The sequence below is a fragment of the Natrialba sp. PRR66 genome (assembly GCF_034808065.1).
GTDB lineage: Archaea > Halobacteriota > Halobacteria > Halobacteriales > Natrialbaceae > Natrialba > Natrialba aegyptia.
Genome location: NZ_JAXHGN010000006.1, coordinates 230462 through 288132 on the forward strand (window position 1 = coordinate 230462; position 57671 = coordinate 288132).

The 57671-nt window shown below is 59.7% G+C and carries 50 protein-coding genes and 1 pseudogene (2 of these 51 running past the window's edge); 24 read left to right on the plus strand and 27 right to left on the minus strand.

Annotated elements, in window-relative coordinates; genetic code table 11:
* Positions 1–615: the end of an MMPL family transporter gene (locus tag SM755_RS20185; RefSeq protein ID WP_323174241.1), read on the plus strand. 2424 nt of this gene lie to the left of the window's left edge; the window shows 615 of its 3039 coding nt (coding positions 2425–3039); the start codon falls outside the window, past its left edge; it ends in the stop codon at positions 613–615.
* 134 nt (positions 616–749) lie between these two features.
* Here SM755_RS20185 and SM755_RS20190 read toward each other — a convergent pair whose 3' ends face one another.
* The gene (locus SM755_RS20190) at positions 750–1175 is read right to left on the minus strand and encodes a zinc ribbon domain-containing protein (RefSeq protein WP_323174242.1); all 426 of its coding nucleotides are present in this window, start codon (positions 1173–1175) and stop codon (positions 750–752) included.
* A gap of 682 nt (positions 1176–1857) precedes the next feature.
* Between SM755_RS20190 and SM755_RS20195 the strand changes: the two genes are divergently transcribed.
* Both SM755_RS20195 and SM755_RS20200 read left to right on the plus strand, forming a co-directional pair.
* A complete protein-coding gene (locus SM755_RS20195) occupies positions 1858–2514 on the plus strand; it encodes a TRIC cation channel family protein (RefSeq protein WP_323174243.1) in 657 nt (218 codons plus the stop codon).
* Positions 2515–2824: 310 nt separating this feature from the next.
* Complete coding sequence (locus SM755_RS20200; protein WP_323174244.1) at positions 2825–3250, plus strand: hypothetical protein; 426 nt, start codon at positions 2825–2827, stop codon at positions 3248–3250.
* 852 nt (positions 3251–4102) lie between these two features.
* On the opposite strand, the gene SM755_RS20205 is transcribed toward SM755_RS20200, so the two are convergent.
* The 5 genes from SM755_RS20205 to SM755_RS20225 form a co-directional block, all read right to left on the minus strand.
* Positions 4103–5113, minus strand: a complete 1011-nt coding sequence (locus SM755_RS20205) for an alpha/beta hydrolase (RefSeq protein WP_323174245.1) — start codon at positions 5111–5113, stop codon at positions 4103–4105.
* Between the two features lie 785 nt (positions 5114–5898).
* Positions 5899–7419 (minus strand): formate/nitrite transporter family protein, encoded by a 1521-nt coding sequence (locus tag SM755_RS20210; RefSeq protein WP_323174246.1) that lies wholly within the window; start codon positions 7417–7419, stop codon positions 5899–5901.
* Between the two features lie 67 nt (positions 7420–7486).
* The gene (locus tag SM755_RS20215; protein ID WP_323174247.1) at positions 7487–8053 is read right to left on the minus strand and encodes a DsbA family protein; all 567 of its coding nucleotides are present in this window, start codon (positions 8051–8053) and stop codon (positions 7487–7489) included.
* The gene (locus SM755_RS20220) at positions 8050–8580 is read right to left on the minus strand and encodes a redoxin domain-containing protein (protein WP_323174248.1); all 531 of its coding nucleotides are present in this window, start codon (positions 8578–8580) and stop codon (positions 8050–8052) included. The genes SM755_RS20215 and SM755_RS20220 overlap by 4 nt, the downstream gene beginning before the upstream one ends.
* 351 nt (positions 8581–8931) lie before the next feature.
* Positions 8932–9186, minus strand: coding sequence for a hypothetical protein (locus SM755_RS20225; RefSeq protein ID WP_369335266.1), 255 nt, complete (start codon positions 9184–9186; stop codon positions 8932–8934).
* A 129-nt stretch (positions 9187–9315) separates the two neighbouring features.
* On the opposite strand from SM755_RS20225, the gene SM755_RS20230 reads away from it, so the two are divergent.
* Positions 9316–9918 (plus strand): sulfite oxidase-like oxidoreductase, encoded by a 603-nt coding sequence (locus SM755_RS20230; RefSeq protein ID WP_323174250.1) that lies wholly within the window; start codon positions 9316–9318, stop codon positions 9916–9918.
* A gap of 186 nt (positions 9919–10104) precedes the next feature.
* On the opposite strand, the pseudogene SM755_RS20235 reads toward SM755_RS20230, so the two are convergent.
* Positions 10105–10807, minus strand: a pseudogene (locus SM755_RS20235) (IS6 family transposase).
* Positions 10808–11004: 197 nt separating this feature from the next.
* Positions 11005–12096, minus strand: a complete 1092-nt coding sequence (locus SM755_RS20240; RefSeq protein ID WP_369335270.1) for a glycerol dehydrogenase — start codon at positions 12094–12096, stop codon at positions 11005–11007.
* 469 nt (positions 12097–12565) lie between these two features.
* Between SM755_RS20240 and SM755_RS20245 the strand changes: the two genes are divergently transcribed.
* The 3 genes from SM755_RS20245 (at position 12566) to SM755_RS20255 (ending at position 16285) form a co-directional block, all read left to right on the plus strand.
* Entirely contained in the window at positions 12566–13321 is a 756-nt protein-coding gene (locus tag SM755_RS20245; RefSeq protein ID WP_323174252.1) for a hypothetical protein, read from the plus strand.
* Between the two features lie 203 nt (positions 13322–13524).
* Positions 13525–14640 (plus strand): MFS transporter, encoded by a 1116-nt coding sequence (locus tag SM755_RS20250; RefSeq protein ID WP_323174351.1) that lies wholly within the window; start codon positions 13525–13527, stop codon positions 14638–14640.
* A gap of 217 nt (positions 14641–14857) precedes the next feature.
* Positions 14858–16285, plus strand: a complete 1428-nt coding sequence (locus SM755_RS20255) for a sodium-dependent transporter (RefSeq protein ID WP_323174253.1) — start codon at positions 14858–14860, stop codon at positions 16283–16285.
* A gap of 147 nt (positions 16286–16432) precedes the next feature.
* Here the strand turns inward: SM755_RS20255 and SM755_RS20260 are convergent, their stop codons facing one another.
* Both SM755_RS20260 and SM755_RS20265 read right to left on the minus strand, forming a co-directional pair.
* Positions 16433–16609: a hypothetical protein gene (locus tag SM755_RS20260; RefSeq protein ID WP_323174254.1), complete on the minus strand. Its 177-nt coding sequence runs from the start codon at positions 16607–16609 to the stop codon at positions 16433–16435.
* 334 nt (positions 16610–16943) lie between these two features.
* Complete coding sequence (locus SM755_RS20265; RefSeq protein WP_323174255.1) at positions 16944–17555, minus strand: class I SAM-dependent methyltransferase; 612 nt, start codon at positions 17553–17555, stop codon at positions 16944–16946.
* A 1242-nt stretch (positions 17556–18797) separates the two neighbouring features.
* Between SM755_RS20265 and pdhA (SM755_RS20270) the strand changes: the two genes are divergently transcribed.
* From pdhA (SM755_RS20270) to SM755_RS20285, 4 genes are all read left to right on the plus strand, one after another.
* Positions 18798–19946, plus strand: a complete 1149-nt coding sequence (pdhA, locus tag SM755_RS20270) for a pyruvate dehydrogenase (acetyl-transferring) E1 component subunit alpha (protein ID WP_323174256.1) — start codon at positions 18798–18800, stop codon at positions 19944–19946.
* Entirely contained in the window at positions 19943–20995 is a 1053-nt protein-coding gene (locus tag SM755_RS20275; RefSeq protein WP_323174257.1) for an alpha-ketoacid dehydrogenase subunit beta, read from the plus strand. Before pdhA (SM755_RS20270) ends, SM755_RS20275 begins: the two co-directional genes overlap by 4 nt.
* 264 nt (positions 20996–21259) lie before the next feature.
* Positions 21260–21691, plus strand: a complete 432-nt coding sequence (locus SM755_RS20280) for an MOSC domain-containing protein (RefSeq protein WP_323174258.1) — start codon at positions 21260–21262, stop codon at positions 21689–21691.
* A gap of 2 nt (positions 21692–21693) precedes the next feature.
* Entirely contained in the window at positions 21694–21963 is a 270-nt protein-coding gene (locus tag SM755_RS20285) for a hypothetical protein (protein WP_323174259.1), read from the plus strand.
* Positions 21964–22265: 302 nt separating this feature from the next.
* Here SM755_RS20285 and SM755_RS20290 read toward each other — a convergent pair whose 3' ends face one another.
* The 6 genes from SM755_RS20290 to SM755_RS20315 form a co-directional block, all read right to left on the minus strand.
* Positions 22266–23066, minus strand: coding sequence for a hypothetical protein (locus tag SM755_RS20290; protein WP_323174260.1), 801 nt, complete (start codon positions 23064–23066; stop codon positions 22266–22268).
* Between the two features lie 1112 nt (positions 23067–24178).
* On the minus strand, positions 24179–24964 hold the full coding sequence (locus SM755_RS20295; RefSeq protein WP_323174261.1) for an inositol monophosphatase: 786 nt from the start codon (positions 24962–24964) through the stop codon (positions 24179–24181).
* A 61-nt stretch (positions 24965–25025) separates the two neighbouring features.
* Positions 25026–26207, minus strand: a complete 1182-nt coding sequence (locus SM755_RS20300) for an ABC transporter ATP-binding protein (protein WP_323174262.1) — start codon at positions 26205–26207, stop codon at positions 25026–25028.
* Positions 26208–26218: 11 nt separating this feature from the next.
* Complete coding sequence (locus SM755_RS20305; protein WP_006825725.1) at positions 26219–27052, minus strand: carbohydrate ABC transporter permease; 834 nt, start codon at positions 27050–27052, stop codon at positions 26219–26221.
* A complete protein-coding gene (locus SM755_RS20310) occupies positions 27049–27978 on the minus strand; it encodes a sugar ABC transporter permease (protein ID WP_323174263.1) in 930 nt (309 codons plus the stop codon). Before SM755_RS20310 ends, SM755_RS20305 begins: the two co-directional genes overlap by 4 nt.
* Before the next feature lies 1 nt (position 27979).
* Complete coding sequence (locus tag SM755_RS20315; RefSeq protein WP_323174264.1) at positions 27980–29365, minus strand: extracellular solute-binding protein; 1386 nt, start codon at positions 29363–29365, stop codon at positions 27980–27982.
* Positions 29366–29535: 170 nt separating this feature from the next.
* On the opposite strand from SM755_RS20315, the gene SM755_RS20320 reads away from it, so the two are divergent.
* Positions 29536–30501 carry a D-2-hydroxyacid dehydrogenase gene (locus SM755_RS20320; protein WP_323174265.1) on the plus strand — a complete coding sequence of 322 codons (966 nt, stop codon included), beginning with the start codon at positions 29536–29538 and terminating at the stop codon, positions 30499–30501.
* Between the two features lie 119 nt (positions 30502–30620).
* Positions 30621–31403, plus strand: a complete 783-nt coding sequence (locus tag SM755_RS20325; RefSeq protein ID WP_006825721.1) for an IclR family transcriptional regulator — start codon at positions 30621–30623, stop codon at positions 31401–31403.
* 927 nt (positions 31404–32330) lie between these two features.
* Here the strand turns inward: SM755_RS20325 and SM755_RS20330 are convergent.
* From SM755_RS20330 to SM755_RS20360, 7 genes are all read right to left on the minus strand, one after another.
* Positions 32331–33836, minus strand: coding sequence for a glycosyl hydrolase family 28-related protein (locus SM755_RS20330; RefSeq protein WP_323174266.1), 1506 nt, complete (start codon positions 33834–33836; stop codon positions 32331–32333).
* Positions 33837–34179: 343 nt separating this feature from the next.
* Positions 34180–35454: a M24 family metallopeptidase gene (locus SM755_RS20335; RefSeq protein WP_323174267.1), complete on the minus strand. Its 1275-nt coding sequence runs from the start codon at positions 35452–35454 to the stop codon at positions 34180–34182.
* Positions 35455–36098: 644 nt separating this feature from the next.
* Complete coding sequence (locus SM755_RS20340; protein ID WP_323174268.1) at positions 36099–36797, minus strand: ABC transporter ATP-binding protein; 699 nt, start codon at positions 36795–36797, stop codon at positions 36099–36101.
* Complete coding sequence (locus SM755_RS20345; protein ID WP_323174269.1) at positions 36797–37576, minus strand: ABC transporter ATP-binding protein; 780 nt, start codon at positions 37574–37576, stop codon at positions 36797–36799. The genes SM755_RS20340 and SM755_RS20345 overlap by 1 nt, the downstream gene beginning before the upstream one ends.
* Positions 37576–38670, minus strand: a complete 1095-nt coding sequence (locus SM755_RS20350) for an urea ABC transporter permease (protein ID WP_323174270.1) — start codon at positions 38668–38670, stop codon at positions 37576–37578. The genes SM755_RS20345 and SM755_RS20350 overlap by 1 nt, the downstream gene beginning before the upstream one ends.
* The gene (gene urtB / locus SM755_RS20355; RefSeq protein ID WP_323174271.1) at positions 38667–39557 is read right to left on the minus strand and encodes an urea ABC transporter, permease protein UrtB; all 891 of its coding nucleotides are present in this window, start codon (positions 39555–39557) and stop codon (positions 38667–38669) included. The genes SM755_RS20350 and urtB overlap by 4 nt, the downstream gene beginning before the upstream one ends.
* Before the next feature lies 1 nt (position 39558).
* The gene (locus SM755_RS20360) at positions 39559–40824 is read right to left on the minus strand and encodes an urea ABC transporter substrate-binding protein (protein WP_323174272.1); all 1266 of its coding nucleotides are present in this window, start codon (positions 40822–40824) and stop codon (positions 39559–39561) included.
* 541 nt (positions 40825–41365) lie between these two features.
* Between SM755_RS20360 and SM755_RS20365 the strand changes: the two genes are divergently transcribed.
* The 7 genes from SM755_RS20365 to SM755_RS20395 all read left to right on the plus strand — a co-directional run bounded on the left by SM755_RS20365 (position 41366) and on the right by SM755_RS20395 (position 47144).
* A complete protein-coding gene (locus SM755_RS20365; RefSeq protein ID WP_323174273.1) occupies positions 41366–41755 on the plus strand; it encodes an urease subunit beta in 390 nt (129 codons plus the stop codon).
* Positions 41752–43458 carry an urease subunit alpha gene (gene ureC / locus SM755_RS20370; protein WP_323174274.1) on the plus strand — a complete coding sequence of 569 codons (1707 nt, stop codon included), beginning with the start codon at positions 41752–41754 and terminating at the stop codon, positions 43456–43458. The genes SM755_RS20365 and ureC overlap by 4 nt, the downstream gene beginning before the upstream one ends.
* A gap of 174 nt (positions 43459–43632) precedes the next feature.
* The gene (locus SM755_RS20375) at positions 43633–44073 is read left to right on the plus strand and encodes an urease subunit gamma (protein ID WP_323174275.1); all 441 of its coding nucleotides are present in this window, start codon (positions 43633–43635) and stop codon (positions 44071–44073) included.
* The gene (ureG, locus tag SM755_RS20380) at positions 44073–44693 is read left to right on the plus strand and encodes an urease accessory protein UreG (RefSeq protein ID WP_323174276.1); all 621 of its coding nucleotides are present in this window, start codon (positions 44073–44075) and stop codon (positions 44691–44693) included. Before SM755_RS20375 ends, ureG begins: the two co-directional genes overlap by 1 nt.
* Entirely contained in the window at positions 44690–45679 is a 990-nt protein-coding gene (locus SM755_RS20385; RefSeq protein ID WP_323174277.1) for an urease accessory protein UreD, read from the plus strand. The genes ureG and SM755_RS20385 overlap by 4 nt, the downstream gene beginning before the upstream one ends.
* Positions 45679–46377 carry an urease accessory protein UreE gene (gene ureE, locus SM755_RS20390; RefSeq protein WP_323174278.1) on the plus strand — a complete coding sequence of 233 codons (699 nt, stop codon included), beginning with the start codon at positions 45679–45681 and terminating at the stop codon, positions 46375–46377. Before SM755_RS20385 ends, ureE begins: the two co-directional genes overlap by 1 nt.
* Before the next feature lie 5 nt (positions 46378–46382).
* Complete coding sequence (locus SM755_RS20395; RefSeq protein ID WP_323174279.1) at positions 46383–47144, plus strand: urease accessory UreF family protein; 762 nt, start codon at positions 46383–46385, stop codon at positions 47142–47144.
* Here the strand turns inward: SM755_RS20395 and SM755_RS20400 are convergent.
* Entirely contained in the window at positions 47134–47583 is a 450-nt protein-coding gene (locus SM755_RS20400) for a DoxX family protein (protein WP_323174280.1), read from the minus strand. The genes SM755_RS20395 and SM755_RS20400 overlap by 11 nt on opposite strands.
* A 138-nt stretch (positions 47584–47721) precedes the next feature.
* Here SM755_RS20400 and pdhA (SM755_RS20405) point away from each other — a divergent pair, with 138 nt between their 5' ends.
* Complete coding sequence (pdhA, locus tag SM755_RS20405) at positions 47722–48801, plus strand: pyruvate dehydrogenase (acetyl-transferring) E1 component subunit alpha (protein ID WP_323174281.1); 1080 nt, start codon at positions 47722–47724, stop codon at positions 48799–48801.
* Positions 48794–49762 carry an alpha-ketoacid dehydrogenase subunit beta gene (locus SM755_RS20410; protein ID WP_323174282.1) on the plus strand — a complete coding sequence of 323 codons (969 nt, stop codon included), beginning with the start codon at positions 48794–48796 and terminating at the stop codon, positions 49760–49762. The genes pdhA (SM755_RS20405) and SM755_RS20410 overlap by 8 nt, the downstream gene beginning before the upstream one ends.
* 10 nt (positions 49763–49772) lie before the next feature.
* On the opposite strand, the gene SM755_RS20415 is transcribed toward SM755_RS20410, so the two are convergent.
* On the minus strand, positions 49773–50411 hold the full coding sequence (locus SM755_RS20415) for a helix-turn-helix domain-containing protein (RefSeq protein ID WP_323174283.1): 639 nt from the start codon (positions 50409–50411) through the stop codon (positions 49773–49775).
* Between the two features lie 97 nt (positions 50412–50508).
* Between SM755_RS20415 and SM755_RS20420 the strand changes: the two genes are divergently transcribed.
* On the plus strand, positions 50509–51423 hold the full coding sequence (locus SM755_RS20420) for an ABC transporter ATP-binding protein (RefSeq protein WP_323174284.1): 915 nt from the start codon (positions 50509–50511) through the stop codon (positions 51421–51423).
* Positions 51416–52201, plus strand: a complete 786-nt coding sequence (locus SM755_RS20425) for an ABC transporter permease subunit (protein ID WP_323174285.1) — start codon at positions 51416–51418, stop codon at positions 52199–52201. The genes SM755_RS20420 and SM755_RS20425 overlap by 8 nt, the downstream gene beginning before the upstream one ends.
* Positions 52202–53192: 991 nt before the next feature.
* Here the strand turns inward: SM755_RS20425 and SM755_RS20430 are convergent.
* A complete protein-coding gene (locus SM755_RS20430; RefSeq protein WP_323174286.1) occupies positions 53193–53807 on the minus strand; it encodes a methyltransferase domain-containing protein in 615 nt (204 codons plus the stop codon).
* A gap of 193 nt (positions 53808–54000) precedes the next feature.
* A protein-coding gene (locus SM755_RS20435) for a S8 family serine peptidase (protein ID WP_323174287.1) crosses the window boundary here: on the minus strand, positions 54001–57671 show its 3' portion. It continues 1396 nt past the right edge of the window; the window shows 3671 of its 5067 coding nt (coding positions 1397–5067); its start codon lies beyond the right edge, outside the window; the stop codon is at positions 54001–54003.

Genomic DNA, 57671 nt, shown 5'->3' on the forward strand with positions numbered 1-57671 from the left:
ATCCTGTTCGACATCGTTCAGGGGCAGTTGATGGACACGGTCATCGAGAGCCTGCTGATTACGCTCGTCGCCGTCTTCGCGTTCCTGATGATCGCCTACCGGATCACGGAAGGAAGCGCGACGCTCGGCGCAGTAACGCTGTTGCCGGTCGTCTTCAGCGTCTCGTGGATTCTCGGGACGATGTACCTGCTCGGCATCCCATTCAACGTCATGACGGGGATGATCACGAGCCTCACCGTCGGGCTCGGTGTCGCCTACAGTATCCACATGAGCGAGCGGTACAGCCTCGAACTGAAACGAACCGGCTCCGTCTGGGAAGCGATGTCCCGGACGGTCACCGGAACGGGCGGCGCACTGCTTGGCAGCGCGGCGACGACCGTCGGCGGCTTCGGCGTCCTCGCGTTCGCCATCCTGCCACCGCTACAGCAGTTCGGGATCATCACCGGACTGACGATCATCTACGCGTTCCTCGCGAGCGTGCTCGTGCTCCCGAGCCTGCTCGTCGTCTGGACGCGGTATCTCGGCCCCGACGTTTCATTCGACGCTCCGAGTCGATCAGGCGGTCCCGCCGCCAGCGACGGCGGGCAAGCGATCCAGGACCGTACTGAGGAGTAACCGAACTCGGGTCGTTACGGCGCTTTTTACTCTCAATCCGAGGACGAGTTCACCCAGACAGTTTCGCGCCGTGGCTCTCAGAGATTGTCCGATGGAAGAGTCACAAAACGACAGCGAGTAAAACTACCCCGAGTTCAGAAGCGATCGTCCGACGGATTGTCGGCGTCGGTCCACGTCGAGTCGTCGTCCGCTGCTGTCGACTGCACCTCGCTCCCACACCACGGGCAGAACGCGACATCAGCGTCGAGTTCACGGTAGCAGGACGAACAGCGGGATTCCTGTGCGACGGCGAGTCGGACGTTGTGCCGTTGAGCGATGAGATACGCGTCGATGACGCTTAGAAGGGCGACGACGAGAAGCGGAGCGCCGTCAACGAGGTCGGCTGATGCGGGGTTCGCGAGCGTCGACTCCGGGACGAGGAATGCGCCGACGAGCACCGCGAAAATCGCCCATCCGAGTGCTCGTTTCCAGCGGCGAAGATACAGTTGTCCGAGTCCGGTGATAAGAAGCCCGAGTCCTGCTGCAAGCCACGGTCGCTTGCGGGATGTCGACTGGTCCATATCCTAGCTGAATGGCCAGTCAGTGGTAAATCTTCTCCCCTCTCGGTGCGTGAGACGGATAGCAACGACCGTGATCACGAACAATGCGTCGATCGAGGCATCGTTCTGGAACTGAACTCGTGGTAGAAGCGGATCCGCCAAGTAAGTGTCGTACGGGAACCCACCGACTAACATCCGTCCGCGCCTAAAGGCGCGAGTCCTCGCCTTGCGATTGATAGCTTCGCCATAGATCACTGACCGACGACATCGGCAGTGATCAAGTCACCAATCCAAACGGCCGCCGAATGGGAGGACGATTTCGAGTGACTGGGAATCGGGTAGAAGTTGATAACGGCGGGGTGGGATGTACTATCCGTCGCGCACCGTTGCGCGACAGCGATCCAATCAGCACCCACCGACGCCTCCCGTTGTCGCCTGCGATGGGTTGCCCCCACCCATCGCCTGACCTCCCGCTTTTCACGTCCGATACCGTTTCGCTACGGCTAGTTGCAAAGCGATCGAGACGGAGCGAGTACCGTTCAGACGGACAGCGCTGCTGAACTCGCAACTGGGAGTCGGTTTGGCTCCCCCAACGATACGTACAGATTGTACAGTTATCGCACATACCCGTCGCAGATGGCCTGAGTGGAAGAGAGTGTTTGATACGTAGCACTCAAGAGACTCGCTCTCATAGGCGAGCGCAGTGAGTCAGGACTTTATTGCCCTACTATTTGGCGATCCATTTGCCGTGATGAATACGATCGGCTTGGTTGCGTTCGCACTCGTTGGATCATCAAAGGCGATCCGTGAAGAGTTCGACCTGTTCGGGGTTACCATCGCTGGGCTGGCAATGGCGTTTGCTGGGGGAGCAACACGCGATCTCCTCGTGACACGAGTTCCACTAGCACTCCAGTCACCGATCGAAATCAGTCTGGGGTTACTCGGAGTTGGCTTCGCAATCGCGCTGAGCGTCATTCTGTCGTCGCCAGAAACGCATCCAGTCACCCTTGTTTCGGACGCTATCGGACTCGCTGCATTTACGACGACTGGCGCTATCGTTGCAACTGAAGCGGGTGTTTCAGCGTTCGGTATCGTCGCTATTGCAACGATCAACGCCGTCGGCGGTGGTGCGTTTACAGATATTCTCCTCGATCGATCCCCGTTTATTCTCTTCGAGGATTTCTATGCGAGTTGTGCAGTCCTCGGTGGAAGTGCATACTGGGTAGTGGGAACGGTAGGGGCGGTCGAGAGCACGGCTGCTGTGGTGTGTGCGGTAGTGACCGTTGTGACTCGGTTAGCAGCGGTCGCTTACGACTGGAATCTCCCGACGGTGCAGAATTCAGGACGACTGAGCAATTAGCTCGGGTACAACGAACGGACCAATCCCCGCTCGGACCACCCATTCCTGTGTAACAGCTGTTTCAGACGAAATCGTACCTGAAGATCAGGATCGGGCGTGTCTGCTGTGGGATTTGGAGAGTGGGTGGTGGCCGTGATTAGTACTGCTCTCCTCGAGCGACATTCGAGTTCGGCGGTAAAAAGCTACTTCAGATCGCTCGTCGTTCCGAACGACGGACGATGAAACGGATTCTGGGAAATGAAAACCGGCCCTCCGCGCACGTCGTCACGAACTCGGTGAGTTCGACGAGTACCACAACCGGTGAGAAAACATGAGCGGCGTTGATCCCGATCGAGCACAGTTACGGCGCGCCAGAGAGCAGTTAGAAGGGTGGAAATACGATGCACGGGACGCAGCGTTCTCCGAGTTCTTCGAAAGATCAGACCCGGCACTGACCACCGAGGACCTCCAACTCCTCGACGAGATCGATTCTGATCTCACACGGCGGGACGGATCCGGTCTGTGGGGGGCTGACGAGTACGGAATCATTGCGGAAGGACCGCTCGACGCCGACACACCACTGGTCGTGTGTACATACCATCCAGAGATACCCGATCAGGAGTATCGAGGAGCAGCGGGTCTCGACGAGGCGACCCGAGAGAACTTCAACGAGGTGCTCTGGGAGTACTGTGAACGCGTTGCCGGTCACATCCAATCGGAACTCGAGGCATTTCTCGAGTCCACTCGATCGGACTGATCACTGCGCGGCTTTACTGCACACCCACGCCGTCGCAAGCCCCTACGGATAATATTTCTGCTCATACAAACGGAACTCGATATTGAATATGATATACAATAGTAGCCAGCCAGAGATGGTCCTCAACATCACAGTCTTCGGATAAGAAGTCACTAATCCAGCCGCCGGGTTTCTGCATCACTTAACCGAGAAACACGAGTTCTCCCGAAAGACTAGTTCTCGTCGATCTCTGTTGAGCCCAATTTCGTCTCCCGATTATGTTGAGCGAGCAGTTCGACTATCTCGACCGGAATCCGATCGAAAAGTGATTTTCTACCTCGACGGATCGAGGTAACCGTTTCCAGAACTCGTGAGTTGGCAGTCGAGAAAGCAGTGAAGATATCTTGGATAGGTTGAGCACTACTATAACACACAGGCTCTATACTTATCACTGAAAACGTAGATTCTAGCGACGGTGCTAAACTAGACAGTGCTGGGAACGATAACCAACGATTTATCGACTATCTGCTGCCGGTAATTGAAGTAACACCGTATTTTTATCCGTTTTAGCTTCCGTTCTAGATAGTAGCGGTGTTACTCGAGTGCTGCTACCGTCTGTGTCCGATAATTTACATTCGTACTATTGTAACTCCCTTCGCCGATCCTGAATGAGGGTTTGACCGTACAAACGGTCTTTTGTTGTCATTATTCTCCTGTTCCGGTGACCAAGATACCGTTGTATCGTTTTTCTAGCGAGCGGCGCAAGTACATCGTTCGCATGGCCGTAAAGCAAACCCCAGGTACCGGCAAAGCGCTGTCAGGCTCCAGTCAAAAATACGGATAGTGATCCACCTGGACACCTGCTGAGTACGATTACTCGAAGGCCTCACGGAGTGCTTTACCGGCCCGTTCTTGCACATCAGCACCTGCTTCGATTGCGGGAAACGGATCCGCAAGCTGGCTCATATTGGCAAAGTCGTGGATCATATCTTCATAGTGGGTATGCTCGACAGAGACGCCTGCATCGGCGAGCGCCCTCCCATACGCGAACTGTTCTGTTCGGAGCGGATCGTAGCCGCTGGAGTACATAGTTACCGGAGGGAGTTCAGCGAGAACTCGCTCGGGAGCGCGTAATGGGGAGGCTCGAAGGTTTGCACCGTCGATATCGTTGCGGAGATAATGGTTCCAGAACCAGACCATTCCTCGGGTCGTCAAGAAGTAATTCTCTGCATTTATCTCGTACGATTCGGTGTCAAAGGAATGGTCGGTGACGGGGTAGAACAGCACCTGGTGGTCGATCTCCGGGACACCGAGTTCCTTCTCGACGGCCATCTGTGCGACTACCGTTGCGAGGGTGGCGCCCGCACTCTCACCGGCGACAGCCAACCCTGCACCCGCACCGAGCTCTGCGGCGTTGTCGGCAGTCCATTTGGTCGCCACGTAGGCGTCTTCCACGGCCCCTGGGAAGGGGTGTTCCGGCCCTTTTCGGTAGTCAACGGAGACGACGACGCACTGACCGTGATTTGCCACTGAACGAGCGACTTTGTCGTGGGTATCGATAGTACCGACGACCCACCCGCCGCCGTGGAAGTAGACGACTGCCGGGAGTGTTTGATCAGGGTCTGGATCGTAGATTCGTACGCGGATGTCACGCGCGTACGCCGGGATTTTGCGGTCATCTACCGAAGCCACCGGTTCAGGTTCGACATCCGGAGTAAACAGGTCGCCAAGGAGCGTTCGGGCTTGTTCGGGCGACAATTGCGTAAGATCGGGGGCACCCTCATCCTCCAGCGTATTTAACAGTGCTTGTGCATCCGAGTCGAGTTCTTCAGCGCGGAGTTCGCTGGACTCGATTTCCGACTGTGTGTGATCGATCTGCATCATAGTTCTCTCACTATCTTGTGACTTACTGTCGTCCAACCGTCTAGTCCGCCATCTAGCGTCGGCTGGCGACCTCGTCAGGTCACCCGTCTTCACCGGTATAAATGATAGTTGTTATTGTTTCAGGGAAACGGGCAAACGTACCCCAACAATTCCAGGTAAACACGAGATATACTCCACAGGCGGACGATAATTTGCAATGTCAAAGGTTTTTCCGGTATTCCAAATATCGATTTAGGCTCTCGTTCAAAACCGGGTAGAGAGAAGGGAGACAACTGTATCGCGTTAATACGGAGTGATGAACGATCACGAAATGGATCAGCAACTGAAGAGACCATGAAGCTACGTCGGGATTGTGCACCCCGAAATCGCCGGTCAAAGGAATTGAATACCCCCGTCGGATGCGGTCTCCGTAGCTGTATGGTGGCAGTCAGCGGCTGAATGCGGGTGAAACAATTCCCAACCCCAGAAATACACACCGGTCTCCGCTGAAGAGGAGTTTGACGCCGTTCCCGTACTTGTGGCTGAGTTCAGAACTCGTGGCGTGAGTGCTGCTTTGAGCCGGCGTCCTGAGTCGCGTAGAACGGTAAACGGGTTCTACCGACGGCACTGAGAGGACAGTACCGATATCCGGAGTGTTCCGACGTGAGATCACCACACGCTCCGTAGGCGAGTTCAGCAATAGCGTCGATGGGATCAGGAATTCGTCTCTCGGTCGCGCAGATCAGTCTCGTCTTCGACGTGTGCTCTTCGTCGTTAGAACGATCAAATCAAGATACCATCGGCACTCATTCGGAGGGGGTTTCACTTGTATCGGCATCATCGCGACGCTGTGTTGCGGTGAGGCGTTCTATCAGACGGGTTCCAAACACCCATTCTAGCCAGGAGAGTTCACGGCGTTGCTGACCTCGGTCGGGGAAGTGCCGGATTTCGGTCATACTGTAGTTCACAAGGGCGACAAACACGACACCACCGACGGTATTGCCGAGAGTAACTGGGACAAAAAATTGAGTGAAAACGGTGAGAAGCCCCGCTTCGCCGGCAAACACCAGGAACAGTACTTCGCAGGCTCCGACGACACAGTGAAATAGTTCCGTGGCAGGGACCGTAAACATGATCAAGTACACGATGAAGAATCGCGAGAGTGAATCTCGCGCAGCGTGGACGAGCCAGACCATCGTTGCGACAAGTCCACCGGCGAATGCGCCTTTATAGAAGAGCCCCGACCACGAGACGCTCAACGCATGCTCGCCGAATTGCTGTGCCGTCTCGGCGGTTTCCGGAGTAAAGACATTTGTCGTAGCGAGGAGGTAGGCGACGATTCCCGCGCCGATGACGTTCGCAGCAAGAACGATCCCCCAGAGACGAAGGAGTTGCGGAAGGCTTGCAAATCGCGTCAGGACGAGTGTTACTGGCGTTAGTGTATTTTCGGTGAATAGCTGGTAGTTTCCGAGGACGATAATTATGAACCCGATCGGATAAAGAAGATTCCCGACCCCGGTTGGGTCGTCCGGATAGGCTGTCGTCATGGCTGCTCGTGCGAGGAACGTCCCCCCGACGCTGATGCCAGCGGCGAGGCCACTGAAAAACAGGAGTTGTTTGCTTCGGTCGATATCCTCGTATGCAGTTGCCGTGACCCGCTGAAAAATTTCGTCCGCAGAAAAACGATCACGCACTGCCTCGCCCGCTGCAGGCGCGCCCTGGCGGGATCTGTCGATCGTCTCTCGAAGCTCGCGGTTCTCCCGTTGCATCGATTGTTCGATATCGATGAGATTGCCTGCGCTGGCGATAGTGGCGAGTAACGAGTCGAGAGTGAGCGGCCCGTCGTAGCGCTCACCGTTAATGAAAAAGGTTGGAACACCGTTCACGCCGCTTCTCACGCCGCTCTGAATGTCGTTCTGGATCCGCCGTTCGTGCGTCCCGGTATCTAATTCGTCCGTGAATCGGTCGATATCGAGGGCGAGTTGTTCAGCATACCCGAGAAGATCCTCTCGAGTAAGCGCGTCTTGGTGTTGGTAGAGGAGATCGTGCATCTCCCAAAAGTGGCCCTGTGCGCCCGCGGCCTCGGCGGCTTCCGCTGCCTGTTGTGCGCGCGGATGCTGTTGCGTTAATGGAAAGTTCCGAAACACGAGTTGCAGCCGGGTGCCGATCCGGTTTTGGATCCGTCGGATGGCCGGGTAAATATCTCCGCAATACGGGCATTCAAAATCGCTGTATTGGACGAGCGTCACGGCGGCCCCATCGGAGCCTCGAATGTGATCGCGTCCGCTAACCGGCATCTCTAGGGTTTGTCTCTCAGTGTCACTCATAGTATTTTACAGTAGTACTGTGTTTGGGACGACTGTACACGCGTTGGTAGAGATATCGGCAGTCTCATCACCGACTCGATAAAAGCACTCGCTGAATTGCAGTCGATAATGGGGACGGGGACCACGAGCCGTCGTAGCGTTCGCCGTTGATATAGAACGTTGGCGTTCCGTTGACCCCCGAACGAGCCCCGCCGACGAACTGTTCGTGGATTCGATCTTCGAAGGCGTGACTTGCGAAGTCGCTCCGAAACCGCTCGGAATCGAGACCGAGTTGTTCGGCGTACGTAATCAGCGACTCGTCGTCGAGAGCGTCCTGGTTTTCGTAAAGCAGATCGTGCATCGACCAGAATTCCTCTTCGCCCTGCCCACCGGCGGCTTCGGCTGCCTCGGCGGCGTGTTGGGCGTATTCGTGTATGGACGTGAGCGGGAAATTCCGGAAGACGAACCGCAGATCGTCTCCGAACTGTTCTTGCACGTCCTTGATAAGAGGATACGCCTTCCCGCAATACGAACACTGGTAGTCGCCGTACTCGACGAGCGTGACGGGGGCATCGTCGGGGCCCTGCCGGTGGTCGTCCTCAGTCACGGGAACAACCAGTTGGGAAACGGCGGATCGGGTCGGGTCGCCACTCATCGCTCCTCCTCCAGCTCGACGGTCGTGGAAAGGGCCTCGAGTTCACGAAGAATACCGTCGGCACCGGGATTGATCCCGACTGGAGAGACGTAACTCCACTGAATGATACCGCCGGCATCGATGACGAATAGCGCCCGTTCGCTCGTTCCGACATCGTCCCGATACACGCCGTAGGCTTTTGCGATGGCACCTTTCGGCTCGAAATCGGCGAGTAGTGGGAAGTGGATATTCCGGTCTTCCTCGAAGGCGCGGTGACACCAGACGCCGTCCACCGAGACGCCGAGTAGTTGGGCACCGTGGGCCTGGAACTCCGGGAGGAGTTGGTTGTACAGCGATAGTTGGTCGCCACAGGTAGGGCTCCAATCGGCCGGATAGAACGCGAGTACGACCGGCTGACCGTGAAAATCGCTCAGCGAAACGGTTTGGTCAGGTGTCGTTGGGAGCGTAAACTCCGGTGCGCGCGTCCCCGCCGATAGCGGCTCGCGGTGGATTTCTCCCGACGAGAGAGTGTAATGATCGGTGCTCATGCTGATGCCTCGAAAGCGTTACGTTCGCTGCGTATATAAACTAGTCACTGGTGGCTGTACTGGCCAGAAACGCCGATACGGAATCGGAGACTGTTCTCGCTCTAAGCGCACCGGTGGCCCACCGAAACGAAGTATCGCAGCCAGGGGATGTTGTGCGACTGCCCGACACTGGAGACGAGGTTTCGGTCGAACTGGGTATCCGAAGAATCGGCGTTCCCGTAATCGACGTCTCCAGCGCCATCGTTCCGGAAGAACGAATCCAGTATTGATTCTCGTTTGGAACGAGGTCTCATGTACTATGGATGGAAGACGAGTCCGTTCTTCCGACGGAATGATCTCAACGGAGCAAAATTATGTATCAGATCTGTTTCGGTCATTTCCGTGTTCTTCGCAGAGAATATCTCCCGTGTTCGTGTCGAAAAAGAATCCGTCACCCGGTTTGATCCGTTTCCCATCGGCATCACAACCGTCCGCGTGGTGTAAGAAGTATTTCCCGTCGTCCCGTCCGGTTTCCAGGCGTCCCGCTTGGACGGCAAACCGAACGAGCCCCTCGCCGATCTGCGTTCGTTCGGGTGAATCGGCCATTTCGAAGTGAATGAGCGGCATGGTGATCAGGGCAACCCACGAACGCCAGCAAAAAAATACCATCCCCTGCGACGCCGCACATCAAATACGTATGAGAGGGTGACGATTGTCGGGCGGGGATTCTTATAGCGTCCGCTGCTGAAACGGGATATGGTGGACAGGAACGCAACGTCTATTTACGAGGAGTTCGGCGAGAGTCGATTACCGCCCGGACAGAACCGAACGAACCGCTTTCCGGTGCTCTCGAAGAGCGGTACACCCTCGCAGGATATGGAGACGTGGGAGTTCACCGTTACTGGTGCCGTCGAAAACGAACTGTCGTATTCGTGGGACGAGTTCAACGAACTCCCCCAAGAAATCCAGCGACAGGATTTCCACTGTGTAACCGGCTGGAGTCGGTTCGATAACGAGTTCACCGGCGTCCCGTTCCCGACGCTCGCCGAACGAGCTGCCGTTCGAGACGACGCCGAGCACGTTCTGTTTCACGCACGAGATGGATACACAACGAATCTCCCGCTCGATGAGTGTCTGCGCGACGAGGTGCTGTTTGCGCTCGAACTCGACGGACAGCCCCTTCCATCGGAACACGGTGGGCCCCTTCGCGTCGTGACGCCGCAGCTATACGCCTATAAAGGTGCCAAGTGGGTGACGGGCGTCGAGTTTCGTTCCGAACCGAAGCAAGGCTACTGGGAGAAACGGGGCTACTCGAATACCGCAAATCCATGGGAGGAAGAACGATACAGTACGTTATAGGGTTGAGTAGTGAAACGGGAGAAGAGTGGATCCGTGCAAATCGGCGCGCCATCAGAGCTTGCATTCCGGACGGGGAGAGACCGAGCAGGAACGGTTACTCTGTGCCGCCATCGGCGAGAGCATATTTGCTTTCGTTATTTCCCAACAAGAAGCAGTGAATAAATAGAGGACGACAGCTGGCGCTGTCTAGTTCAGAATCCTTTGACTGGCGCTTTCTATCGAGAGGTTAGTGCGGTCTATGTGGACATAGTAATGCACGTACTGTTCAAGTCTCTCAGACGCTTGCCCGAGTAACCACCCACGAGTTCTGGAAGCGGTCGACACGCATTTTGAGCGTGTGAAACCACGTTTCAATGAGGATTCGGACGGTATAGGTAACCCAACCGCTCAGCCCTAAGCGAGCAAGGGCAGTCCGATAACCGAATAGGTCGACGAGAAATTCAGCATCTAAAAGATCGTGTTTCTCACGAAGTCCATGCAGGAATACAGCCGCGGGATCAGTGCCATGTCGTCCAAACAACGCGACATCAAGAATCAACTTTGACCCAGTGTCTATTGCAGTATACAACCAAGACCACTCACCAGTAATCTTGACAGTGGTCTCGTCGACAGCGACCTATGACGGCGTCGCCGTCGGCGGGTCGCACTAACTATCAGCCACCCAATATACTTAGTTCTATACCGCTCCATAAAAGCGTTCAGAGCCTAATTAAGCGAGAATCGCTGTTGTCTCTCGAATCGAACAACCAGTCCGGTGGAGGCGGACGACGACGCTCGTCAGGGCGTTCGTCATCCGCTTATTCTCCCAAAATTCTTCTAAATACCCCTCATAGCTCTCGCTGAGCAGGTTTGGGACCGCTCTAGCTAATTCACTCAACGACCTGTTCATGTCTCAAAACAGGCTCAACGAGACAGTGCCAGACAGTGCCGACTAACGAATAATACAAACGGATTATTCAGTGGCGAGACGAGACGAACATATCAGACGATTTGCTCATGGACTTCGTCGGGTGCGGGACATGTCCGAGACGGTGAACTCGACGAACACGTCTTCGCCTTAAATACTTCTGAAAGAGAATAGTCGATCTACGCCAGCCGTTTGGAACCGAGTTCATCGGCAGCGATCATCGCGTCGCGGACCTCGTCGCTGCTGACGTCGAAGGCGTTGTGAATGGTTTCCTCGTCGGCGACGGACGCCTGCGCAACTCGGTCGAGATCGTCCTGCGAGGGATTGTCGACGCCGAGTTCAGCGAGCGTCACGGGGAGATCCGTGGCTACCGAGAAGTCGATGATGTCCTCGATGAAGGCGTTGCTTCGTCCTTCGAGGACGAGTTGCGTGAGCGTCCCGAAGTTCACCTTCTCGCCGTGGGTTGCGTGGTGAGTCGCTTCGAGTTGCGTGAGTCCGTTGTGGATCGAGTGGGCGGCCGCGAGACCGCCGTTCTCGAATCCGAGTCCGCTCAGCAGGGTGTTCGCTTCGACGACCGCTTCAACGCTCTCGGTGACGATGCCGTTTTCGACGGCCCGTATCGACGACACGCCGTGATCCCGCAACAGGTCGTAGCAGAGATTCGAGAGCGAGTGTGCGGCGTAGGTGGGATCCTCGTCGAAGAAGTTCGCGCCGCCGGTCCTGTGAACCGCATCGGCCTCGAACCACGTTGCCATCGCGTCGGCGATCCCCGACGTGAGGAATCGAACGGGCGCGCCGGCGATAACCGACGTGTCGACGAGCACTACGTCTGGATGCGACTCGTAGAAGCGGTACCGTTCGAACTCGCCGTCTTCGGAGTAGATCACGGACAGACTCGAGGTCGGCGCATCAGTCGAGGCGATCGTCGGCATCGAAACCATCGCCCCGCCTGCGTTCTCCCGAACTGCTTTGGCCGTATCGAGCCCTTTTCCGCCGCCGGCACCGACGATCACGTCCGCGTCGATTTCCCGGGCGACCTCCGTTATCCGGTCGATCTCCGTCTCGGAGGCCTCCCCGCCGAACTCCTCGAGCGTCACGTCGACGTCACTTTCCTCGAGACTCGCTTCGGCTCGGTCGCCGATAATCCCGAGAACGTCCGAATCGCCGATCACCAGCGCGGTCTCCGCGATCGGCGCGACTTGGTCGCCGAGCTGACTGAGCGCGTCGCGTCCTTGAACGTACTCCATCGGAGATTTAAACGATCGAATCACGAGTTCACCTCCCACGACGAGGACGAAGAAGCACCTGCTTGCAAAATATACCATATCAACCACCCGGTCAAAACGAACTAATCGAAATCGGGAGCCAAAATGAGGGGATTGCGACGCTGTCTGCGGCAAATCAACCGGGTCGCTGGTCTATACAGCAGTTTTAATGAAAGACTACAGAGGCACGTTTATTAGTTAGACTTACAAATTAGGCCGACTAGTTAGCCTAATCCATACGTCTACTGAGTTAAATCGGATACAGACACGCACTATCGATACTGGCCAGTCTGCGTTCGCTGCAAGCACTTCTCGTTTGCGAGTTCACCAGTTCGCTAGTCGCCCGGCACGAAAGGACGGCGGCAGAGGGACCAGTTTACAGAGGCGCGACGACGGAGACAAGGCGGTAGTCCGGTACTACCCCCGCATTCGCACCGAAAGAGAGAGCATCACGCACCGCGAAGGGTGTCATTCGATGGATGTACCCGCGGTCGCGGCCACTACCAGTGGCTCACTCCTCACCGTCCTGCTCGTCATCGGCGTGGCGCTCGCTCATTTCCTGCCCGATATCCGCTCGGAAACGACGCGCATCTCTCGGCACAGCATCCTCTCGATAGCCGGTGGCATCTCGCTCGTCTACGCCTTCCTCCACCTCTTTCCTGAACTCGATGCGCACAGGGGGTCGCTCGCCGGCGTCGAACTCGGTATTGCAACGCTCACCGAACACCACATCTACATCCTCGTTTTCGTCGGTGTTGCGCTCTTTTACGGCCTCGAACGAATCGCAACCGTCGTGGATACCCCCGCAGTCGCGTCGAAGGTCGGTATCTCAAAACCCGTCTTCTGGGTGCACATCGGCGGGTTCGTCGTCTACAACGCCTTTATCGGCTACGTGCTGGTACAGGGACAGACGGGAACGGAGAATACGGTGCTGTTCGCGTTCGCGATGGCGTTTCACCTCTTCGGAAACGACGAGGCACTTGAACAGCACTACCAGACGCTCTACAGGCAGCGAGGTCGCTGGATCCTCGCGACCGCGGTCGTCGTCGGAGCCGTCATCGGAGCCGTCTATACGATGGATGACGCGCTGTTTACGATCCTCCTCGGACTCCTGACGGGCGGCGTCGTGTTCAACGCGATCAAAGACGAATTGCCACGAACTCGGGAGAGCCGATTCTGGGCGTTCGTCTCCGGGGCGCTCGTCTACGCGGCGATTCTAGTGACGTTTTAAGAACGGAAGGGTCTGCGCCTGAGACGGCGAGACCGGAGTTACGAAAGCGAGTACGAGTGCAATTTCGAGACGACAGGCGGTGAAGTGCAGGAAACGGAAGCTTTTCGCTACCGGTTGACTTACGCACTAACGTGCCGAATTCGGTCGCAGAAACGCCCGACAGCCCTCGGAGTTGGGGCGTCGCACTCGCCGGTGCGATCGGGATGGTGTTTACGTTCGGAACGCCGCTTTCGTACGGCATCTTCCGACAGCCCTTTAGCGAGGCCTTCGCGGTGTCTCCGGTCGTCCTCTCGGGCGTTTTCTCCGTGATGTTGTGTACGTTCTTCATCGGGTCCGGAATCATCGGCGTCTTCTCCGCGCGGTTGCCGATCCGGGGCGTGCTATTCGTCTGTACGGTTACAACTGGGTTGCTCGCGCCGTCGCTGTACGCGGTCGAGTCGTATCTCGGGTTGGCGGTCGTCTTCGCAGTACTCGGGCTCGCGCTGGGAACGGTATTCGTATTGATCGCGTCGGTGATTCCGCGCTGGTTCGAGGAGCGCCGCGGGGCTGCAACGGGATTGATCTTCGTCGGGAATGGCCTCGGCCTGTTCTTGCTCCCGCCGATCTGGGAGACTGCGATCACGACACTCGGGGTACGTCGTGGCTTTCTCGTGATCATGTCAGTGACGGCGCTTGCGTTCTTACTCGCGAGTTCACTGTGCCGGCGGCCGCGGTGGGCAACGCAGTCGACGCTGACGACGGCAGCGCTGCTCTCGTGGGTCCAACAGCTGTCGAGAACGAGGTCGTTTCAGTTGCTCTTCGTCGGGTTTGCGCTCGCGTTTGCGTGGTACCAACTGCTGGCGGCGTACGCGATCGATCTGTTCGTCGACCGGGGATTGACGAGTACGGAAGCGTCGACGATGTTCGGGTTGATCGGCGGAGTGAGCATCGTCTCTCGGATCGGCGGTGGGTATCTCGCCGATGCGATGGGATCACGGCGGGCGTTTCTCTCGTCGCTCGGCTGTGCGGCGTCCGGGATCAGTCTGTTGCTCGCGCCACAGTATTCGGTGCTCGCAGTCGCGATTGTTCTGGTCGGACTCGGGCTGGGCGGGTGTGCGACGCTTTACATTCCGCTGTTGTTACAGATATACGGCTCCGAGAAGGATACGGCGATCATCGGTATCTTCAACGTCGGTGGTGGGCTCGGAGCGCTGGCGATGCCACCGCTCGGGACGGCGAGCGTCGACTACACCGATGGTTACACCGTCGCAATTCTGCTGACGCTTGCCGTCACGCTCGTCTCGTTCTGGGCGGTCGTTTCCGGAACGTCGTCCCGTTGAGTCGAGCGGGAAGTGGCGACCCGTCCCGGAGGCGGGATATTCGGTGATGGTAGTACTGGATTGTGATAGGATCGAAGAGCGTTCGCTCAGGCGGTGGCAGTATCATCGGACAACGCGATACTCCGCCGAAATATGGCACGGTCGATAATTATCATATATCGATCACACCTACTCGATGGAAGGGCTTATAGCGGTCCGGATGGTCCCATGAGACAGGATGGCACGAGAGACGTGGGCCAGTCGGATCGGGTTTATACTGGCCGCGGTCGGGAGTGCGGTGGGCCTCGGGAACATCTGGCGATTCCCGTGGATGACCGCAGAAAACGGGGGAAGCGCATTTCTGGTGATGTATCTGCTGATCGTTCTCGGGGTTGGGGTCCCCGGGCTGATGGCCGCATTCGTCATCGGTCGCCGATCGAAACGAAACCCGATCGGCGCGTTTACGGTTCTTCGCGGGTCTCGCGGCTGGATGTTGCTCGGCGGTCTGTGCGTCGTCACCGCGGTGGCGTTGCTCTCGTTCTACAGCGTCGTCGGCGGGTGGATCCTGCGATACTTCGTCGAGAGTTTCACCGGAGCGTACTTCGCCGATCCGGGAACTCACTTCGCAGCGATCGACTACGGGTTGGCCGCGTTCGGCTATCAGCTACTGGTACTCGGCATAACTGCGCTGATCGTGATGGCCGGCGTCCGACGCGGGATCGAGACTGCAACGAAGGTCATGATGCCCGGCATCGCACTCTTGCTCGTCGGACTCGCCCTCTGGGCGACACAGCAACCGAACGCGAGCGCCGGCTACGAGTTCTTCCTCAGCTTCGACGGCGCGTACCTGACGAACAACTTCCTGTCAGTGCTCGGGGCGGCCGCCGGGCAGGCGCTGTTTACGCTTTCGATCGGCAGCGGAACGATGATCACCTACGCCTCCTACATCGACGACGATCGGTCGCTGCCGTTCGACGCGTCGGCTATCGCCGGACTCAACCTGAGTATCGGAATTCTCGGCGGCCTGGTTCTGTTCCCGCTGCTCTTTTCCTTTGCCGGCGGCCCGACAAGCGGCGGTCCCGGGGCGCTCTTCGTCGGCATCGCCGGCGCGTTCGCGAACCTTCCCGCCGGTGAACTCATCGGTGCGGTCTTCTTCCTCGTCGTCTTGCTCGCCGCGATTACGAGCCTGATCAGCATGTTAGAGATTCCCGTCGCGTTCCTCGTCGACGAGTTCGACATCGAGCGGCGGACCGCAACGGTCGCGCTCTTCGGCGTAATCACCGTCACCGGCGCGTTCAACGCCTTTAACGCTGATGTGTTCACGCTCTTTGCAGACCAACTCGTCGACCTGTTGTTGACGCTCGGGCTCACCGGGTTCATGTTCTACGTCGCGTGGGTGCTCGGCCCCGACGGCGTCGAGGAGTTCACGAACGGTGCGGGCGTACTCGCGCGGACGCTGGCACTGCCGTGGCGGTACGCGATCGGCACGGTGTTCCCGACGTTTCTCCTCTTTACGTTCTACGCGGATAGCCTGCTATTGCTCGGATACGAACCGAGCACGATGGTGCTGATCGCACTCGCGCTCGTGACGGCCGGCACGTTCGTAGCGCTCATTCACTGGTCCGAGCGGGGCGTCCGGCCGACGAACGCCGAAACCGCGGATTGACGGAAACAGACGGGTTGCTGTTTGTGTGAGAGGGTGTCATAGAACGACCTGCATGGCGTTCTGTTCACCCAATCTGGAGCGAACTATCCGTTCACTACACTTGCGAATCGAACGTAGCAGCAAGGTTCGAATTTGCGTGGTGTCTTCCTACGCTTGACCCCAACCGACACCGAAAGCGACACCGATTCCCATGCCAATAGCGATTCCTAGCGCGATATTATCCATTGCAACTCCAATAGAGGCCCCTATTGCGAGACCAATCGCGATCCCTGCAGCCATTTTGTTTGAATCCATCTGATTATCTTCTTCTTCTTCTTTGGACATGCGTTTTCATTCGATTTTAGATGAATATGTATATAGATGGATGATATGTGGTTCTTCTGTACTTACCGTTTGTCGGGTAGTCACAGAGAGGGGGTATGGGAACTGTTCTATGACACCCTGGCTTGTGTGGGGCTGTTGAAGTCTTCACCGAGCGAGGTGGTTCTGTTGAAGTCCTCTTCGTTCGATACTCTCGTCGCTGGAACAGCCGGTCGGTAGGTGTGCGAATCTAACGGAGACTCGGAAACGCGCTTCAGGCAAGTATAACACCGGACAAAGAAGAGAACGAAGTGAGCAATCAGAAACGTCTCTTTTGGTTTACCCCCGCACTCAGAAACTAGTCAGTTTTTGACGCTCTGACACAGAGGAACGTCGGGTATTTCAACCGTTTTTCGAAGGATTCCGGCTTCTTCTCTTTGAAAGTCTCTTTCGGCTTCGGTTCGACCAGTTCGTCCAGTTGAAACCCAGTTTCGATGAGTGGGTTGATGACCTCGGAGAATGGCCGGCGATAGAACGGGACAGCAATTTCCTCGCCGGAGGCCGACCACGTCATCCGTTCCTGTTCGATTTCGAAGTAGTTCTCGGCCTCGAACGCGATGTACTCATCAACTGGATGTTGCGCCGAAAACACGAGGAATCCACCAGGTTGGAGGATACGAGCGAACTCCCTGAAGGGCCGTCTCCAGTCTTCGACGTAATGGAGCGAAAGACCGCAAATGACACCGTCGAACTCACTGTCGTCGACAAACGTGAGAGGTTCTGTGATATCGGCTCGGCGAATTGTCGCCCGATCGCCGATTCGTCGTTTCGCCTGGTCGAGCATCTCGGCGTTCTTGTCAACAGCGAGGACGTCCGCTTCCCTCTCGATCAACCACTCTGCGTACCGACCGTGTCCACAACCGGCATCAAGAACTCGTTTGCCCTCTATGGTTGGAACGAGTTCCGTCATCGCAGGAAATTATAGGTCTGCACAGTACGGATCCTCTTCTTGCGTCTTGTACGTCTGCGCCAATTTATCATATGCATCCGCTACGGTGGGGCTCTCATCGGATAGCATGAACACGGTTGTGTGTCACTCCTCGAGTTAATCGTTGTGATTCCGATTTCGAGCCGCTATCCATCGTTCAGGGTGTCATAGAACAGTCCCCATACCCCCTCTCTGTGACTACCCGACAAACGGTAAGTACAGAGCGTAAGTCTATCACGACTGTCTGTGCAGACGAACCGCGCGTACGAGCAGGCCAACAGCCACCGCGAACCAGATGATTGCCCAGACATCATTTGGAATCGGGTCCTTGATAGTGTCGGTCAGTATCGCCACAGCGTACACCAAACCTAGCAGTGCAAAGCCGAGTTTCACACTCCACGGTAGTCGGGCATACAGACCCCTGCTAGAATCAGTTCTATTAGATGACATAAATTATCGTAGGCCGTTTCGATATATAACACTTCGGACTAACCGACTGTTCTGGTAAGCCCGCAAGTGTAGTGAACGGATAGTTCGCTCCAGATTAGGTGAAAAGAACGCCATGCGGATCGTTCTATGACACCCTCATCGTTACTACCATCGGAAACAGGTCCGTTGAACCAGACGAGCCAAAAGAGACAACGCTGAATTGTGCACAGTCCGGAAGCATTTCGTCAATTCGAAACAGCGGACTCGTACTGCGCGTGAACGACTCTAGCCACCGACGAATACACCTTGAAATGTCCAGTATTCTTCGGAGAAAAATCTCGTGAATGTTCCAAAATTCACCCCCGCACTGTGAGTGAGTCACACAGTACTATTAAGTATATGACTGGAATCTATATTTCGTATGGCACCCGCCAGTACACTGGAGGGACGCAGCGTCAGTGACCGATCCCAACCGCTCACTGTCGACTTGAACACACGGTTCTTCCAGACACTGTTTCCATCTTTTACATTTACAGCGACGCGGACACCGACACTGGCGGGCACCTCGTCGGCGCTGGACGGCAAACTGCGGTCCTCGCAGCGGACGCGAGCGGGGACGGCAACGGTTCCGAATTCGAACGGACGACGGCGTTCACGATCGGGACCGAAACCGACTCGGAGACGGGCACACCGTCCCGCCGACCATCGATAGGACGGTCATGAACTCGTGCCCATGACGGCGGACTCGACGCAGCGACAGCATCTCAATCAGCGACAGGTCTCTGGACCACGACAATGAGTACCCAAAACGACGCGGAGCAGCACGGGCATAGCGCGACGACCTACGGCGATGACAAACCGATTCGAATCCTCGATACGGACGGCACCGTCCTCCCGGACGCCGAGGTGCCGGACCTCTCGGCCGACGAACTGGTCTCAATGTACGAGGACATCAAACTCGCCCGGGAATTCGACCAGCGGGCGATCAGTCTCCAGCGACAGGGGCGTATCGCGACGTACGCGCCGATGACGGGCCAGGAAGGCGCACAGGTCGCGACGAGTTACGCCCTCGACGACCAGGACTGGCTGTTTCCGACCTACCGGGAACACGCCGCCAAGTACGTCCACGGAATGGAACTCGAATCGCTGTTGAAACCGCTCTGTGGCCATCGAGACGGGTATGCGATCCCTGACGATGTCCCCATCATGCCGGAGTATATCCCCATCGCGACACAGATCCCGCAGGCAACGGGAATGGCCTGGGGGAACCGACTCCAGGGAACCCCCGACAGGGCCGCCCTCTGTCACTTCGGCGACGGGGCGACCTCCGAAGGCGACTTCCACGAGGGACTAAACTTCGCCGGCGTCTTCGACGTCCCGGTTGTCTTCGTCTGTAACAACAACCAGTGGGCGATTTCCGTCCCACGGGACCACCAGACCGCCAGCGAAACCATCGCCCAGAAAGCCGCTGCCTACGGCATCGAGGGCGTCCGCGTCGACGGACTCGATCCGCTGGCGATGTACTCGGTGACCAGCGCAGCACTACAGAAGGCAAAAAATCCCGCCGCGGACGACCGCCGACCAACCCTCATCGAGTCCGTCCAATATCGGTACGGTGCGCACACGACCGCTGACGACCCCTCCGCCTACCGCGACGAAGGCGAGGCAGACGCCTGGCGCGAAAAGGACCCACTCGACCGGCTGCAGAACTACCTGACCGCCACCGATATCCTCGACGACGAACTCGAGGCCGAAATCGACGACCGCATCGAATCGCGGCTCACCGACGCCGTCGAAACCGTCGAAAACGCGACGACCGACCCCGACTCCATGTTCGATCACGTCTACGCCGAGCTCCCGGATCGACTTCGCAACCAGCGCGACCGCCTGCGCTCGCTTCGCGAGAAATACGGCGACGACGCCTTCTCCGAGGTGTTAGAGTGAGTTCCACGACGGCGGACGACGGGACGGCCGAAGCCGAGACGGACACGGACGGGGAAACAGACACGGAAACGGACACGCTAACCCTCGTCGAAGCCGTCCGAGACGCCCTCTACACCGAACTCTCGCTCGACGAACGCGTGATGATCCTCGGCGAGGACGTCGGCGAAAACGGCGGCGTCTTCCGGGCGACTGCCGAACTCGTCGACGAGTTCAGCGCCGAGCGCGTCGTCGATACGCCGCTCGCGGAATCGGGGATCGTCGGCACGGGAATCGGCCTCGCGCTGAGCGGACTGCGGCCGGTCGCAGAGTTGCAGTTCATGGGATTTTCCTATCCCGCGTTCGACCAACTCGTCAGTCACGCGGCTCGGTTGCGAAGCCGCAGCCACGGCCAGTACTCGGTCCCGATGGTGATCCGCATGCCCTACGGTGGCGGCATCCGTGCGCCCGAGCACCACTCCGAGTCCAAGGAGGCCTTCTTCGTTCACGAACCGGGGTTGAAAGTCGCCGTTCCGAGTTCACCTGCCGATGCGAAGGGGCTGTTGATCGCGGCGATCCGCGACCCGGACCCGGTGGTCTTCCTCGAACCGAAACTGATCTACCGTGCGTTCCGGGAAGACGTGCCAACGGCCGCCTACGAAGTGCCCCTCGGCGAAGCTTCCGTCCGCCGTGAGGGGACCGACGTGACGGTGTACACGTGGGGTGCGATGATCCAACCGACGCTCATCGCCGCGGACAACGTCGCCGGCGAAGCGGGCATCGACGTGGAAGTCGTCGACTTGCGAACGCTGTCGCCGCTCGATATCGAGACGATCGTCGAGTCGTTCGAGCGGACCGGTCGGGCCGTCATCGCCCACGAAGCGCCGAAGACCGCCGGCGTCGGAGCCGAACTCGCCGCGACGATCCAGGAGGAAGCGCTGCTCTACCAGGAAGCTCCGGTCAGGCGCGTCACCGGCTACGACGTGCCGATGCCGCTGCACGAACTCGAGGAGTACTACCTGCCGCAGGCGGTTCGGATCGAGGAGGCGATCCGCGAGACGGTGTCGTTCTAGCGCGGGATCGGGGGGTCATCATCCACTGACAGTCCGACTGTGTCTGACTCACCGGTACAATAGTTGAGATTGCGGTTCTCAACGCAGACGATTGTGATAGATAAATCCTTCTTCACTAGAACCAACAGTGGTCTCGAATAGGCTTCGCGAATCAAGGATGTCCCCCTCTTCTTTCAAAATGTATAACATCTACGTTCACGAAACAAATTTATGGGAACTGGTAGAGTTACACAGCTCCACATTGCTCCCGATAGTGGTGACCCGATGCAAGCACGACAAAACGTCGACGCAGTCGCCAAACGCGGGCTCCGCGGCGACCGGTATTTCGAAGAGCGTGGCCTGTGGAACTTTCTCGACGAAGACCCGGACCGAGAGGTACAGGAAGCAAGCGATATCACCTTCATCGAAGCCGAGGCGCTGGCAGCAGTCGAACGGGATGCCGGAATTGAGATCCCGACGGGTGCACACCGTCGAAACGTGACGACTCAAAATGTTCCGCTCAACCACCTCGTAGGCCAAACATTCACGGTCGGTGATGCCATCTGCGAAGGAATCCAGCTGTGTGAACCGTGTGGGTATATGCAGTCGCTTGTCGGAGAGGAGGAACTCTCGAAAGCGCTCGTCCACCGTGGCGGGCTTGATGCGAATGTCGTCAAGTCTGGTCCGATCGCCATTGATGACGAGGTTCGGTGGTAACCATGGTTGTCGTCGAGTTGGAAGGATCCATTTCCGTTGAAATGACGACGGGAGATTCAAAGCCGTGCAAGTACACCATTATGTACGAGGGAGAACAGGTCGCTCAGTACGAAACCAGCGCGGATCCGCGAACGACGGGCGGTCGTATTGGGCTTCGAAACATCGTCTGCAGGCATGTATCCGGTGTCGATAAGAACGCGATTGATGAGCGGCTCTCGACTGAGATATCGCAAAACGCAGAGGCACTGTCGAACGAATTCGGGACGAGATAATACCTGTCCTCTCCATAGTAACGTCTGCAAGACGTATTTTTGTCATCTTCTGTATTCATCCGCTTTTTGAACTATCTATAGTTTCGAACAGTACCCGAGAGAGTAGCGCGAGTTCAGTCCGCGGTGGGATCATGAGACAGCCCTCGTCGGGTCCTCTTCCAGCCGCCGTCATTACGCCACTAACTCAATATTGAGTCGGTCCCCGACCAGTCTACGCTATGGCGGAGTAGGCATCGACGGTTCACTACAGATCCCAGAAGCACGATCAAGGCGGCTGCAGTAGTGGCTTACATCGGCGAGCGCTATAGCTCGCGGCCATCATACGCCTCGAGAATCGCCTGCATGTGCGCTCGGACCGCCGTCGCTCGATCCGCCGTCCCACACGGCATCGCCACCGGCGGCGTATACAGCTTGTCCATCGTCCACGAGAGCACCCGTCCGATAGCGTCGTCCGGCAGGTCGTCGGGTTCCCAGGCGAGAACGAGGCCCGTTCCGTCATCGCTTTTCCTCGCCCGTCGAAGGTTCGTCAGCCCGTAGCAACTCGTTTTTCGGCCGTCAAGCGTCTCGACACAGAGCGAGCCGCCCGCTATTCGCCAGCGACGCTGTTCGGCCGTCCACTCGAACTTCGTTTCGGTCGGGACCAGACACGCCGTTTCTCCGGAGAGGCCGACGATTTCGCCGGAACGGATCCCCTCGCCGAGCAGTGTCGCGTCGAGTTCGACAGCCGAATGGTGGGGAATCGACTCGAGAACCGGCGCGTCGGTCTGATAGAGTTCGACTCGAAAAACGAAGTGCGCTCCGGCGACTCCATCGGTGAGTGCGATAAGATCAAAGAGATGGTCTCGCCCCCGTTCGGTCGTCGTCGGGCACGTCCACGCAACCGTCCCGTTCCGGTCTGCCCTGGGAACGCGATCTAGGTGCGGGCGGATCGCATCCCACGTTCGACGACACGCGTCGCCGTCCGGGTCCGTCCCGAGTTCAGCTTCATCGATGTACAGCCGAGCCGTCGTTGTCTCGGGGAGCACCAACTCGACGACCGAACTGAACTCGTCGGCGAACCGCTCGCAGTCGAGCGTATGCGTTCGCGCCAGTTCCGAACTCATGTGCGAAAGGGTAGGGACGTTGAACAGATACGTATTGCTGTCGGTCCGGTGGGAACGCCGTCCGTTCAAACGGAACTCAACAGCTGTTCTGGGGCACTGTGATGGCTCTTCTCGGGGAACGACTCCGGAAAGAAGTGCAGTACGGTCGGCTAGTTCGGCTACTCAGGGCCAACGAGCACTACACCGACGAACGACTCCGAAGAGACAGATTCGCCGTGAAACGTCGACCGGTGTTCCCACTTGAGGATGAAAATCGATGGGGAATCGAAGGCTGACACGGTGGTAGAACTTTTCGGCCGGACCGGCTCCGAACAGTCTGATCACTCACTGCCAGAGATGATGAGACTTCGACTCGACGGCCCGCTAGTTCTCACAACGGAGAGTCGGTATCGGATCATTTTTATTATAGTAATGTTCTATGCGGTCAATATCGTATCAGATGGTCGTCCAACTTCCTGTCCACGAGTTCTGGAAGCGATCAACGAAAACGGGATAGCTGCAAGGATTTATTTTGATTTTATTTAGTCAGTATATTTCCGCTTCTTACCCGTTATAAACTGAGAATGGCTAGTATTCGTCGCTATCGTCGAAGGAGATGATCTCACGGAGAACGTGGTCGTGGTCAGTTATATAGAAATACGGCGGCTCGATCGGTATCTGGATGCTTACAGACGACGGGATCTAGAAACAGTTTTGGATCGTAATATATTGCAATTTTTGTACAATACTAATGCATAGATATAGTGTGTGAATACCATCATTTATGCCTGTAACGGCTTTGCCGTCTTCATGGAAATCCAATTGTTGATATGTTCCGAAAGAACTTTGCCCTCGTGAACGCCCCGGATCTGGGGAGATATCAAATAGTTGACTATCCGATGCGATATGGCTTTCTGAGAGGTTCTCCGGCGAGAAAGCGAAGACTCGTTCGCATCTCGCGAAGGAGACGACCGACTTCGCGGAGGCGATTCGACCCGGTCTCACTAGAACTGTCGCGGCAGCGGTCCGTGCGTGGTGGTGTCGGTACTGGAATATCCGACAACGGTCCGGTGAGGCGATAAATGCGCGACACCGGCTCGACGAGCGCTGAACTCTCAAGAACCTTCGTTCGCTTACGCTACCGCAGCCCGCACGCGTTCGACGATTTCGTCGTGGGCGTTCCCGTTCGATGCCACGAGACCCTCGCAACCCGGCTTCCACGGGTTTCCCTCGATATCGGTTACCACTCCACCGGCCCGTTCAACTAGCGCGATACCGGCGATCGTGTCCCACGGGTTCGGCTCCGGTTGAGGCGACACGGCTGCATCGAGCGTGCCGCGGGCGACCATCGCAAGCGTCACTTGAGCGCAGCCGAATCGGCGCAGATCGCCGAACTCGAGTATCGACTCCCGGAGGAGGTTGCCGAACTGCCGGTCGCGTTCGGACCCGTATCGAAGGATCGGCGCGACGACGAACCGCTCGAGATCCGCTTGCTCGCTGACGGAGATGGGCTCGTCGTTCAGCGTTGCATCGGCGGAATCCGCCACGAACGTCTCGCCGAGCGCCGGGGCGACGGTCACCGCCGCGACGGTTTCGTGGTCGCGGACGGCGGCGACCGTCGTCGTCCACAGCGGAACGCCGCGGACGAAGTTCGTCGTCCCGTCGATCGGATCGATCACCCAGGCGTTGCCGTCCTCGGGAACGGACTTCAGTTCGTCCTCTTCCTCGCCGACGATCGTCGCATCCGGGTACGCGTCTCGAACGACCTCGATAACGCGGTGTTGGGTCTCAGTGTCGGCTTCGGTAACGAAGTCCATCTTCGAGTTCTTGGTCGCGACATCCAAGTCGGTGCGAAAGCGCTCGTGTGCGATCTCGGACCCCGCAATCGCCGCTTCGTACGCTGTATCAGATCGTGACATTGTTGGTAGGTCGATAGTCGTGAGGCAGTGCCCTAAACGTTGGTGACTCTACGGGAAGAGATCAGACGATTCGCGTCCCGTCCTCCTCGAACAACCACGCCTCCTCGGTCTGGATATCGACGTGAACTCGATCGGTATCCCTCGCGATTTGGCCCTGTGGCGTGACCGCCGACAGATCGGTACTGCCGGCCGACAGGTGGACGGCGTCCCGATCGCCGAGCGGTTCGACGACGTCGAGGTCGGCGACGAACGCGCCGCGGTCGGTCTCGAGATCCAGGTACTCCGGACGAATTCCGTAGATAACCGTTTCACCGACGAGCGACTCGAGGTGTTCGGCTTGCGTCTCCGTGGCCGGAATCGTGTCGAAGTCGGACGCGAGCGCGATTCCATCGGCCGTCCGTTCGACGGTGCATTCGACGAGATTGGGGGACGGAGAGCCGATGAATCCGGCAACGAAGCGGTTCGCCGGTTCGTTGTAGATCTCGTAGGGTGTACCGATCTGCTGGACGTATCCGTTGTTCATCACGACGATCTTGTCTCCCAGCGTCATCGCCTCCTCCTGATCGTGGGTCACGAAGATCATCGCCGTGTGCAACTCCCGCTGGATCTTTTTGACCTCGACGCGCATGTGATCGCGGAGGTTCGCATCCAGCGCCGAGAACGGCTCGTCGAGCAGGAACGCCGCGGGCTCCATCACCATCGCACGCCCGAGCGAGACGCGTTGCTGTTGGCCGCCCGACAGCGCCGAGGGCTTCCGGTCGAGGGCGTCGGAAAGCCCGAGCGTCTCCGCGACGTCCTCGACGCGGCCTCGCTTCTCCTCGCCCGAGAGGTCGGTGTTCATGTCCAGTCCGAAGCGGATGTTCTTTCGGACGCTCATGTGCGGGAACAGCGCGATACTCTGGAAGACGAACGCGAGGTTCCGATCCTTGGATTTCAACCCGGTGATATCCTCGCCGTCGACGGTGATCGACCCCCGGTCCGGCTCCTCGAGCCCGGCGATACACCGGAGCGTCGTCGTCTTGCCGCAGCCGGAGGGACCGACGAGCACGACGAACTCGCCCTCGTCGATTTCGATGTTCACGTCGTCACAGGCGACGACCGACCCCTCGTTGAACGTCTTTCGAACGCCGTCGAGACGAATCCGGTTGCCCGAGACGCTCGCGTCGACGGCGTTCTGGTTCCCGCTCGATGCTCCCGATCGTTCCGTTCGGGTATCCGAACTGGTGTCTTCTGTCTGTTTCATGGGTTCTCGACTCATACGCTGAACGCACTTTCCAGGTAGTTGCGCGCGACGAGGTAGATGATCGTCGGTGGGGTACCGATGATGAGCGTTTCGGCCATCAGCTTCCCCCAGTAGACGCGTTCACCCGACCCGCCGCCGATGGTACCGTACAGTACCGGCACGGCCGGAACCGGCCCCGTGCCGGTGGTCAAGAGATTGGCGAAGAGAAAATCGTTCCATCCCGTGAGAAACGCGAGGAACCCGACGGCGACGATCCCGGGTGCCGCCAGCGGCAGAATAACGCGAACGAATGCGGTGAACTGCGTACACCCGTACACCTGTGCGGCCTCCTCGATGTCCGTCGGGAGGTTTTCGAAGAAATCCCGGAGGATCCAGATGGAAAACGGGGTGACGAACACCTGGTACGCCAGGATCATTCCGAAGATTGTGTTGTACACACCCAGTGCAGTCCACAGATCCATGATCGGGATGACCAGGAGAATGTAGGGGAACATCATCGCCGAGATGATCGCGTAGAACCCGGCCGTTTTCCCGTAGAACTCCTTCCGGGCAAACGCGTAGGCACCGGGGATCGTGATTGCCAGCGCCAACAACGCGGTGCCTGCGCCGATCAGGAAGCTATTGACGAGATTGCCCCGTAGTTCCTCGAACCCGCTCGTCCACGCTTCCAGCGTCGGCTCGTACGGGACGAGGTGAGGATCGGTGAAGAACTCGCTCGGCGGCATGAACGACACCGAGAGGATGAACAGAAACGGAACGAGATTCGCGAGCACGAGAAACGCGACGACGCCGTACGCGGTCGCTTTCAGCGTCACGCCGGTCGCGTCGTAGCCGGTCGTGCTCATGCTCCCGCCCCCTCACTCGCGCGTTCGAACTCGCGAATGAACACGAAGACGAAGCCGAGGGTCATCACGAGCAAGACGATCCCGATGGCGTACGAAACGCCCATCTGCCCTCGCTCGTAAGCGAACTGGTACAGTAACACCGCCAGGATGGACGTATCGTATCCCGGCCCGCCGTTCGTAAGCTGGAGCACCTGCGAAATCTTCGTCATGTTCCAGATGATTCGGATACTCAGTGCGACCAGGATGGCGCTTTTGAGCTGGGGGAGCGTCACGCGAAGGAACGTCTGGATCGGGCCTGCACCGTACATACGGGCGCTCTCGTACAGTTCTTCCGGGATGCTCTCGAGGCTGGCCGAGATGATGAGAAACATGAACGGCCAGAAGGTCCAGGTCGTCACGAACATCACGACCGCGAGCGACATGGGACCGCTGCTCCCCCAGTAGATCGTCTCCCCGAGAACGTTCAACTCGGTGAGATAGCTGAAGACGGGCCCGAAGTCCGGTTCGAGCAGATACGCCCAGATGGTCCCGATGACCAGCGGCGGCATCGTGTAGGAGAGCAGAAACGCCGCACTGACGAAGCTCTTCCCGCGGCGAAGTTCCCGCACGGCGAGCGCCGCTGCGAGTGCGACACCCAACTGGAACACCGTCGTCAGCGAGAAGATCGCGGTCGCCTTCAGGGACGTGTAGAACGGCTCCCAGTTCAACAGGAACTCGTAATTCGCTGCCCCGATCCACGTCGGGTCGCCGCCGAAGGGCCACTCGTTGAAGCTCATGTAGATACCCTGCAGGAAAGGAAGCCACATGAGCACGATCAGGAACAGCAATACCGGCATGATCAACAGATAGGTGAACCAGTTCTCTCTGAGAACCGATCGGTAGCGTTCGGTTCTCCCGTCGATATCGAAGAGGCGTCGTGTCGACATTTCAGAGATCCACCTGGTTGCGTATTTCTTCGGCAGTCCGAGTGCAAGCCTCTTCGGCGCTGATCTTCCCACGGATAGCCTCCTGGAACCGCGGACCGGCGATATTGTACTGGATCGCGTTCATCTTGGGGTGGCTCGACCAGCCGTGTTCCATTCCCTCGACGGTCGTTTCGAGCGTCGAGATGTAATTACTCCGGGAGAGCGCCTCGTCGTCTTCGAGGTCCGGCCACACGTCCCTTCGAACCGGAAGCGTCGCCAGTGACTTCGGCACCTCCGCCTGGAAGTCCGCCGAGAGCAGTTTGTTGATCCACTGGATCGCCATCTCCTCGCGCTCTTGCCAGGCGTCTTCCGAGACGCCGTCGGGCTTTCGCATGAGCGCGACACACTGCGTGAAGAAGTCGCCGCGATTGCCCGCATCGCCCTCCCAGGACGGACCGAATACGATGGTTCCGTCCCTGATCATCTCCTCCGCGCGGCTCATGAACTGCCCGAAACCCTTCGTGCTCCCCTGGTACATACTCACCTCTCCCTGAATCAGCATCTGGGCGGCACCCTCGTTCGATGCCGTCGCTGCCTTCTCGGAGGAGAGTCCGTGTTCCCGGTAGAGGTCGACGTACTGTTCGGTCGCCTCCTTCCAGATGTCGTTATCGTAGTTGACGTCCGACCACTCTTCGTCGAGGTACATCCCGTCGTATCCGCCCTTGGAGGCGGTCCACGTCACGAGCGCCTCGTCGGTAACGTCTCCGTGCTCGCCGTAGATCTGGAACCCGTACTCGCCTGGGCCCTCCTCCTGAAGCTGCGTCGCCACCTGGACGAGGTGCTCGTAATTCTCGGGGGGAAAATCGTCCTCGATCGAGAGACCGGCCGCGTCGAAGTGATCCGCCCGGGCGATGAACGGTGCCCCGACCTCGAGACCGATCGGAATTTCGTACAACTCCTCGTCGAATCCGCGATAGCAACTCCGGGCCATCTCCAGCGCCCACTCGACGTTCTCGAGTGCCTCGTCGTCGAGCCTGTCCCTGTACTCGCTGACGGGCTTGACCCAGCCGGGTTCGATGAACTGCCCGGTGAGCGAGTTCGTCGAGTCGTAGAGAAGCGGCCGATTGCCGTTCTGGATGTTGTTCTTCCACTTGCCGCCGTTGATGTCGTCCCAGGTCGACCAGTTCATCTCGAGTTGCGCGTCCTGCTCGCGCTGGAACTCCTCGACGGACGTTTCCATCAACTCCGCGGCGACTTCCGATTGCGAGTGAAAGTACTCCCAGTACTCGTTGGTATTTCCCGCGCCGGTCGATCTGTCGACGATATCGCTGAGGCAGCCGGCTGAGCCTGCAGCCCCGACGCTACCAGCAGTTACGACAAACTGGCGTCTCGGCATCTGGCTTGCCATACAGGCACATGCAGTATCGACTCCAATAAACATTTGGATTAGATCATAATCAATTATAGCGGACCGATCGCTCACAGCGCGTGCCGATTGGCCAGAATTAATAACCCCACCGCAAGTTTGGTAGGACGCTGTCGCGGGGTACACTCGATCTCCCGGCGGCGGAGTCTACTATGAGCAACGATACACCGGACGTTCTCGTCCTACGCTCCGACACGCACGGACTGCCAGCGCGCGAGTACGCCGACCTGCTCGACGAACAACTCCCAGATCACGACGTACGGCTCGCCCGGACGCCTGCCGAAGAGCGCGAATACATCGAACACGCCACCGTCGTCTCCGGCGTCGACATCGACGAGTCGCTGCTAGAGCGGGCGGAAAATCTCGAACTGTTCGCGGGTATCGCCGCGGGCTACAACCATCTGCCGCTCGATACCCTGCGCGAGATGGACGTCGCCGTCACCAACGCCTCCGGGATCCACGCGCCGAATATCGCGGAGCAGGTCGTCGGATACGTACTGACCTTCTCGCGGCGGCTACAGGAGGGGCGACGGCGGCAGAATCGCCACGAATGGCGCCACTATCAGGGCCACGAACTGATGGGAAGTACGGTCACCGTCGTCGGGCTCGGCGCGATCGGGACGGCCGTCGTCGAACGGCTCTCCGGATTCGACGTTGAAACGATCGGCATTCGATACACGCCCGAGAAGGGCGGCCCGACGGACGAAGTCGTCGGATTCGACCGAGAGGCCGTACACGACGCGCTGGCGCGAACCGAATACCTGATCGTCGCCGCGCCGCTGACGGAGACGACGCGCGGATTGCTCGCAAGCGCCGAGTTCGAGACGCTACCGCCGGACGCGAAGCTGATCAATGTCGGTCGCGGGAAGATCGTCGACACCGACGCGCTCGTGTCCGCGATTCGGACGAATCAGATCGACGGGGCCGCACTCGACGTGACCGACCCCGAGCCGCTGCCCGCGGATCACCCGCTGTGGGACTTCGAGAACGTCATCATCACCCCGCACAACGCCGGTCACAGTCCGAAACACTGGGATCGACTGGCCGATATCGTCGCCGGAAACGTAACGGAACTATCCGAAACCGGCGACACGGAGACCCTCACGAATCTCGTCTGAGCGACGCCGCGAGCCGACGATTGACGGCAAAGGCGAGGTCCCGGTTCGAATGCCCAAGGACACCGTCGCGCTTCTCGTCGAGAGGCATCGTTAAAGGCGTGCGAGTCGATGACGGAGATATGTTCGACAACGCATCCGAATCGACGGCGAACAACACGCTCGGATCGGTCGAGAAAGCCTTCACCATCCTCGAACAACTCAGACGATCGGGGACGATCGGAGTCTCCGAGCTGGCGACGGCACTCGAGATCCCCAAAAGCACGATTCACATCTACCTACAGACGCTACGGAAGCAGGGCTTCGTCGTCCAGGACGACGGCGAGTACGCGTTGAGCTACCGGTTTCTGGAGTACGGCGGTGAGCACAGGAATCGATCGCGGCTGTACGAAGTCGCGCGACCGGAAGTAGACAAACTCGCGTCCGAAACCGGCGAGGTGGCAAACCTCGGTATCGAAGAGAACGGCCTTCGAGTGCTCCTCTACAAGTCGGAGGGGCCCGAGGCGATCCACGACAACGCCCCGATCGGAGAGTACGCGCACATGCACTGGACGGCCCTTGGAAAGGCGATGTTGGCCCACTACCCGACGAGCCGCGTCGAGTCGATCATCGACACCCACGGGTTGCCGCGTGCGAACGAGCACACCATCACGGACGCCGACGAACTCGTTACAGAACTCGAGGACATCCGCGAACGCGGCTACTCCGTGGAGGATCAGGATCGAAGACACGGCGTGCTCACAATCGCCGCCCCGATCGTGGATCGGCAATCGGACGAGGTCATCAGTTCGGTATCGGTATCCGGACCGAAGAATCACCTGGACGACCACGATCGGTTCGACGAACTCGTGGCGGCAGTCAAGAAGGCGGCGAACGTGATCGAACTTCGCTACTCGCACTACTGAACTCGGGTTCCGTCATCGCTATCTGAGATGCGTGATCGGATTGGCCGTTCAATGATGCTGAACGCGTTCCCAGCCACTGCTTCGCCCATCAATACCAACCCGCGTTCTTTACACACATACAGTTGTAATCTAACGGTCTGTACTATCAGTATCTTCGGGACGATCGCGCGGTTACACGCGATTCACAGCCGGGAATAATTGTTCTCGGCCACCGATGTCCTGGATTATTACCATCATGAATTCCCTGTTCAAGATTGTTGTGTTCCGCCTGCTGGTCAGTACTCCCTCTCAAGATGCAGTCCTCCTCAACACCCTGAGAACGTCTCTGACCGTTCGAGACACACCCGGTTCAGAACCACACAGTCGGTGATCGGGCTACGGTTTCCTTGTGAACTCGTTCTGGATCGAACAGCCTCAAATTGGAACTGGTTTCTGTCAGAAAATACAGATGTCAACAGCAAGGTGGTGACTGGAGAATCCAGTAGTACTAATTTCGCTAAGAAAGATGGCCATCTATATTGTATAGTTTATACAACACTATAGACGAGTAGTTTCCAACGGGAAACGGTCCAAGCGGACCGCTTCAAACCCAACAACTGTGATTCCGCATCAATGAACCGAACGTGGATTATGGAGCCCCTGTATCCGATGCATACAGCAAATTAATTGGATTTTCAGATTAATATCGGCTGTTTTGTCTCATTCATCGGAACGGGATCGAAAATTGGGTTTTTATATTCAAGAAGGTCACTGTCGCTACCAGAACTCGTGGGTGGGTAGTTGGGTGAGTGTTAGAGAGAGTATTGTTCTATTCATGGATTCTCATAACAGACAACAACAGCACAAATCACTCGATAGACAATTTCCAGTGGAAGTTCTAAAGCAGACAGATTACTGAAAAGTGGACTGGTTACAGGGTATAGATACTCACGAGGTAGCCCATTCCCGAAGTTCCCCAGCTGCATCGACTTCGACCCGCTGGCCCACATCGTCGAACGTGACACCGCCGTAGGAGACACTGCTTTCGGGACCGGCGTAGACGGCAGTACTGCCACAGTTCGCCGCGCGAGCGGTTGTGAGTGTGACATCGACGTTTTCCCGGAATCGGAACGACTGGTCGTCTGCCCCGGTCGCAGTTACTGTGCTCATCTTCAGGTCGACCATGTCGTCGAAAATGATCGCGTTCGTGAACGGACCGTCGACGGTGAGGTTCGATATCGCGGCTCCGTCGAACCCACTCGCGTACAGCCCAGACCCGCCAGCTACCTCATCATCATCGGTTCTGACCGTAGTGTTACTGATCGTCAGGTCGCGCCGTCCGCTCTTGCTGTGACCCAGCGTGATTCCTCTCGCATTGTCGATACAGGAAACGTCGTCGATGGTCAGGTTCTCGACTTCCTCGCCGGGATCGGCTCTGATCGCCGTGTACTGACACCCCGTGATATAGCCGTCTTTGATCGTAATCGATTCGTTCGGCCCGCGGTGCAGGTGGATACCGTACTCGGGGCCGTTCACCGGGTCGATCTGGAAGTTCGTGAGCGTGCAATTCCTGGACGGCGTATCGTCGTCAGTGACGAGTTCATCGTCGTTGCCGGTCCAGACGCTATTCCAGCCGGTTCCCGACTGTTGGCTGTCGAACTGTACCGGTGCGTTCGAGTCGCCCTCGCCGCCGCGGGTCGCCCAGTAGCCGTCTACGACGACGTTTTTGGATGAGACGATGTCGATGTGGTGATAGTAGATCGCGTCGCCGTAGATATTCTCTATGCTGACGTTTGCCGCGTGAGCGGGCATGATCCCGGTCGACTCCGGGGCGTCGATGCGAACGTTGCAAACGCCCCAGTTCGACGCGCCGTCGTAGCCGGTCGCGTCGTATCCCCGGTTAGAGAGGAGCGCTCGACCCTCGGTATCGTCGGGACGCGGTCCCTCGAAGACGGTCGAGCGACCCGCACCGAGGAGGATCGTATCGTCGCCGATCAGCGGCGTCCGTTCGAAGAGATATCGACCGGGCGGGAAGTACACGATCCCGCCGCCGGCCCGGGCGACCGTCCCGAGGAGTTCGTGGACGGCCTGTCCAACTTCAGTGGTTCCGTCCCCCTCGATTCCGTGGGCTTCGACGTTCCACACGGGGGTTTCCTCGGTCCGGGCGTGAACGACGGTCGCCGCCTCGAAGTGACTCGTTCCCGGAACTGGCTGTTCCGAACACCCCTGGCCGCTGAAATAGACCCAGTCGTCGCTCGCGGCGTCCCAGCGCCAGGTGATCCCCTGGTCGGTCGCGTGGAAGAGTTCGTCGTCGTACTCGCCCGTCGCCGGGCGGTCGGCGATCGGACCGCGCACGATCGCGTGTTCGTCGACCGCCTCGACCGTATCGGTGTGATCCCACGATTCCCCCGCTTCGTACGTCCCGAGTCCGAGACGCGGCGTTTGCTCACCCATGTTATGTCGCCCCGTATTCCTGCCCGTATGCCGTTCCGTATCCGGATCGACTGGCACGTTCAGCCGACTCCGATACGTCGCCGCTCGAACATCCCGCGATCGCACCGTATCCCCCGGAAACGGCGATAAGGACGGTCCGCCGCCCGATTCCAGAATCACTCACAGATCCGAATTATTCCGATAGTACATAAGAATGATTATCTGATGAGTTCAGCGACCGGTGGAAACTGCAATACAAGGGTGAATCGAGCGACGCGTCCGAACGCGAGAGGATGGCCGCTCGTCTGCAACCCGATGGAACCCGCCAGTCAGCGCCGCTACAAAGAGCCGTTCGACGGTCCCGTCAGTGATCAATCACCGTGATCTCCTCGACGGGCCACTGGCTCAAGATTTCGACGCCGTTCTCGCGGACGACGACCATCTCCTCGACGCGAACGCCCTGTCTGTCGGCCGGTTGCATCGTCTCGACGGCCATCGTCATCCCCTCCTCGATCTCGATCGGGTGGTCGGGCGAGAGGCCGCGCCAGATCAACGGCACCTCATAGAGCTGTAATCCGAGGCCGTGCGCCCAGTGGTTCGTCGTCATCTGCCAGAACTCGTCGGCGTCGTACCAGTCCATGTGTTCGCCCTCCTCGTCCGGGAATCCCCGGCAGATCTCGTCGGTCGTCGCCCCGGGTTCGATGCGTTCGAGCACGTCGTAGAGATCGTTCCGCGCTTTCTCGTAGGCCTCCCGCTGGGCCTGCGTCGGCTCGCCCATCGAGAAGGTCCGATAGTAACACGACCGGTAGCCGAGGTAGCCGATGTTGTAGAAGTCGGCATAGACGAGGTCACCGGGGCGGATCATCCGATCGGTGGTGTTGGCCTGGTGTTTGGGCCACGTGTTCGGCCCCGACGTGACGTAGCCGCCGCCGACGAACGCGCCGTGACGCCAGAGTTCACGGACGGCTTCGCCCCAGACTTCCGTCTCGCGCATCCCCGGCTTCGCAGTGTCCGTAATCGTCTGGAAACCCGCTTCACAGATCGCGGCGACCATCCGCAAACACTCGATCTCGTCGTCGGTCTTGGTTTTCCGAGCGTCTTCCATCACCGCCTGCGCAGTGGAGACGTCGACGGAGACGCCGCGGTCCTCGAACGCCGAAACCAGGCTTCCGTTGCCGATGTCGATCCCGAGCGTCTCGTCGGCGACGCCGTAGTCGTCCATGGCCTCGAAGACGGTCTCGGCCATTTTCGAGCGCAAGAACTCGCGGGCGGAGGCGCTCCCGGAGGCTCGCGGCACGTTCCCGAGACCCGGACAGGCATAGCGGATATCGTGGAGCCAGGGGCAGTTGAATCGCTGGTTACTCGCGTGATCCGCGGTGTCCCAGTGGACGATATCGCCGTTCTCGGTCAGTAACGTGTAGTGGTCCGCACCGCTGCCGCCGGTCATCGCGAGCCCCGTGACGTACCGAATGTTCGGGTCCGAGACGAGCAACATTGCACCGAGTTCAGTGTCCTGCAATCGGTCGAGCGCCTTCGCTTTGCGTTCCTCGCGGAGCCGCCGGGTATCGATGCGTTGTTCCCAGTCGACGGCTTGCGTGCCGCGGGTACCTTCCATGAACTCCCTGTCATAAAACGTCATGAATAAGTACTGTATTTACCGTAGACGACATAAATCCCGGCGCTGGCTTCGGGGCACAACGGGCGGGCGTGCTCGTCAATGCGAGACCGGTCGCGCCGAGATCACACCGGGTTTCCGGTGAAATACGGCGGCTGTCCGTCGGCGAAAGTTATCGAGTACACTGTTTGGAAGGATATTCACGCCAGAACCACCCATTACCTAATTAACACCCCAAATAGACAAATAGACGTTGTTATTTTACCCCCAGTAGGGTAAATATGGCCGTTATCATGAGATTAACGACTATCATCCGCAAGTAGCTAGCTGTATGATCGATACGGTACTACACACTGGATCACAACATCCTGATCTCGTCTGGGTTCTCGTCCCGAGTCTACTCTCGTTCGCCGCAGGACTCGGTATTGGAGCAGCTTCCGGCCGATTGCGACGATTTCTCACACCCGGCCAAACCGCATCGAACGACTGACCGCAGCCGACGCCGTCTTCGGGCTTCCGATTCCGAACTCGTCTCCCCGACGAATGCCTGGTTCTACCGGGCACCACGAACGAAACATCGAATACTCGCCGGAACTCGTTTCGCGGGCCGTACGACCGGTCCCCTGTGCTCAGTACGTCCGTGACAGCGGATAATCGCTGCATCCGGCTTAGACCGCCAGATACTCCGTGACGGCTTCACGCGATTCGAGACGGTCGGAACCGAGTTCATCGACGATCGTACCCTTGTCGATGGCGTAACAGCGTTCGGCGAGATGCTGGACGACGTGGAGGTTTTGTTCGACGAAGATGATCGTCGTCTCGAGCTCTTCGTTGACCCGCTGCAGATCGCGAGTGATGTCCTGAACGATCGATGGCTGAACGCCTTCGGACGGTTCGTCGAGGACCAGCAGTTTGGGGTTCCCGATCAGTGCGCGGCCGATCGCGAGCAGTTGCTGTTGGCCGCCGCTCAACGTCCCCGCGGTCTGGGACTGTCGCTCCTCGAGAATCGGGAAGAAGTCGTAGACGGCCTCATACTGGAGACGATCGTCGGCAGCGTGTATCGTCTCACCCGTTCGGAGATTCTCCTCGACGGTCAGTTCGGGAAAGACGTCTCTTCCTTGCGGAATGTACCCCATCCCGCGGCGAGCGCGGACATCTGCGGCGGTCGACGTAACATCGTCACCGTCGAACGTAATCGTGCCCGCATCGACATCGAGCAGTCCCATGACGGCTTTGATGAGCGTCGTCTTGCCGACGCCGTTCTTGCCCATGATGCCGACGATCTCCTCGGAGTCGACGGTAATATCGATATCGTGGAGGATCGGAGTCGTGCCGTACGAGACGTGTACGTCGGTGAGGTCGAGCATTACGTCTCCTCCCCCAGATAGATCCGCCGGACCGCCGGATCGGTTTTGACCTCTTCGATCGTCCCTTCGGTGAAGATGCTGCCCTGATCGAGCACGGTAACGCGATCCGCGATCGTCTCGACGAAGTCGATATCGTGTTCGATGACGATGAACGCGACCCCCTCCTGGTCTCGAATCGTTCGTAACAGCTCCGCAACCTCGGCGGTTTCTTCGACCGAGAGCCCGGCAACCGGCTCATCGAGCAACATGAGGGCCGGTTCGAGAGCCATCGCCATGGCGATCTCGAGGCGCTGTTGCTGGCCATGCGAGAGGGTCGCCGGCGTCTCGTCGATCTCGGCCAGCAGATCGAACTGCGCCAGAAGTTGGCGAGTTCGCGTTTCGAACTCGGCGGCGTCGACGATGCGCTGGAGTGGAATCCGCAGGTTCTGGCGGACGGTCAGGTCCTCGTAGAGAGTCGGAACCTGGAACTTCATGCTGATGCCGCGATCGACGCGTTCGTGAGAGGGAAGCGGTGTGATGTCGATCCCGTCATAGTAGATCGATCCCGCGGTCGGTTCGAGTTGGCCGGTAATCAGGTTGAGAACGGTGCTCTTGCCGGCCCCGTTCGGGCCGATCAGACAGCGCAATTCGCCTTCCTCGACGGCGAAATCGACCGTGTCGGTCGCGGTGAGGCCGCCGAACTCCTTGTGGAGGTCGCGAGTCTGGAGGATTCGCGAGGATCGCTCGCCCGTCTCGTCGACGGCCCGGGTGGTCTTGACGGTCGGATCGCTCGCAACCATTAGTCCGTCACCTCCTCAGTCGTCGCAGGCGTCGTCGCTGGCTCGGACGACGATTGCCGGTCGAGGACGAAGGTCCGAAACCGCGGTGCGATCCCCTCCGGCATGACGAGGATGACAAATACCAGCAGTGAACCGACGATGACGAGCGCCCACTCGCCACTGAGTTGGAGTTCGATCCACTGGAAGACGATTGCTGCGGCGATCGTGCCGGCGATCGAGTCGCGACCGCCGATACTGGCCCAGATGACCGGCATCGAGGCAGCTGTAATCGCGAACTGTTGTGGATCGATGTAGTTTCCCCAGGTTACGTACAGGACACCGCTGAGTCCGGCAAGTGCTCCGCCGAGCGTAAACGTCACGAGCTTGATGAACGTCGTGTTGTACCCGAACATCTCGGTTCGGGTTTCGTCCTCGCGTGTCGCGACCATCGCGTATCCGAACCGACCGTTGACGAGAACGCGCAGGCCGAGATAGACGCCGATCAACGCGGCGAGTGCGACGTAGTAGTGCATCGCTCTGCTGACTTCGATTCCGATATCGCCGACTCCGATGGCCAGGTTCGGAATGTTGCGCATCCCGTTGAAGCCGCCGAGTTCGGCCTCGCCGACGGCCCACTCGCCGCCGGCCGTCTGGTCCATGAACGTTTTCAACACGAGAGCGACGACGAGCGTGATAATCGTCACGTAGACGTCGCGAACGCCGCCGTAAAACATGAAGTAGCCCAGTGCGGCCGCAAACAGCGTGGCGACGGCGACGCCGGCGACGATCCCGAGCGTGACGCCCGTGTACGAGGAGACGTTGAGTCCGACGATACCGAAGGTGTACCCGCTGACGCCGAAGAACGCTACCTGGCCGAAGCTGAGAATTCCGCAGAACCCCCAGACGAAACACAGACTCACGCCCAAGAGTGCATACACGAGAAACACCGCTCGCTCCCCGGCTGCGTACGTACCGAACAGAACCGGATACAGCGCTAGCGAGAGGACGCCAACGCCGAAGGCCAGCCAGAAGCCGTTCGAGTTCCCGAGCGTATTCGGTCCCTCGAACGGGGATCGAACGCGCTCGAGCAGCGATGAGTTCGGCTCCGAACTCATTCTGACTCCCTCCAGGAGGTGCGAACGGACTCGACGAGTCCGCTAAATCCGTCGGGTAACAACCGAATCATGACGATCGCGGCGACGAGCATCGCAACGGTGCCGATGAACTGCGTCCACTGAAAGGTGAAAAACGCCTCGATCAGGCCGAGAAACCCGCCGGCAAGCGGCGTACCGACCAGTACGGAGGGCCCGCCGACGACGACCGCGACGAACGCATCGACCAGGAACTCCGAGCCGAACTCCGGTGTCGGACTCGCTCTCGCCGGGGCGTACAGCGCACCCGTCAATCCGGCCAGCGCAGAGCCGATCGCAAACGTCGACATGTACATCCGATCGGTATCGACACCCATGCTCCGTGCCGTTTCTTCGTCCTGAATCGTCGCTCGTGCGCGAATTCCGAACGCCGTTCGCGTGAATAGGAGATAGAGCCCGAGCAGCGTTGCGATCGCAGCCCCCGCTAACAGCACGCGGTAGAGCGAGTACGAATAGGAACCGTAACTGATCGCGCCGAACGGCGTCGAGACCTGATCGATCGAGTTCCCGAACAGTATCCGGGTCAGTTGCACTAGTACGAGGCTAATCCCGAATGTGGCAACCATCGAGTCGAGCAACCGGCCGTAGAGACGGCGAATAATCGTTCGCTCGAGAACGATCCCGAAGATCGTCGTCGCCACGACCCCGACGAGCATCGCGACCGGGAGCGGGAGCCCCTGATGGGCGGACAACGTCGTCGCGTACGCACCCACGAGGATGAACTCGCCGTGAGCGAGATTGATGATACCCATCATCCCGAAAATGACGGCCAACCCGACGGTCGCCAGAACGATAAACGCGAAACTCTCGAGGAACTGGAACGTGACGTTCAGTAGTTCGTAGCCGTTCATACTAGATCTCGTCGTAGAACTCGTCCGGTTCGTACTGGGTCTGTTCCGGGTCGTCGGGCAGATTACAGCCCACCTCGTGGAGGAACGACGGTTCGATGTACTGTTCGTCACTGAACGTAACCTCGTGCTCCCCGTCGGCGCGACCGATCCGCATATGATGAGTCATGTGATGTGTTTCGGGATCGAGTTCAACGTCGCCTTCCGGCGCTTCGACTTCGATGCCGTCCTCGAGTTCGGCGATGACGGCCTCCTGGTCGAAGGTGCCAGCTGCCTCGACGGCCTCGGCCCACATGTGGATCGAGAAGTAGTTGTTCTGCGCTTCCTGGTTGAGGTAGTCGGCGTCGGGGAATTGCTCGTAGAAGGCGTCGACGAACGCCGCGTTGCGGTCGGTCTCGAGTTCTTCCATGTAATTGACGCCGACGTACATGTCCTCGAGTGCCGGCGGGTCGAGCCGTCGATGTTCGTACCCCTGGGCCATCGTCGTCGACGAGGCCATCGGAACGTCCAGATCGTTGTCGGCACGCTGTTCGTAGAAATTGGCGTGACTGTCGCCGACGAGCATCGAGGCGATGAAGTCGGGGTCCTCGCCCTGGATTGCGTTGATCGTCGACCCGAAATCCGTCTCGCCGAGCGGGATGAACTCTTCGCCGACGACTTCGGCGTCGTGTTCGTCGGCGAGCAGTCGGACCCAGTCGCCCGAGATCTGTCCGAAGTTGTAGTCGGCGGCGATGGTGTAGATTCGGGGGCCGTACTCCTCGATCATGTACGGGATCACCGCGCCGAGTTGCTGGCGAGCGGTGGCACCCATCGCGAAGGTGGTCCGATCACAGACGCCGCCCTCGTACTGGGTGGTATAGAAGTACAGTTGCTCTTCCTCGTTGATGATCGGGCGGATCGCTTCGCGGGTCGCGCTCGAGTAGCCCGCCCAGAGCGCGTCGACGCCCTCGCGATTGAGGGCTTCACGTGTGAGTTCCTGATAGCGCTGGTTATCCGACTGCGGATCGGGATCGTACACGTCGAGTTCTTCGCCGAGGACACCACCGTCTGCGTTGAGTTCTTCGACGGCGAGAAGCGACGCCTGCCACTTGGCCGTCCCGTTGAGCGCGAACTCGCCCGAGCGGTCCTCGAGAACGCCGATCATCGGCCCGTCGGAGCCGCCCGAGCCGTTGAGAATCCCACCCTCGGAAAGGCAGCCGCCGATCGCGGCCAGTCCGCTGGCGACACCGCCAGCGAGTGCTGAGCGACGGGAGATCGAGCGCCGAGTCACTCGCGGTCACCCCTGCCGGTTCCGCCACCCAATAGCTGTACAGAAGGGAACGCTACCACGGAAACTGGCAATGAACGTCCAAACATCGTCTACACGCTGCGAATCCCAGTCTAATATAAAAGTATTCCCTACAGATACTACAAATTCTATCCTGTATCAGAGGGGGTGACTAACCAGACAGTGTCTCATTTCCCCTCCTAGTATAATCGGTGAATGTCTACTATACTGTCTAATAGATAACGATAGTCATATTCTCGATCAGGTTGCGTTGCGCGCTCACGGTGTGGCTCGAAAAGGGCGCGCTATCACGGTAGTCGCTAGTAACCGTGTTGTGAAAGCGAAGTGAGAGCCGTGGATCGACACGCGGTTGTCCGACCGGAGCGACGGTCCCTATTATTCATCCAAATCAACGGTTTACTGCGCAAGTATTGTCGATCACAGGAATGCTTACGTTGATTGTCCCGATACTACGCTCTATAATGGTCGATACTAAACGACGGCTCGTCATCCAGTGGGAACACGGGACCGGAGTGATCAGCGAATGACCGCGTTCGTCCCGGGCGAGATACTCCCGGCCGACGATCCGGTGACGATAAACGAGGGACGCCCGACGGCGACCGTTACGGTCGAAAATACCGGCGACCGACCCGTCCAGGTCGGCTCGCACTTTCACTTCTTCGAGGTCAACCCAGGTCTCGCGTTCGACCGCGAGACCGCCTACGGAATGCGACTCGACATCCCGGCCGGCACAGCCATCAGATTCGAACCGGGCTGCGAACGCGACGTCGACCTCGTCGACATCGGCGGTGATCGAATCGTCCACGGCATGGGCGGCCTGGTCGACGGTGAACTCGACGACGAGGACGTGAAAGCAACGGCGCTCGAGCGCGCCCGAAAACGGGGATATCTGTCCGTGAAGGATACATCATGAGTCGAGAACTCCCGCGGGCGGAGTACACGGAACTGTTCGGACCGACCGAAGGCGATCGAGTTCGGCTTGGCGATACGAACCTGTTGGCAAAGATCGAAACCGATCACACCGTCCCCGGCGAAGAAGCGGTCTTTGGCGGCGGAAAGACGATGCGCGACGGGATGGGGATGCAATCGGGTACGACGCAGGCCGACGGAACTCTCGACTGGGTCTTTACGAACGTCGTGATCATCGATCCCGTACTGGGCGTTCGAAAGGGCGACATCGGCGTCCGAAACGGGGAAATCGCCGGCGTCGGGAAGGCCGGCAACCCCGATACGATGGACGGCGTCGACATGGTGATCGGACCGAGTACGGACACGATCCCAGCGGACGGGTTGATTGCGACGCCGGGGGCACTCGATATCCACGTTCACTTCAACAGCCCGCAACTGGTCGAGCACGCGCTCGCGTCGGGAATTACGACCATGCTCGGCGGTGGCTTCGGCGGCGGCGCGACGACCTGTACGCCCGGGCCGCAAAACGTGCAGCGGTTTCTGCAGGCCGCCGAGGACTGGCCGGTCAACGTCGGCTTCTACGGAAAGGGGAACAGTAGCGAACCCGAGGCACTCTTCGAACAGATCGAGGCCGGTGCGGCCGGGCTCAAACTCCACGAGGATTGGGGGTCCACCCCCGCCGCGATCGACACCTGTCTCGAGGTCGCCGAGGAAGAAGACGTGCAGGTCTGTATCCACACAGACACGTTAAACGAGTCGGGGTTCGTCGAAGACACCTTCGCGGCCATCGACGGTCGCGCGATCCACACCTTCCACATCGAGGGGGCCGGCGGCGGCCACGCGCCCGACGTGCTCGAGTTGATCGGCCACGAGCACATGCTCCCGTCGTCGACGAATCCCTCGATGCCCTACACCGAGAACACGTTCGACGAACACCTGGACATGGTGATGGTCTGTCACCACCTCAACCCCGACGTTCCCGAGGATGTCGCCTTCGCCGAGTCGCGTATCCGCGCGGAGACGATCGGCGCGGAGGACGTGCTCCACGACACCGGCGCGATCTCGATGATGACGACGGACTCCCAGGCCATGGGCCGGATGGCCGAACTGATCTGTCGTACCTGGCAGACCGCCCACAAGATGAAAGCCCAGCGGGGTGCGCTCGAGGCGGACGAAGGGACCGACGCCGACAACGCTCGCATCAAACGGTACGTCGCCAAGTACACGATCAATCCCGCGATTACCGCGGGGATCGACGACTACGTCGGCTCGCTCGAACCGGGCAAACTGGCGGACATCGCCCTGTGGGATCCGGCCTTCTTCGGTATCAAACCCGAGACCGTGATCAAGGGTGGCTTCCCGGTCTGGTCCCAGATGGGCGAAGCCAACGGCTCGCTGATGACCTGCGAACCCGTCGTGGGCCGCGAACGCGCCGGCGCGCAGGGCCGAGCGAAACACGGCCTCTCACTCACCTTCGTGAGCGAGGCCGCGTCCGAGAACGACGTCGGCGACACGTACGATCTCAAAACGCCGGTCCGGCCCGTTAGCGGTACACGTTCCGTCGAGAAATCGGACATGCTTCACAACGACCGCTGCCCCGACGACATCGACATCGACGCCCAGACCTTCGAAGTAGCGGTCGACGGCGAACACGTCACCTGCGACCCCGCCGAGGAAACGCCCCTCGCACAGCGATACCTCCTCTGAATCAATGATTGCCACCCATACACTGACACCGACGATTACACCGGCATCGACGACGATCACGACCGCATCGACGACGCAACCAGTCCCCGCGACACGACCGGAACCCGCAACACGATCGGAGCCCGCGACCCGACGAGTTCAGTCGCCGACCCGGGCGGAGGTGCGTCGACGCCGATGAACCTCTCGCCGAAGGAGATGGAGCGTCTGACGGTCTTCATGGCTGCCGAACTCGCCCGGCGGCGAAAGGACCGCGGCGTGAAGCTCAACCATCCGGAGTCGGTCGCCTACATTTCGGACTGGGCCTGCGAGGCTGCTCGCGACGGCAAGTCCGTCTCACAGATTCGCACTGAGGCGGCCCGGCTGCTCACACGCGAGGACGTCATGGACGGCGTTCCCGAGATGATCGATATGATTCAGGTCGAACCGGTCTTCCCGGACGGCACCAAGCTCGTCACCGTTCACGATCCGATCCGGGCCGATAGTCCGGAGCAACTCGAGGCGGCCGATCCGAGGACGAATGCTGAACGAGCGCCAGTCGAGGACGACGACACCGCGGGGAGTGACCGAGAGACGCCAGAAACCGGTGGCACTGACACGCCGCGGGGGGACCGCTGATGGGCTACCGCGATGTCGCAAAAGTCGGCCTCGGTGGCCCCGTCGGCTCGGGCAAAACGGCGATGGTTCGCCGACTCGTCCCTGAACTCGTCGAGCGCGATTACGAGGTCGGCGTCATCGCCAACGACATCATGACCCAGGAGGACGCCGACGTGTTCCGGGAGTCCTTCGACGGGCTGATCCCGGATGAACTCGTCGAGGGCGTCGAAACCGGTGCCTGCCCGCACACGGGTATCCGCGAGGATCCGTCGATGAACCTGGCGACGATCGACGAGTTCACCGAGCGCCACCCGGAGTTGGACGTGGTGCTGATCGAGAGCGGCGGCGACAACCTGGCCGCGACCTTCAATCCGGAACTGGCTGACTACTTCCTGTTCGTTATCTCGGTTGCAGAGGGAGAGGACATTCCGCGAAAGCGTGGGCCGGGCGTCACGCAGGCCGATCTGCTGGTCGTTAACAAGACGGACCTTGCGCCCCACGTCGATGCCGATCTGGACGTGATCGACGAGGACGCCACAGCGGTCCGGGGTGAGGACCCGTTCGTCTTCACGAACTGCAAGGACGGGGAGGGGGTCGATGCGGTGCTCGAACACGTCGAGCGGGAGGTGTTGTTCGCATGAGCGCGGGTGGGTCGAGCGCGGGGACGGTCGGCTCAGTGCGACTTCCCTCGGCGTTCGAGGACTACGCCGACGAATCCCTCGCGCAGGCACCCGCCGGCGGGCCGGGAAAGAACGGTCGGCTCGAGGCGACGGTCGCCCGACCCGGCGACGGGCCGACGCGGCTAATTCGGGACCGCGTGACGGTGCCGTATCACCTGACTGGCACCCTCGACACCGATCCAGCACCGGGGCTTGCGACCCTGATCGCACAGGAGCCGACCGGCGGCGTCGCACAGGGGGACCGCCACCGAATGGCTATCGACGCACACCCCGGTGCTCGTGTGCACGTGACGACCCAGAGTGCGACGAAAGTCCACAGCATGGCGGCAAACTACGCCCACCTCGACGCCTCGCTCCGAGCGGCGGAGGGAAGTTACCTCGAGTACATCCCGGGACCGACGATCGTCAACGAAGACGCCCGCTGTCTTCAGACCGTGTCGGTCGATCTCGCCGACGAGGCGGTGGTCGTCGTCGCGGACGTGCTCGTTCCGGACGGCTTGACCGACCACGAACCGTTCGACTTCGATCACTACCACGCGCGCGTCGAGGCCGAATACGACGGCCGCCTGGTTTGCGCCGACGCCGTCGATCTTCGGCCGGACGAGCGCAACCCGCGGGATCTGGCCAGTATCGGCGAGTTCAGTGTCGTCGGCTCGCTGTACGTTTTCGCGCCGGGCAAGGACGGGCCTGTCACCGATCAGGCGGCCAAAGCGACTGCCGATACGCATCGACCGGCCCTCGAACCGCTCGTTGACGCCCTTCACGACCGGATTGGAGCCGACGAGCGCGTTCGGGCCGGCGTGTCTCGGCTGCCAGCGGACGCCGGTGCAATCGTTCGCCTCCTCGGCCACCGGGAGGCGGACGTTACCGAACTCCTCCGCGAGGCGTGGGACGAACTCAGACACCGAACACTCGGGGTCGGCGCGCCCGCCGACCGGCGATACTGATGGAGCGCATCGACACCATCGTCGGCAACGTCTACGCCGACGACGAACTCGCGGCGCTTCGTGCAACCCACGAGGAGAACGGGACCCTCGAACGGGTCGTCATTGACGCCGAGAACCGCCGTCGATCGCGGTTCCGGGCAACGACTGACGACGGGACCGAACTCGGCGTCATCGTCGACGCTCCGGCAGTGTCGGCTGGAGACGTGCTGCTCGTCGAAGACGACCGAATGATCGTCGTCGCGTTCGAGCCCCGCGAGGCGATCGCAATTTCGCTTCCCGAAGCCACTCCGGAGGCAGTATCGACGGCGATCGAACTCGGGCATCGGCTCGGAAACCACCACTGGGATCTTGCCGTCACGGACGGAGTAGCCTACGTCCCGCTGGAGGCGGATCAGCACATCATCGAGCGCGTCATCACCGATGTTGCTTCCAATGCGGAGATACGGAAGACGACGGTCGACGCCGACCTGTTCGTGACGGACCGCGATGAGGGGAGCGCCGGTCATGCTCATGGCGGAGAACACGAGCACAGGCACGAGCAGACACACGATGGAGGCCACCAGCATAAGCACGGGCATGGCCATACCAGTGACGATCACGATACCGCTCACCAGCACAGTCATACCGGAGACCACCAACACGGCACCGGGCACGACCACGACTACGAACACGACACGAGTTCACGACGAGACCACTGACACGAATGACACCAGATCCCAATTCGTTTCTGACTGCACTCCGGCTCTCGGACTCGTTTCTTCCGGTCGGCGGGTACACGGCCTCCTACGGGGTAGAGCAGTATCTCAACGAGGATCGGCTCGAAGACGGCGAGGACCTCCAAGCGTTGCTCGCAGCCTACCTCCGACGCGTGGTCGGACCCTGCGAAACCGTCGCACTGGCGAACGCCCACGCTGGGGCTGCTGCGGGCGATATCGAGCGGCTGTTCGCGGTCGACGAGCGCCTGCACGCGGTGACGATGCCGCGCGAGTTCCGCGAGAGTTCGACGAAGGCGGGGGCGAAGCTCTGTGAACTCCTCGGGCCGGCGACCGCGACTAGTTCAGCTGCAGATAGACGCGAGGATCCGTTAGCCGAAACGGGGTCGTCGGTCGCCGACGGCGGCGAACTCGTGGCTCCGTTCGCCGACGCAATCCACAGCGGCGCGACGCCGGGGCACTATCCGGTCGTCTTCGGTGTCGTCGCCGCGGCCCGCGGCCTCTCGCGACTGTCGGCCTGCCTCGCGCACGCGTATTCGTTCGTTACCGGACTGCTCGGGGCGGCACAGCGACTCGGTCGGTTCGGTCACACCGAGATACAGTCGGTGCTCGAATCGCTCGAACCGGTGATTAGCGACGTGTGCGAACGCCACGTCGACGACGACGTGACGGCGATGGCCGCGTTCGCACCGCTGGCCGAGATCATGGGTATGCGACACGAACGAGCCGGCAGACGGTTGTTTATGAGCTAACCGAAACCCTGCTCTCGGTCGCGGAGTCGCGGTCGAACAGGAGGGCGTCGAGGCTGTACCGCCCGCTGCCGTACGCGATGAGGGCGAGAAAGGCTGCGATGTAGAGCAAGCCGAGTTCACCGCCGTTCTGGATTGGAACGAGACCCTCGGGGAGATGTTGGAGATACTGAGCGACAGCCATCTGTCCGGCCGTCACGATGGCGACGACTCGAGTGAGGATACCGAGAGCGATGAGCAGGCCGCCGAGCAGTTCGACGACGCCGGCGACACCGTACATGCTGGTTAGCGAGGCGGTCGCGCCGCTGCCGTCGACGCCGCCGAACAGTCCGAGCAGTTTCTGTGCGCCGTGCTGGAAAAAGAGGAGTCCGACGAGAACGCGGAAGACGGCGTATACCGGTTGTTCGTACGCTTCTGGAGGGGGTGTGAGTGAGTCGTTCATATCCGCCGTACCCCGTCCCCGCTATTCAATGTCGGGACAGCGGACTGTATTGCCAACAGTGATGGTCATTGTTGATAGAACGACGGGGCCGTCGTACACCGGGGGTCGCATTAACTCGCTCGGTGGCGTATCCGGACTATGCCACGCGAGGACATCGCACAGTTTACGATCCGGTCCGTACAGGTGCTCGCCGAGGACGGGACGGTCGACGAGGACCTGGCTCCGTCGCTCTCCGACGACGAACTGCTCGACTGTTACGAAGCGATGAAACGCGCCCGCCGACTCGACGAGCGCGCGATTTCGTTGCAACGCCGCGGTGAACTCGGGACGTACGCCCCCGCGATCGGCCAGGAAGCGGCGCAGGTTGGCAGCGCGTTCGCGATGGACGAAGACGACTGGATCGTCCCCTCGTTTCGCGAGCAATCGGCGCTCATGGTTCGTGAAACGCCACCACAGCAGATCCTCGAGTACGCGATGGGGATGGAAGAAGGAGCCGAGATCCCAGTCGACGAGCACGCGCTTCCGCCAGCGATTCCCGTCGGAACCCAGCCGCTTCACGCCGCCGGCGTCGGCTGGGGCGAGGCGATCCAGGAAAGCCCGAACGTCGCACTCACGTACTTCGGCGACGGCGCGACCAGCGAGGGAGACGTCTACGAGGCGCTCAACTTCGCCGGCGTGTACGACGCCCAGACGGTCTTTCTCTGCCAGAACAACCGGTACGCGATATCGACCAGACTCGAGGATCAGACCGCGGCGGAGACCCTCGCCCAGAAGGCGATCGCGGCGGGTATCGACGGCATTCGAGTCGACGGCAACGACGTCCTGGGCGTCTACCGTGTCGTCTCCGAGGCGATCGAGCGGGCGCGAGACGGCGACCCGACCCTCGTCGAGGCGCTGACCTACCGCCGGTCGATGCACACGACTTCCGACGATCCATCCGTCTACCGCGAGGCCGCCGAGGCAGACGAGTGGGAGGCGCGCGACCCGATCGTGCGCTTCCAGGTGTACTTAGAGAACCGGGGCCTGCTAGACGAGGAAACCAAGGCGACGATAGACGAACGGGTGGAATCGGAAATCGCCGATGCGATCGACCGGGCGAACGCGGCCCGCGACGAACTCGATCCCGCGGACATGTTCCGGCACGTCTACGCCGAGCAACCGCCCGAACTCGAGCGACAGGCCGCGGCGTTCGAGAGGAAGGGTGATCGCGATGGCTGATCGACTCCGGATGGTCGAGGCAGTTCGCGAAACCCTCCGCGCCGAACTCGAACGCGACGACAGCGTCGTCGTCTACGGGGAGGACGTCGGTCGCGCCGGCGGCGTCTTCCGAGCGACCGAGGGACTGCTGGACGCGTACCCGGACCGCGTCTTCGACTCGCCCGTCGCGGAGGCAGGCATCGTCGGCGTCGGCGTCGGACTCGCCGCCACGGGCCTCCGGCCGGTCGCCGAAATTCAGTTCCAGAGCTTCCTCTATCAGGGCTTTCACCAGCTCGCCCAACACGTCGCCCGAATCCGAAGCCGAACGCGGGGGACAGTCACCTGTCCGATGACGATTCGGACGCCCTACGGCGGCGGCATCCACGCCCTGGAACTGCACTCCGAGAGCTTCGAGGCCGGATTCGCGCACGTTCCCGGCCTCACGGTCGTCGTGCCCGCCTCGCCGGCCGAAACCGCCGGTTTACTCACCGCCAGCATCCGCTCCCCCGATCCAGTTATCTTCCTGGAGCCGACGCGACTGTACCGGTCGTTCCGCGAGGAAGTGCCGGCCGATCACGAACTCCCGCTAGGCGAGGCGCGGATCGTCGACTCAGGCGAGGATCTCACCGTCGTCGCCTGGGGGTCAATGCTTCGCGAAACGCTCGCGGCCACCGCTGAACTCGACGCCGATATCGAAGTGATCGATCCGCGGACGATCTCCCCGCTGGACACCGAAACGATCGTCGAGTCAGTTCGAAAGACCGGCCGCTGCGTCGTCGTCCACGAAGCCCCGCGAACGTCCGGAATGGCCGGCGAGATCATCGCGCGCATCACCGAGGACGCGTTTTACTATCTCGAAGCACCGGTCGAACGAATCACCGGCTACGACGTCCCCGTCCCGCTGTTCGCCCGTGAGGATGCGTACCTCCCCGACGCGGATCGAATCGAAGCGGGAATCAGGCGAGTGCTCGATCGAAATTGAAGGCCGATCGCTACGCAGGAGATGTAAGCCCGTTTGCCAGAACGGAAATCATCGTCTCCTGAATGTGGTCGTAATAGCCCTCGTCTATCATTTCGAGTTCAGCCTCGTACTGCTCGTACTCCGCTTTGTGAACCATCAACCAGCCGAGCGAGGCGGACATGAGCCCGGAGATCGTGAGCAGATCCATCTCGGTAAGCGGGCCGTCACACCGTTCTTGGAGGTCTTCGATCAGCGGGATTAACTCCGACCACATCTCCCGTTGAATCTCATCGAGCGTGTCCCACGAGCCGTCGCCGATGATATCCTGGTAGTTCCCTTCAATGACTAGTTGCTGGATAAACGGGTTTTCCTCGCCGAACTCGACGTAACACCAGAACAGTCGTTCGAGCCCCTCCTGCGGGTCCTCGACCCCGTCCAGAGCATCGTGCACGTTTTCGAGAAACGTCCGACTCTCTCGCTCGAGGATGACGAGATAGAGGTCCGCTTTGGCGTCGAAAAACTGGTAGAAGGTCGGTTTGGCGATTCCGACCGGGTCAGTGATATCTTTGACGGTCGTTTTCGTCGGGCCGTACGTAAGCACCAGTTCCTGTCCGGTCTGGATGAGCTGTTCCCGTATTTGCTCTCGCTCTTCGTCACTGAATGTACGCATGTCTATACAACCGCTCTACAAACTCATAACCAAATCGGTTTTCAGTTATTACTCTATAACCGAAAACGGTATTTAGTTATGGGCCTTTTGAACACGTATGGCGACGATTGAAGTGACGGACCTGACGAAGGATTACGGAAGCGTTCTCGGCGTCGACTCCGTCTCGTTCAGCGTCGAACAGGGGGAGATATTCGGCTTTCTCGGGCCAAACGGGGCAGGAAAGACGACGACGATTCGAACGCTTCTTGGCTTGCTCGCGCCGACCGACGGAACCGTGACGGTACTCGGCGCAGACGTTCGCGATGACGGCGAGTTCATCGACGCAAAACGACGAATCGGGTACCTCCCGGCACAGCTGGGATTCAACGAGGAGGTGACCGGCGAGCAGGTCCTCGACTACCACGCGTCGGTCAAAGGCGATCGTCGCCGCGAGGAACTCCTCGAGATATTCACGCCGCCCGTCGAGCGCCCGATTCGAGAGTACTCGACCGGAAACGAGCGAATGCTCGGCATCGTCCAGGCGTTCATGCACGATCCCGAGCTCGTGATCATGGACGAGCCGACCGCCGGACTCGACCCCCTCAAACAAGAAGAGTTCAACGAGTTCATTCGCGGCGAACGCGAGCGCGGGACGACGATTTTCTTCTCGTCGCACGTCCTGAGCGAAGTGCGACGCGTCTGCGATCGTGTCGGCATCCTCCGCGACGGTGAACTCGTCGGACTGGAGGATATCGAGACGCTACTCGACCAGGGCGGCAAGCGGGTCCAGGTCGAGACGACCGACGACCTCGAGTCGTCGCTACCGGCTCTCGACGGCGTCGTCGACGTGAACTCGTTCGCCGACGGGGTGCAGTTCATCTACACCGGCGAGTACAACACGCTACTCCGCGAGCTTGCGGCCCACGACGTTCGCGAGATCGAGATCAGCGAGCCGCCGCTCGAAGACGTGTTCATGCACTACTACGGCGACGATGAATCGGCACGGGCCCAAGAGGTGGAATCCAATGTTTGAAACCACTCGGTACGAGGCGAGTCGGCGGGTGCGAGGAACGGCGATCCTCACGATCGCGATCAGTCTCTATGCTGCCTTTATCGTCTGGTATTTCACCATCCTGGAGGGCGTCGATTACGAGGCGGTGTTCGAGTCGATGCCGCCGGCGATGATCGAGGCGTTTGGAATCGAGGCCCTAGCGACGATCGGCGGCTTCCTCGGGACGCAAATATACAACTTCGTGTGGTTGCTCGGGCTAGGACTGTACTTCGCGTACGCGGCAGGAGGGCTCATCGCGGGTGATATCGAACACGAGCGCATGGATCTGTTGCTCTCGTTTCCGGTATCTCGATCGCGGCTGCTCGTCGAGAAGACGCTCTCGTTGCTGCTCCCGCTCGTCACGCTCAACGTCGTCGTTGGAGCCGTCATCTACGTGCTGGTGCAGGCGATCGGCGAGTCGATCGATCCGATGTATCTCGTGTTGGCTCACGCACTATCGATCCCGTATCTACTCGTCTGTATCGCGATCGGTGTCGTCCTCTCGGTCCTCGTCGATCGGGCGGCGATCGCAGAGCGGGCCGCCATCGGACTCATATTCGTGCTCTTCCTCGTTGAATCGGTCGTCGGCGGGGCGAGCGAGTTCGAGTGGATTCAGTATATAAGCCCGACGTATTACTACGATCCGACGCCGATCCTCATCGATGGGTCGTACGAACTGCTTGATACCGGCGTGTTGCTCGTGGCATTCGTCGTGTTACTGCTCGTCGGCCAGGTGTTGTTCCAACGACGAGACATCTAGCACGCAAACTGCCTCGGGGCCATCCCCGAGACACGCTCCCCGTTTTTGTAGCGTGAGCAGCGCATTCAGATCCGCTCTGAACCTGTGGCAGGCCTCATCATTTCGAATGTACTACCAGTCAGTATCGAGGGTGTCATAGAACGACCCGCATGGCGCTCTTTTCACCCTATCTGGAGCGAACTATCCGTTCACTACACTTGCTAACTGAGCGTTTAGTGTTCCAAATAGTTTGGACAATTCAGAGATGGTTAGTTATGTATAATATAGTTGGTTAGATATGAAAGCGTTACTGAATATATAAAGGTGAAGAAAACTACAATGGCTAGTTGAAGAGTGAACGATGGAGTAACTGCATTCGCTACCAATACCCCCAAAAAGGCAGAGAGTCCACCGATAATCCCCCTTATCCAGACGGAGTCTACTGTCAGTGGGGGTTCGTTAAGTGTTTTCCAGAACCGCTGAAACGAAGACCATATTTGACCCATTGATTACCGATCAAATATGACTGGTGATAAATATTTGGGGGAGAAAGATACGAGATAATACTAATAATGGCTGTTCAATGAATCCACTGTACTTACCGTTTGTCGGGTAGTCACAGAGAGAGGATATGGGAACTGTTCTATGACACCCTGGTGATCAAATCGAGGTGCAGACAGTTGACGGGGAGACTATCGCCGACACATTAATTGACGTGGCGACCAACGTTGGCGGGCCACTGCTCGTTGGTGCGTCTCGAAATCGAGTATTTCGTCGATTCGTCTTCGGAAGCAACGCTGACCGGGTCGTTCAACAGTCGTCTCACGTTGATTTCCCGGTACTTGTGTATGCCAGTGAAACAGGACTCCGCGGCCGCCTCCAGTACGTATTGTTCACGCCCTATCGGTATCTCCTCAAAATCGGACGTAGATAACGCATCTGCCGGCCGGAACTGTATTCGATTAACCGACTGGTCTAACTTGTAACCCTCCAAGAGGTTCAACAGGGTCGGTCAGTTCGAGTTCCGTGCAAACACGAGTTCAGCCGCGTGTTGGTGGGGTTCAGCTCCGGAATCGTCGTCGAAGATGAGACGTTCCATCTCGAGGACAGTCCACCCGTCGTAGTACTCCAGCAACTCGCCCGGTGCGTAGAAGAACTCGTTTTCGGTCCAGTCCGGCGGCGTCGGCACGTCGGGGTGATCGACGAACGCGAACATCGCGTGGATTCCGTTTGCGGCCGTGTTCCGTTTGAGGTGAGCGAACTGTTGGGGACGGTTTTCCGGGACGATATACTGGATCGCGCCCGCCGAATAGATCACGTCGACCGGACCCGAGATCGAAACGTCGTTCGCATCGGCCTGGACCGGCTGAACCGTTACGCCCCGCCGGTCGGCGAGTCGCTGAGCCTTCCGGAGGCCGTTCGGGGAAACGTCCACCGCACAGACGTCCCAGCCCTGCTCGGCGAAGAACACGGCATCCCGTCCTTCGCCGGCACCGAGATCGATCGCCGTTATCGAATCGGCCATTTCCGGGGCGAACTCGAGCGTTTGTGCCGCCATCTCGTTCGCTTCAGTTCCCCAATAATACTCTTCTCGTCCGTAAACTCGCTCTCTGTCTGCGAAATTCATAACAGCCGGTTTCACGGGAGAGGGGATAAAATCAGCCGTCGCACAAATCACCACCCGCGTGAGTCGGCGGACGCACGCGGCCGAACGCATGATCGATCCAAACGGGATTCACGGTTATCGGGACTTCGTTCCGTCACAAGTCGCGAAAAAATCGGGGTCGAAACGGGTGAACGGGTGGTGTGTCAGAACCCGCTCAGCCGAGCAGCGCGGTTCCGACGGACTGCATTCCGTGCCCGCCGCGGACCGGAAGAATCGAGACGTCATCGGGCGCTTCCACGGTAACCTCGCCGTCGACCATCTCCTGCAGCGTGGAGACCGTGTACTGGTACGTACCCGGCTCGGTGTCGTTCTCGACCGCGTAGGTGAGCGACACCGTTTCCGATTCGCCGCCGTCGAGTTCAACCGTCGCCATCGAGTCGACGCCGGCCTCGCGGCGTTCGTCGGCCGAGCGATCGCCGTCTTCGAGATCGATCTCGGCCGCCGTGGTGTCCCAGAACAGGAACACGTCCTGTTCGTCGAGTTCGTCGCCGGTGTTGGTGATCGTCGCGTTGACCGTCAGTTCGTCGCCGGTTTCGACGATATCCGGCCCGTCGAGTTCGGTGACTTCGAAGTAGGCCGGTTCCGGCTCGCTGTCGTTCTCGACGGTTGTCTGTGCGGTCGCCGACGCGTTCGCCGAGGCGACGACGTGCTCATACGTTCCCTCGGCGTCGGGGAGTTCGACGGTGAACTCGAGCATCGCCGTCTCGTTCGCGTCGAGCGAGAGGGTCGTCTCGTCGACGGTTTCGTTATCGAACGCGTACGTCACGTTCTGCGTGCCGGCGGCGTCGCCCGTGTTCTCGACCGTGGCGTTGGCCGACACGGTCTCGCCCGGTGCGGCCGTCGCGGGTGCGTCGAGTTCACTCACGTCGAAGGTCGCGTCGCCGCCGTCGTCCCCTTCGATCGTGATCGTCGTCGACGCGACTTCGTCGGCCGAGATGCCGTGTTCGTACTCGCCCGGCTCGTCGTCGGCGGGGATCTCGTAGGTGAACTCGACCGTCGTCGAGTCGCCGCCGTCGAGCGTGACCGTCTCGGACAGTCCGTTCTGGGTGTCGATCACGTCGGGACCGAAGTCGGTGCCCGGCGGGAAGTAGAACACCGTTCGGGTGTCCGTCTGGTCGCCGGTGTTGGTGACTGTCGCGTTGACGGTGATGTTCTCACCGGGCGCGGCGGTGTCGGGTGCTGCGAGGTCGCCGACCTCGAAGTAGGTGCCGAGCGTGAGGTTGGCGGTCGTCGTCTCGCCGGTCTCGACCTCGACGAACTCGACGTTCGAGTCGTCGTAGCCGTCGGCGGTCGCCCGGAGCGCGTTGGTGCCTGGCGTGACGTTCGTGATTTCGTAGTAGCCGCTCTCGTTCGTGGTCGCGTTGAACGCGCCGTCGTCGGCGTCGACGACGTTCGCGTCTGCGATCGGAACGCCGGCGGCGTTCGTGACGTAGCCCTCGATCGAACCGGCGGTACGGTCGATCTCGAAGTCGACGCCGTCGACGTGCTCGCCGGGCGCAACGGTGATGACTTCGTCAGGTTCGAAGCCGGGTGGCGCGTCGGCGACATCGACGACGTACGTGCCGGCCGAGACGCCGTCGAGTTCGTACGTGCCGTTCTCGTCGGTCGTCGTCTCGTAGACTTCGCCGTCGCCGTTCTCGGCGACGACCGTGACGTTTTCGACGGGTTCGCCGTCGTCACTCGCCGCGACCTCGCCGCTGATCGTTCCCGACAGCGTGTCGAGGGCGACGTCTTTGGTGACCGTCTCGTTTTCCGGTACGTCGACGGAGACGGTCCGCTCCGCGTAGTTCTCGGCCGTGACCGTGAGCTCGTGTTCGCCCGCAGGGACGTTCGCGAGCCCGTACTGTCCGTCGGCGTCGGTCACGTTCGCGTAGGTCTCATTTCCGGCTTCGAGTTCGACGCTGGCGTTTGCGATCGGCTCGTCGGTCGCAGCGTCGGTGACCGTTCCCTTGACGGACCAGTTCGGCCCGTCGTCGATCGTGGCCGAGACGAAGTCCTGTTCGTCCTCGCTGGCCACGATGTGGCTCGCGTCACCGCTCTCGGCGTCGGCGGGTACCGTATCCGAGAACGTCAGCTGTTCGCTCTCGCCCGGCTCCAGGGAGACGAGGGTCGTATTGGTATCGTCGACCGTCTCGGCCTCGGCCGTCACGCCACCAGTCGTGGCGAACTCGACGGCGTTTGCAAGCAACTGGTTCGCTTCGTCGGTGAAGTCCGGTTCGTTGGTGAAGTAGTCGCGACCGGTGGCGGTGAGCAAGACTTCGCTGCCGTCGTCGCTGACGGCGACAGACGGACCGGCGTAGTCGCCGCCATAGTCGGCGGTCGCGAGCGTCGTGCCGCTGTAGTTGTCGAACCAGCTTCCCCAGGTCGTGGTCCCGGTGTACATCTCGACGGTGTCACCGGGCTCGCCGACGCCGGCGAAGACGGCGTGATTCTGGTCGATGTCGATCGTGACGGGATCGCTCGACGTGCCGAGTCCCTCGGAGTCGCGCTCCGCGGGATCTTCGCGGACGTTGTTGAGACGGAAGACGCCATCAGCGTAGGTCTCCGCCGTGCCGCCCTGGTGCGAGTCGAGGTAGACCGCGCTCTGGGTCTCCTCGAGTTCGTCGAGGAAGTCCGACGCGATCGTGTCGCTGCCGAAGCGCTGGATGACGAACGTATCGTAGTCGTCCATCGCGTCGAGCAGCGTATCCGCAGTGACGACGTCGACCGTGTAGGTGTCGTTGTTGAGCTGTTCGTCGAGCACGCTAGCGACGGCCTCGCCCTGCGAGGTATCCGCAGCAACGTCGACGACGGCGACGTCGCCGCCGCCCTCGCCGAGTTCGTAGACGACCTCCTGGTCGCCCGGTGCGCCACCGGTGTTCTCGACGACGGCGCTGACGTTATAGGACTCGCCGGGCGCGAGTTCGGCCGGCGCGTCGGTGATGTCGACGCTGAAGAACGCTTCGTGGATATCGATCGTGTCCGTCGCCGCGTCGTCCTCGGTGAAGACGCCGTGCTCGTAGGTCCCCGCCGAAACGTTCGCCGTGTCAGCTTCGAAGGTGACCGTCGCGTCGTCGCCGGGCGCGAGCGTGACGTTCTGTGCGAGGAGCGCGTCGTCCAGGTCGTCGAACCGGTACTCGACAGACTGGGTGTCATCGACGTTCCCCGTGTTTTCGACCGTCGCGTTGACGGTGATCTCCTCGCCGCGGTCAGCTTCGGCCGGCGCGTCGAGGGACGTGACCTCGAAGTTCGAAGCCCGGACGGTGAACTCGGCGGACGCGTTGTCGTCCTCGCTCGTGACCGTAAGGGTGTAGGTATCGCCGTCCATGGCCGCGGTGTCGAGTTCGACCGTGATCGTCGTCTCGGCCGGGTGGTCGATCGGATCGTCGACGCCGGGTGCGGCCATGTCGACGACTTCGGTTGCGACCGGCTCATCACTCGTGTCGTTCAGGGAGAGGTTGAGTTCCTGTACTGCCCCTTCGTCGCCGGGGTTTTCGAGGTCGACGGTGACCTCGAGTGGCTCGCCCTGGTCGACCTCGTCGGGAACGTCGAGGTCGGAAATCGTGATCTCGCCCTCAGCGAGGGTGCCCTGAACCTTCTGCTGGAGCAGGTTCAGGTCGGTCGTGGTGACCTCGCCGTCACGGTCCAGATCAGCGAGTCCCTGGGCGAACGGCTCGGGCTCCATATCCTGCAGGTACTGCTGGGTCAGCTGCACGTCCTGCACGGTGAGTGACTCGTCTTGGTCGACGTCGCCGAGTTCGTACTCGAGCGCGCCTGCGGCGACCTCGTCGACGGCCGCGTGGGCGTCGATAATGCCGTGGCCGTAGCGAACGTCTTTCTCGTCGG

What these genes read in the sequence shown, in the direction of transcription:
- SM755_RS20200 (WP_323174244.1), top strand. Translation starts at nt 2,825, where the DNA reads ATGAGCGGCGTTGATCCCGATCGAGCACAGTTACGGCGCGCCAGAGAG.
- SM755_RS20305 (WP_006825725.1), bottom strand. Translation starts at nt 27,052, where the DNA reads ATGAGCACGACCGGCTACGACGCGACCGGCGTGACGCTGAAAGCGACC.
- SM755_RS20220 (WP_323174248.1), bottom strand. Translation starts at nt 8,580, where the DNA reads ATGAGCACCGATCATTACACTCTCTCGTCGGGAGAAATCCACCGCGAG.
- SM755_RS20280 (WP_323174258.1), top strand. Translation starts at nt 21,260, where the DNA reads ATGCAAGCACGACAAAACGTCGACGCAGTCGCCAAACGCGGGCTCCGC.
- SM755_RS20325 (WP_006825721.1), top strand. Translation starts at nt 30,621, where the DNA reads ATGTTCGACAACGCATCCGAATCGACGGCGAACAACACGCTCGGATCG.
- ureG (WP_323174276.1), top strand. Translation starts at nt 44,073, where the DNA reads ATGGGCTACCGCGATGTCGCAAAAGTCGGCCTCGGTGGCCCCGTCGGC.
- SM755_RS20345 (WP_323174269.1), bottom strand. Translation starts at nt 37,576, where the DNA reads ATGGTTGCGAGCGATCCGACCGTCAAGACCACCCGGGCCGTCGACGAG.
- urtB (WP_323174271.1), bottom strand. Translation starts at nt 39,557, where the DNA reads ATGAACGGCTACGAACTACTGAACGTCACGTTCCAGTTCCTCGAGAGT.
- ureE (WP_323174278.1), top strand. Translation starts at nt 45,679, where the DNA reads ATGGAGCGCATCGACACCATCGTCGGCAACGTCTACGCCGACGACGAA.
- SM755_RS20295 (WP_323174261.1), bottom strand. Translation starts at nt 24,964, where the DNA reads ATGTCACGATCTGATACAGCGTACGAAGCGGCGATTGCGGGGTCCGAG.
- SM755_RS20215 (WP_323174247.1), bottom strand. Translation starts at nt 8,053, where the DNA reads ATGAGTGGCGACCCGACCCGATCCGCCGTTTCCCAACTGGTTGTTCCC.
- SM755_RS20190 (WP_323174242.1), bottom strand. Translation starts at nt 1,175, where the DNA reads ATGGACCAGTCGACATCCCGCAAGCGACCGTGGCTTGCAGCAGGACTC.
- SM755_RS20395 (WP_323174279.1), top strand. Translation starts at nt 46,383, where the DNA reads ATGACACCAGATCCCAATTCGTTTCTGACTGCACTCCGGCTCTCGGAC.
- SM755_RS20265 (WP_323174255.1), bottom strand. Translation starts at nt 17,555, where the DNA reads ATGACGGAACTCGTTCCAACCATAGAGGGCAAACGAGTTCTTGATGCC.
- SM755_RS20385 (WP_323174277.1), top strand. Translation starts at nt 44,690, where the DNA reads ATGAGCGCGGGTGGGTCGAGCGCGGGGACGGTCGGCTCAGTGCGACTT.
- SM755_RS20205 (WP_323174245.1), bottom strand. Translation starts at nt 5,113, where the DNA reads ATGATGCAGATCGATCACACACAGTCGGAAATCGAGTCCAGCGAACTC.
- SM755_RS20285 (WP_323174259.1), top strand. Translation starts at nt 21,694, where the DNA reads ATGGTTGTCGTCGAGTTGGAAGGATCCATTTCCGTTGAAATGACGACG.
- SM755_RS20315 (WP_323174264.1), bottom strand. Translation starts at nt 29,365, where the DNA reads ATGGCAAGCCAGATGCCGAGACGCCAGTTTGTCGTAACTGCTGGTAGC.
- SM755_RS20260 (WP_323174254.1), bottom strand. Translation starts at nt 16,609, where the DNA reads ATGTCCAAAGAAGAAGAAGAAGATAATCAGATGGATTCAAACAAAATG.
- SM755_RS20375 (WP_323174275.1), top strand. Translation starts at nt 43,633, where the DNA reads ATGAACCTCTCGCCGAAGGAGATGGAGCGTCTGACGGTCTTCATGGCT.
- pdhA (WP_323174281.1), top strand. Translation starts at nt 47,722, where the DNA reads ATGCCACGCGAGGACATCGCACAGTTTACGATCCGGTCCGTACAGGTG.
- SM755_RS20320 (WP_323174265.1), top strand. Translation starts at nt 29,536, where the DNA reads ATGAGCAACGATACACCGGACGTTCTCGTCCTACGCTCCGACACGCAC.
- SM755_RS20250 (WP_323174351.1), top strand. Translation starts at nt 13,525, where the DNA reads ATGGTGTTTACGTTCGGAACGCCGCTTTCGTACGGCATCTTCCGACAG.
- SM755_RS20350 (WP_323174270.1), bottom strand. Translation starts at nt 38,670, where the DNA reads ATGAGTTCGGAGCCGAACTCATCGCTGCTCGAGCGCGTTCGATCCCCG.
- SM755_RS20410 (WP_323174282.1), top strand. Translation starts at nt 48,794, where the DNA reads ATGGCTGATCGACTCCGGATGGTCGAGGCAGTTCGCGAAACCCTCCGC.
- SM755_RS20225 (WP_369335266.1), bottom strand. Translation starts at nt 9,186, where the DNA reads ATGCCGCTCATTCACTTCGAAATGGCCGATTCACCCGAACGAACGCAG.
- SM755_RS20310 (WP_323174263.1), bottom strand. Translation starts at nt 27,978, where the DNA reads ATGTCGACACGACGCCTCTTCGATATCGACGGGAGAACCGAACGCTAC.
- SM755_RS20340 (WP_323174268.1), bottom strand. Translation starts at nt 36,797, where the DNA reads ATGCTCGACCTCACCGACGTACACGTCTCGTACGGCACGACTCCGATC.
- SM755_RS20335 (WP_323174267.1), bottom strand. Translation starts at nt 35,454, where the DNA reads ATGACGTTTTATGACAGGGAGTTCATGGAAGGTACCCGCGGCACGCAA.
- SM755_RS20400 (WP_323174280.1), bottom strand. Translation starts at nt 47,583, where the DNA reads ATGAACGACTCACTCACACCCCCTCCAGAAGCGTACGAACAACCGGTA.
- ureC (WP_323174274.1), top strand. Translation starts at nt 41,752, where the DNA reads ATGAGTCGAGAACTCCCGCGGGCGGAGTACACGGAACTGTTCGGACCG.
- SM755_RS20330 (WP_323174266.1), bottom strand. Translation starts at nt 33,836, where the DNA reads ATGGGTGAGCAAACGCCGCGTCTCGGACTCGGGACGTACGAAGCGGGG.
- SM755_RS20425 (WP_323174285.1), top strand. Translation starts at nt 51,416, where the DNA reads ATGTTTGAAACCACTCGGTACGAGGCGAGTCGGCGGGTGCGAGGAACG.
- SM755_RS20420 (WP_323174284.1), top strand. Translation starts at nt 50,509, where the DNA reads ATGGCGACGATTGAAGTGACGGACCTGACGAAGGATTACGGAAGCGTT.
- SM755_RS20430 (WP_323174286.1), bottom strand. Translation starts at nt 53,807, where the DNA reads ATGAATTTCGCAGACAGAGAGCGAGTTTACGGACGAGAAGAGTATTAT.
- SM755_RS20230 (WP_323174250.1), top strand. Translation starts at nt 9,316, where the DNA reads ATGGTGGACAGGAACGCAACGTCTATTTACGAGGAGTTCGGCGAGAGT.
- SM755_RS20245 (WP_323174252.1), top strand. Translation starts at nt 12,566, where the DNA reads ATGGATGTACCCGCGGTCGCGGCCACTACCAGTGGCTCACTCCTCACC.
- SM755_RS20290 (WP_323174260.1), bottom strand. Translation starts at nt 23,066, where the DNA reads ATGAGTTCGGAACTGGCGCGAACGCATACGCTCGACTGCGAGCGGTTC.
- SM755_RS20415 (WP_323174283.1), bottom strand. Translation starts at nt 50,411, where the DNA reads ATGCGTACATTCAGTGACGAAGAGCGAGAGCAAATACGGGAACAGCTC.
- SM755_RS20300 (WP_323174262.1), bottom strand. Translation starts at nt 26,207, where the DNA reads ATGAAACAGACAGAAGACACCAGTTCGGATACCCGAACGGAACGATCG.
- SM755_RS20255 (WP_323174253.1), top strand. Translation starts at nt 14,858, where the DNA reads ATGGCACGAGAGACGTGGGCCAGTCGGATCGGGTTTATACTGGCCGCG.
- pdhA (WP_323174256.1), top strand. Translation starts at nt 18,798, where the DNA reads ATGAGTACCCAAAACGACGCGGAGCAGCACGGGCATAGCGCGACGACC.
- SM755_RS20210 (WP_323174246.1), bottom strand. Translation starts at nt 7,419, where the DNA reads ATGAGTGACACTGAGAGACAAACCCTAGAGATGCCGGTTAGCGGACGC.
- SM755_RS20365 (WP_323174273.1), top strand. Translation starts at nt 41,366, where the DNA reads ATGACCGCGTTCGTCCCGGGCGAGATACTCCCGGCCGACGATCCGGTG.